Annotated in this window: 34 protein-coding genes; 15 read left to right on the forward strand and 19 right to left on the reverse strand. The window is 72.3% G+C overall.

Features of this window, described 5'->3' with window-relative positions; translation table 11 throughout:
- Nucleotides 1-163: 163 nt before the first annotated feature.
- Complete coding sequence (locus tag ACFWE2_RS06670; protein WP_377223427.1) at nucleotides 164-541, forward strand: hypothetical protein; 378 nt, start codon at nucleotides 164-166, stop codon at nucleotides 539-541.
- Nucleotides 542-590: 49 nt separating this feature from the next.
- Here the strand turns inward: ACFWE2_RS06670 and ACFWE2_RS06675 are convergent, their stop codons facing one another.
- Together ACFWE2_RS06675 and ACFWE2_RS06680 are read right to left on the reverse strand one after the other, a co-directional pair.
- Entirely contained in the window at nucleotides 591-896 is a 306-nt protein-coding gene (locus ACFWE2_RS06675; protein ID WP_377223428.1) for a DUF1905 domain-containing protein, read from the reverse strand.
- A 25-nt stretch (nucleotides 897-921) separates the two neighbouring features.
- Nucleotides 922-1,308, reverse strand: a complete 387-nt coding sequence (locus tag ACFWE2_RS06680) for a DUF1761 domain-containing protein (protein ID WP_377223429.1) — start codon at nucleotides 1,306-1,308, stop codon at nucleotides 922-924.
- 72 nt (nucleotides 1,309-1,380) lie between these two features.
- Here ACFWE2_RS06680 and ACFWE2_RS06685 point away from each other — a divergent pair, with 72 nt between their 5' ends.
- Nucleotides 1,381-2,040: a TetR/AcrR family transcriptional regulator gene (locus ACFWE2_RS06685; protein ID WP_377223430.1), complete on the forward strand. Its 660-nt coding sequence runs from the start codon at nucleotides 1,381-1,383 to the stop codon at nucleotides 2,038-2,040.
- A gap of 31 nt (nucleotides 2,041-2,071) precedes the next feature.
- On the opposite strand, the gene ACFWE2_RS06690 is transcribed toward ACFWE2_RS06685, so the two are convergent.
- From ACFWE2_RS06690 to ACFWE2_RS06710, 5 genes are all read right to left on the reverse strand, one after another.
- Nucleotides 2,072-3,100 carry an acyltransferase family protein gene (locus tag ACFWE2_RS06690; protein WP_377223431.1) on the reverse strand — a complete coding sequence of 343 codons (1,029 nt, stop codon included), beginning with the start codon at nucleotides 3,098-3,100 and terminating at the stop codon, nucleotides 2,072-2,074.
- Nucleotides 3,097-4,353 (reverse strand): hypothetical protein, encoded by a 1,257-nt coding sequence (locus ACFWE2_RS06695; RefSeq protein WP_377223432.1) that lies wholly within the window; start codon nucleotides 4,351-4,353, stop codon nucleotides 3,097-3,099. The genes ACFWE2_RS06690 and ACFWE2_RS06695 overlap by 4 nt, the downstream gene beginning before the upstream one ends.
- The gene (locus ACFWE2_RS06700; protein WP_377223433.1) at nucleotides 4,350-7,643 is read right to left on the reverse strand and encodes a PKD domain-containing protein; all 3,294 of its coding nucleotides are present in this window, start codon (nucleotides 7,641-7,643) and stop codon (nucleotides 4,350-4,352) included. The genes ACFWE2_RS06695 and ACFWE2_RS06700 overlap by 4 nt, the downstream gene beginning before the upstream one ends.
- 148 nt (nucleotides 7,644-7,791) lie before the next feature.
- Nucleotides 7,792-8,484 (reverse strand): hypothetical protein, encoded by a 693-nt coding sequence (locus ACFWE2_RS06705; protein ID WP_377223434.1) that lies wholly within the window; start codon nucleotides 8,482-8,484, stop codon nucleotides 7,792-7,794.
- Between the two features lie 54 nt (nucleotides 8,485-8,538).
- Nucleotides 8,539-9,453, reverse strand: a complete 915-nt coding sequence (locus ACFWE2_RS06710; protein ID WP_377223435.1) for a glycosyltransferase family 2 protein — start codon at nucleotides 9,451-9,453, stop codon at nucleotides 8,539-8,541.
- A 151-nt stretch (nucleotides 9,454-9,604) separates the two neighbouring features.
- Between ACFWE2_RS06710 and ACFWE2_RS06715 the strand changes: the two genes are divergently transcribed.
- The 4 genes from ACFWE2_RS06715 to ACFWE2_RS06730 are packed head-to-tail and all read left to right on the forward strand — an operon-like array spanning nucleotide 9,605 to nucleotide 14,266.
- Entirely contained in the window at nucleotides 9,605-10,822 is a 1,218-nt protein-coding gene (locus ACFWE2_RS06715) for a glycosyltransferase family 4 protein (RefSeq protein WP_377223436.1), read from the forward strand.
- A complete protein-coding gene (locus ACFWE2_RS06720) occupies nucleotides 10,819-11,889 on the forward strand; it encodes a glycosyltransferase (protein ID WP_377223437.1) in 1,071 nt (356 codons plus the stop codon). Before ACFWE2_RS06715 ends, ACFWE2_RS06720 begins: the two co-directional genes overlap by 4 nt.
- Entirely contained in the window at nucleotides 11,886-13,196 is a 1,311-nt protein-coding gene (locus ACFWE2_RS06725) for a lipopolysaccharide biosynthesis protein (RefSeq protein ID WP_377223438.1), read from the forward strand. Before ACFWE2_RS06720 ends, ACFWE2_RS06725 begins: the two co-directional genes overlap by 4 nt.
- A gap of 50 nt (nucleotides 13,197-13,246) precedes the next feature.
- The gene (locus ACFWE2_RS06730) at nucleotides 13,247-14,266 is read left to right on the forward strand and encodes a glycosyltransferase family 4 protein (RefSeq protein ID WP_377223439.1); all 1,020 of its coding nucleotides are present in this window, start codon (nucleotides 13,247-13,249) and stop codon (nucleotides 14,264-14,266) included.
- A gap of 87 nt (nucleotides 14,267-14,353) precedes the next feature.
- On the opposite strand, the gene ACFWE2_RS06735 is transcribed toward ACFWE2_RS06730, so the two are convergent.
- The 4 genes from ACFWE2_RS06735 to ACFWE2_RS06750 form a co-directional block, all read right to left on the reverse strand.
- Nucleotides 14,354-15,274 carry a glycosyltransferase gene (locus ACFWE2_RS06735; protein WP_377223440.1) on the reverse strand — a complete coding sequence of 307 codons (921 nt, stop codon included), beginning with the start codon at nucleotides 15,272-15,274 and terminating at the stop codon, nucleotides 14,354-14,356.
- Nucleotides 15,271-16,002, reverse strand: a complete 732-nt coding sequence (locus tag ACFWE2_RS06740; protein ID WP_377223441.1) for a CDP-alcohol phosphatidyltransferase family protein — start codon at nucleotides 16,000-16,002, stop codon at nucleotides 15,271-15,273. The genes ACFWE2_RS06735 and ACFWE2_RS06740 overlap by 4 nt, the downstream gene beginning before the upstream one ends.
- Nucleotides 15,995-17,215: a DUF1972 domain-containing protein gene (locus ACFWE2_RS06745; RefSeq protein ID WP_377223442.1), complete on the reverse strand. Its 1,221-nt coding sequence runs from the start codon at nucleotides 17,213-17,215 to the stop codon at nucleotides 15,995-15,997. The genes ACFWE2_RS06740 and ACFWE2_RS06745 overlap by 8 nt, the downstream gene beginning before the upstream one ends.
- A gap of 62 nt (nucleotides 17,216-17,277) precedes the next feature.
- The gene (locus tag ACFWE2_RS06750; RefSeq protein ID WP_377223443.1) at nucleotides 17,278-18,462 is read right to left on the reverse strand and encodes a glycosyltransferase family 4 protein; all 1,185 of its coding nucleotides are present in this window, start codon (nucleotides 18,460-18,462) and stop codon (nucleotides 17,278-17,280) included.
- 320 nt (nucleotides 18,463-18,782) lie between these two features.
- On the opposite strand from ACFWE2_RS06750, the gene ACFWE2_RS06755 reads away from it, so the two are divergent.
- On the forward strand, nucleotides 18,783-20,357 hold the full coding sequence (locus ACFWE2_RS06755) for a sugar transferase (protein ID WP_377223444.1): 1,575 nt from the start codon (nucleotides 18,783-18,785) through the stop codon (nucleotides 20,355-20,357).
- Nucleotides 20,358-20,382: 25 nt separating this feature from the next.
- On the opposite strand, the gene ACFWE2_RS06760 is transcribed toward ACFWE2_RS06755, so the two are convergent.
- Complete coding sequence (locus ACFWE2_RS06760; protein ID WP_377223445.1) at nucleotides 20,383-20,856, reverse strand: GNAT family N-acetyltransferase; 474 nt, start codon at nucleotides 20,854-20,856, stop codon at nucleotides 20,383-20,385.
- Nucleotides 20,857-20,869: 13 nt separating this feature from the next.
- Nucleotides 20,870-22,918, reverse strand: a complete 2,049-nt coding sequence (locus ACFWE2_RS06765; protein ID WP_377223446.1) for a S9 family peptidase — start codon at nucleotides 22,916-22,918, stop codon at nucleotides 20,870-20,872.
- Nucleotides 22,919-22,942: 24 nt separating this feature from the next.
- Here ACFWE2_RS06765 and ACFWE2_RS06770 point away from each other — a divergent pair, with 24 nt between their 5' ends.
- Entirely contained in the window at nucleotides 22,943-23,497 is a 555-nt protein-coding gene (locus ACFWE2_RS06770; RefSeq protein WP_377223447.1) for a PaaI family thioesterase, read from the forward strand.
- Between the two features lie 149 nt (nucleotides 23,498-23,646).
- Here ACFWE2_RS06770 and ACFWE2_RS06775 read toward each other — a convergent pair whose 3' ends face one another.
- Nucleotides 23,647-24,132 carry a DUF456 domain-containing protein gene (locus ACFWE2_RS06775; RefSeq protein WP_377223448.1) on the reverse strand — a complete coding sequence of 162 codons (486 nt, stop codon included), beginning with the start codon at nucleotides 24,130-24,132 and terminating at the stop codon, nucleotides 23,647-23,649.
- A 92-nt stretch (nucleotides 24,133-24,224) separates the two neighbouring features.
- Between ACFWE2_RS06775 and ACFWE2_RS06780 the strand changes: the two genes are divergently transcribed.
- Nucleotides 24,225-25,076: an arylamine N-acetyltransferase gene (locus ACFWE2_RS06780; RefSeq protein ID WP_377223449.1), complete on the forward strand. Its 852-nt coding sequence runs from the start codon at nucleotides 24,225-24,227 to the stop codon at nucleotides 25,074-25,076.
- 11 nt (nucleotides 25,077-25,087) lie between these two features.
- Here ACFWE2_RS06780 and ACFWE2_RS06785 read toward each other — a convergent pair whose 3' ends face one another.
- Nucleotides 25,088-25,441, reverse strand: a complete 354-nt coding sequence (locus tag ACFWE2_RS06785; RefSeq protein ID WP_116673682.1) for a hypothetical protein — start codon at nucleotides 25,439-25,441, stop codon at nucleotides 25,088-25,090.
- A 429-nt stretch (nucleotides 25,442-25,870) separates the two neighbouring features.
- Here ACFWE2_RS06785 and ACFWE2_RS06790 point away from each other — a divergent pair, with 429 nt between their 5' ends.
- The 4 genes from ACFWE2_RS06790 (at nucleotide 25,871) to ACFWE2_RS06805 (ending at nucleotide 32,883) form a co-directional block, all read left to right on the forward strand.
- Entirely contained in the window at nucleotides 25,871-27,589 is a 1,719-nt protein-coding gene (locus ACFWE2_RS06790; protein ID WP_377223450.1) for a nitrite/sulfite reductase, read from the forward strand.
- Entirely contained in the window at nucleotides 27,586-28,446 is an 861-nt protein-coding gene (locus tag ACFWE2_RS06795; protein ID WP_377223451.1) for a phosphoadenylyl-sulfate reductase, read from the forward strand. Before ACFWE2_RS06790 ends, ACFWE2_RS06795 begins: the two co-directional genes overlap by 4 nt.
- A 40-nt stretch (nucleotides 28,447-28,486) precedes the next feature.
- Nucleotides 28,487-29,785 carry a uroporphyrinogen-III C-methyltransferase gene (gene cobA / locus ACFWE2_RS06800; protein ID WP_377223452.1) on the forward strand — a complete coding sequence of 433 codons (1,299 nt, stop codon included), beginning with the start codon at nucleotides 28,487-28,489 and terminating at the stop codon, nucleotides 29,783-29,785.
- A gap of 290 nt (nucleotides 29,786-30,075) precedes the next feature.
- Nucleotides 30,076-32,883, forward strand: coding sequence for an immune inhibitor A domain-containing protein (locus ACFWE2_RS06805; protein ID WP_377223453.1), 2,808 nt, complete (start codon nucleotides 30,076-30,078; stop codon nucleotides 32,881-32,883).
- A gap of 52 nt (nucleotides 32,884-32,935) precedes the next feature.
- On the opposite strand, the gene ACFWE2_RS06810 is transcribed toward ACFWE2_RS06805, so the two are convergent.
- From ACFWE2_RS06810 to ACFWE2_RS06825, 4 genes are all read right to left on the reverse strand, one after another.
- Entirely contained in the window at nucleotides 32,936-33,724 is a 789-nt protein-coding gene (locus ACFWE2_RS06810; RefSeq protein WP_377223454.1) for a hypothetical protein, read from the reverse strand.
- A 276-nt stretch (nucleotides 33,725-34,000) separates the two neighbouring features.
- On the reverse strand, nucleotides 34,001-36,751 hold the full coding sequence (locus ACFWE2_RS06815) for a choice-of-anchor P family protein (RefSeq protein WP_377223455.1): 2,751 nt from the start codon (nucleotides 36,749-36,751) through the stop codon (nucleotides 34,001-34,003).
- A 223-nt stretch (nucleotides 36,752-36,974) separates the two neighbouring features.
- Nucleotides 36,975-37,670 (reverse strand): LuxR C-terminal-related transcriptional regulator, encoded by a 696-nt coding sequence (locus ACFWE2_RS06820; protein WP_377223456.1) that lies wholly within the window; start codon nucleotides 37,668-37,670, stop codon nucleotides 36,975-36,977.
- Nucleotides 37,667-39,076, reverse strand: coding sequence for a PspC domain-containing protein (locus ACFWE2_RS06825; protein ID WP_377223457.1), 1,410 nt, complete (start codon nucleotides 39,074-39,076; stop codon nucleotides 37,667-37,669). Before ACFWE2_RS06825 ends, ACFWE2_RS06820 begins: the two co-directional genes overlap by 4 nt.
- A gap of 135 nt (nucleotides 39,077-39,211) precedes the next feature.
- Here ACFWE2_RS06825 and ACFWE2_RS06830 point away from each other — a divergent pair, with 135 nt between their 5' ends.
- The gene (locus tag ACFWE2_RS06830) at nucleotides 39,212-40,858 is read left to right on the forward strand and encodes a PspC domain-containing protein (protein WP_377223458.1); all 1,647 of its coding nucleotides are present in this window, start codon (nucleotides 39,212-39,214) and stop codon (nucleotides 40,856-40,858) included.
- 11 nt (nucleotides 40,859-40,869) lie between these two features.
- Nucleotides 40,870-41,490 carry a hypothetical protein gene (locus ACFWE2_RS06835; protein ID WP_377223459.1) on the forward strand — a complete coding sequence of 207 codons (621 nt, stop codon included), beginning with the start codon at nucleotides 40,870-40,872 and terminating at the stop codon, nucleotides 41,488-41,490.
- The last annotated feature ends 69 nt before the right edge of the window (nucleotides 41,491-41,559 follow it).

Below are 41,559 nucleotides of genomic sequence, written 5' to 3' on the forward strand. Positions count from 1 at the left end.
GTCGACGTGGTGTTCTTCCGCCACCTCGTCAGCGACGACGGCTCGGTGCGCCACACCGGTGACAACCTCGTCGGCGGAGCCGGCCAGGGCGGCGACGACGCCGCGCGGATGTTAGTGTCCGGCCATTCGGTGCCGGCATGGCGCCCAGCCCTCGGAGGTCGTCATGGTCCGGATCGACGCTCAGGCTGTCGGCATCGAGCCGTTCCTCGACGAGGGCGACTCGTTCATGTCAGTCTTCAACGCGCTGTTCATCATCATCCCGATCATCTTCGTCGGGATGATCGTCCTGATGATCGTGCTTGCCGTCCTCAATGCCAGGCGCCTCCGGAGCAAGGGCATCAGCCCTCTGGCCACCGAGGCGGAGATAGTGGCCGACGCCGTGCGCGGCTCCACGGCACAGCGACCCGGCGCTCAGCCCGCGGCACGCCCCGCGCAGACGCTCGAGGCACGGCTGGCGGAGATCGAGCAGCTGCACGCGACGGGCAAGATCACCACAGCCGAGCGCGACGCCGCGCGGGTCTCGGTGCTCGGTACTCTCTGACGGCCTCGCCGCACGACGGCCACCGCCCGGCGGTCAGCGCTGCCCGCCGTCAGCTCAGCCGGCTCAGCAGGTGCACGGTGACCGTGTCGCCGGCCTGCTTGTCGATCTTGCGGCGTAGGTCAGCGGCGACGGGGAGCTTGTGCGTGCCGTCGCCGAGCGCCATGAAGGAGCTGGTGAACGGGACGCCGTCGACGGTGCCGGTGACCTTGACCAGGCCACGGGTACCGAAGTACTCGGCGGAGCCGTCGAGCTTGAGATAGGTCCAGCCGCCCTTCGCCTCGCTCTGTAGCAGCACTGCGGTGAAGGTGCGGTCGAGCGGGCCTGCGCTGGTGGCGTCGCTGGTGGCTTCGGACATGGTCGGACTCCTTCGGTTCGGTGGTTCAGTGGACGAGCCCGATGGCGAGCGCCACGAGCACGAGCTTGAGCAGCCAGTCCCCCGCGTGGATGGCCGCGGTCTGCCAGGGCACGCGTTCCCAGATGATCGAGCCGGTGAGCAGCACGACGGGGAACGCAACCCACAGCACGAGCGCCAGCAGCAGCGACGAGGGCAGCGCCAGCAGGTCGCCCTGCGTGGCGATCCAGGCGAACCCCGCCCCGACCACGGCGGTGCGCACCAGCTCGGTCACCACCTTCCACGGAGCCGGGCGGCCGCGGTCGAGGGCCTGGTCGCCGAGTGCCCGCCGCTCGAGCGGCGTCGTGACGACGTAGTAGACGGAACTGAGCACGAACGCCGCGACGGCGGCGACTGCGATACCCCACACGATCATGACGATCCTCCTTTTAGTACTGACCAGTACTGTAACCCCGCGCAGCGAGTACCGTCCAGTACTATTTTCGGCGTGACCACATCGCCCTCTCCCGCCCGGCGCCGTGGCAGGCCAGGTGGCAGCCAGGGCACCGACCTGCTCGCCATCGCCCGCGACGTCTTCCTCACGCACCAGTACGCCGGCGCGACGATGGATGCCGTGGCCGCTGGGGCACGGGTGTCGAAGCAGACGCTCTACCGGCAGTACCCGTCCAAGGAGATCCTGTTCGGCGCTGTCGTCCGGGACTGGGTCGACCGTGGTCGCGACGCGATGCGGCCGCACCTGCGGGAGCTGATGGCGGCGGACGACGTCCGGCAAGGGCTGCTGAGACTCTCCCGGGTCCTGCACGCCGGGGTCCTGAGCCCGCCGGTGCTCCAGATGCGTACGCTGATCGCGGCCGAGGCAGAACGGTTCCCCGAGGTGGCCGCCGACTACGTCCGGCGTAGCTGGGACCACAACCAGGGGCTCCTCGCCGAGGCCCTGCGCCACCTGGGCGCGCGCGGCCTGCTCCGCGTCGACGACCCGGCCGTCGCCGCCGAGCAGCTCACCTGGCTCGCTCTCGCCGCACCCCTGAACCGGCTGACCCTCACGGCCGGCGCCGCCCGCTACAGCGCCGAGGAGCTCGACGCCGTCGCCCACGAGGCCGTCACCACGTTCCTGGAGCGCTACGGACCAAGGGACGGGGCGTCCTGACGTCGCCAGCGGCGGCGGTACCGCGCGAGACTCAGCGCCGCGGAACGTGCTGCCCCCGGCGCAGCCACTCCGGGGCCACGTAGAGGTAGCGCAGCGGCCCGGAGGCGGTCGACGCGTGCAGGAGCCGGGAGAGCGCGACCGCGACCGCCGCGGCGACCGGCACCACGAGGAGGCCGACGACGTCCGGGAGGACCGTCGACCCGGTCAGGGCGAAGACCAGCGACGAGCCCAGGATGATCACTGGCGTGTGGCCGAGGTAGACAGGCAGCGTCGCCGACCCGGTCCGCACCAGGACGGCGCTCCGGGCGAGGAACGTTCCCAGCGCGACCCCGGCGAGGATCCCGACGACGCACAGGAGGAAGTACACCCCGACGACGGACCGCAGACCCGCCGTCTCCACGACGGTGGCCAGGAGCGCCCAGCCGGCCAGCAGGCCGGTCCGCACCGGCCAGGACGTGCGGGCGAACGCGAGCAGCAGCCCGCGCAGGTGCATGCCGCAGACGAAGAACACGTAGTACTTGAGCGCACCGTTCCAGCCGACGTTGCCGAGGTCGAAGCCCTCGGTCAGCGCGACGACCGACGGGACCGCGGCGGCGAGCAGGTGCCAGCGCCAGTCGAGGGACCGCAGGAGCCGCGCGGCGACGCAGAAGAGCGCGAGCGCCCAGATGAACCACAGCTCGAACTGCGGGCGGACCGGCGACAGGATCAGGTCACGCAGCATCGGGCCGAACCCGAGCGGGGTCCCGCGCAGGGCGAACCCGATCAGGTAGCACGCGGTGCCGATGGCCTCCCAGATCACGAAGACCCACAGGTAGAGGCTCAGCCGGCGGTCCCACAGCGCACGCCACGTCGTCCCGACCGGGGCCACGACGCCGATGCGGTAGGCGAGCATGCCCGAGATCACGAAGAAGAACGGCATGCGCACGGAGGACACGTAGTCGTTGAGCTGCTCCCACCCGGCCACCTCGAACCAGCGCGCGGCGTGGTACAGCACGACCAGGAGCACCGCGATCCCCCGGCCGGCGTCGATCCAGACCTCACGGCCGGGAGTGCCGGTCATTCGTCCGTCCGCCTCTTCTGGAGGGCCAGGGGCGCCATCAGCGCCACGGCGAGGACCAGCACGGTCAGCGCGCTCTCGAGCGGGGCGAACAGCAGGTTCCAGATCGACTTCACGCCGAGGAACAGCAGCAGCGCGGACGCCATTCGTCCGGTGGTGAGCACGGCGATGCGCGTCACGAGGAAGACCAGCAGCACGACGGCCAGGGCAAGTCCCGGGATGCCGCACCAGGCCCACAGGTCGCCGATCACCGAGTGCACCTCGAACCCGCTGCCGAACATGTAGTTCTCGACGTACCCGTTGTTCGGGTCGTACCCGAGGGCGGCCATGCCGGACTTGGCCACGAGGACGTCGGCCATGTTGGGGACGGCCCCGCCGCCGAACCCGGCCGGCGACTCGGCCATCAGTGCGAGGGTGGCGCCGATCTCCGGCCGTCCGCCGGTGATCAGGGTGCCCGACGTCGAGAGCTGGAGCTCGGTGCGGAGCTGCGCGCCCTCGCCGAGGGCACCCTCCAGGATCGCGGCCTGGACCGAGAGGTACGTCCCGAACGCGAGCAGCCCGAACAGGATCAGGGTCCGGACGGCCGCGAGCCTGGAGGAGGCGGGTCTGCCCCACGACTGCCACACGACGAGCAGCGCGACCAGCAGCAGGATCGCGCTCGTCGAGCGTCCGCCGTTGAGCGCGGAGACGCCCGCGAGCGCGAGCACGGCGACGACGTCGAGCCACCGCTTGCGCCACCGCGTCACGATGGCGAGGACGATGACGGTGACCGGCAGCGAGAAACCGAAGCGCCAGGGGTTCTCGGCGAACGTGCCGCCGGCCGGGTTGATCCCGAGCAGGAGCCCGATGCCGAACACGGCTCCCACCACCCCCACCGAGGTGCGGCTGCGCGCCCACAGGACACAGACGATCCCGCAGACGAGCCCCAGCACGCCGAACACGGACTCGAGGAGCCCGACGGTGGACACGCCGCGCGTGTCGCCGTGCCAGAGCGTGAGCCAGACGCTCCCGGCCGCCGAGGCCACCCCGAGCACGACCGTCCAGCTGATCCAGCGGGAGCTGCGCACCCAGGGCGCCCACAGCGGTAGGAGCACCACGGTGAGCGCGAGTCCCGCGGTGAGGCCGAAGGACAGGTCGTAGCGCATCCCCGTCAGGACGAGGCAGAGCAGCGCCAACCATGTCGTAGCGACGCCCCAGCCCTCCCGCCCCGGAGGGGACGGAAGGGCCAGGGTCGTCTCGACAGGGCTCGACGTCACGGCGCGGGCGGTCCGGCCCACAGGTCGTCGAGCCGGACGGTGTTCGCGCCGGTCGTGACGCTGCCCGCGTTGCTCACCGCGTAGCCGACGCCGCCGGCGTCCTGCAGCTCGGGTGTCGAGTTCGTCGTCGTGAGCTGCCAGGCTGCCGGCTCGGCGGTCCCTGCCTTCCAGACCTTCGCCCGGATCGTGGTCGGAGCCGAGCCCGTGACCTGCATCCGGACGGAGAGCTTCTCACCGGCCGCCACCGTCAGACCGGTGATGTTGGCGGCGGCCAGCGTGGTCTCGGTGGACTGCAGCGAGTTGAGCTGGAGCTGGACCGCTCCGGTCGACTTGACCCAGACCTTGGCCCGGTACTCGCTGCTGAACCCGCCAGTACGTCCGGTCAGGGAGACGAACGTGCCACCGCCGTCGGAGATCTCGTCCAGCGTGAGCGCGCTCTTGATCTCCACGTCCCCGACCGACACGCCCTGCAGCTGTGCCTTCCGGTTGCTCCCGGCCGTCGGCAGGGCCATGAGGCCCTCACCGTCGGCGACCGAGAAGCTCGACGCCGTGCCGGAGAGCGTCCAGGGACCGCCTATCGGGGCCTCGCCCCACGCGCCGGTCACGGACCGTGCGAAGTCGTCGACGGCGAACTCGGCGGGCGCCGTCGCCTCGACCTGGACCGTGTCCTGATCGGTCGCGCCGTCGGCGTCGGTCACCGTGAGGGTCACGGTGTACGTGCCGGGGGCGGCGTAGGTGTGGGTGGCCTGCGCGCCGGTGGCCGTCGCGCCGTCACCGAAGTTCCAGGCGTAGGACGCGAGCGGACCGTCGGGGTCGGACGACCCACGTCCGTCGACCTCGAGGTCGAAGCCGTGGATGCTCGCCGCGGCGTCCGCGACCGGCAGCCGGTTGGGCCGGCCGCCGCTCACCGAGACCGTGTAGTGGTCCTGCACGGCGGCGGCGGACAGCACGGTCGGGTAGATCGCGACGTCGTCGATCACGCCGGTGTACCGGTCGCCGCCCAGGAGGGAACGGTTGGGCCAGCCGCTGAGGGTGTCGGCCCCGATCCGCCAGTAGCCGTTGTAGGCCTGGCCGCTGGTGATGTCGGCCCGGCTGGCGACGCGGACGCCGTCGACGAAGAGCTGCATGCCGTTCGAGCCGAGCGTGCCGACCACGTGGTGCCAGGCACCGTTGTCCACCCGGCCCGGCGACCGGAGCGTGAGCCTGCTGCCGCTGTTCACGCCGAACGAGAGCCGGCCGCCGGCGTCGACGTAGAAGAGCCGGTCGGTGGAGCTGGAGGTGCCCGTCGCGCTGTTGCTGTTGCCGTAGCCGACGATCCGGCCAGAGCCGGTGCCCTTGATCCAGGCCTCGACCGTGAACGTGTTCGGCGCGGGGGCGATGTTGCTGCCGGCACCGACGAGCCTGCTCGAGGAGGAGTTCTGGAACGTCGCGGCGGTGTTCGGGTCGCCGGTGATGGCGCCGGCGGTGCCGAGCCGGACGGCCGACGGCACGGTGAGGTCCGTCCCGCCCGCCCAGTCATAGGTGGTGGTCGCGCCAAGGGGCTCGCCGAGGCGCCAGTAGTTCGTGGCGCCGTCCTGCACCACGGTGTCCGCGTAGTCGCTGGACGGGGTGCTCGACACGGTCACGGGCACCCAGTCCGACCGCTTCACGTTGCCCGACGGGTCGGTGACCGTCAGGCGGTAGCTGTGCTCCGAGCCCGCCGCGAGCCCGGTGTCCCGCGCGGTCCGCTTCTGCGGCAGCCAGAACTTGGTGGCGATCGTCTCCTGGAAGACGGGCGCGTTCGCCTCCGAGTCGCGGTAGATCCGGTACGTGAGAGCCTCGTCGTCGCGGTCCCACGTGGTGGTCAGGTTGATGCGGACGGCACCCCCCGAGACGGAGGCCACCGTCGGGTTGATCGTCGCGCCGGAGTCGACCGGGCCGACCTTGTTCGGCGCGCTGGAGCGCTTCGCGTACCGGACGATCCCCTGCTGCCCGACGCCGTTCACCTTCGGGAACTCGCCGCCGTACACCACGTAGTCCGCGTTGCCGGAGACCGTCCAGACGGCCTGCTCCTTCCCGGAGTACGTGCCCACGTCGGTCTGGGGGTGCCAGGTCAGGAGCTCCGGACGCGGTGTGCCCGGGTGGTCGGGGTATCCCCAGATGTCCGGGGTGTTGGTGCCTCGCACCTCGTTGATCCAGGCGGTCGAGTGGTAGAAGTTCCACGGGTTCGTCTGCGGGAACCCGCCGCTGTTGCCGCAGTAGTGCTTGTGGCTGGCGGTGTAGACGACGTTGCCCACCGGCGCCACGTCGTAGGTGTCGCCGTGGCAGTCCTCGAGCCAGATGAGCGTGCCGTCGGTCCAGCTCGCCTTGAAGGTGCCCTCGGTGGTGCCACCCCTGCCGTAGTGCCAGCCGACGCCGTACCAGGCCTCGCCGTCGGTCGCCAGCCGCAGGATGCTGGAGTTGTCCCCGGCGTTGCGGATCTCGGTGTGGTTGATCGGGAGGTTGCGCGTTGCGCCGGTGGCGGCGTCGAGCCACGCGATGCCGTAACCGTTCTGCGTGTCGGAGTTGACCGAGGTGAACGTCCCCGAGATCGCCACGGACTGCTCGTCCGGGGACACGACGATCGACTGCACCTGCCGGTCGTCGACCACCGGCACGAACCCGGGGACCAGCGAACCGTTCGACGCGTTCGCGGCCGCGATGCGGTAGCGCGTGGCACCGTTCACACCGCCGAACCATCCGCCGAAGTAGACCTTGGTGTTGGTGGCCGCGACGGCCTTCGTGTTGCCGTTCGGGGTCGGGGCGAACGACGTGTTCAGGGTGCCGGTCGGCAGGTTGAACGCGGCGATGCGGTTGCGGGCGACGCCGTTCACGGTCGTGAACCCGCCCACCGCGTAGAGCCGCGTCCCGTCGGGCGAGGCCGCCAGGTCGGTGACGTTGCCGTTCAGCGTGTGGTTGAACGACGAGATCAGCACGCCGGTCGTCAGGTTGTAGGCCAGCAGGTTGGTGCGGGGCACCTGGTTCGTGCCGGGAGCCGCCCCGGCCGGCCGGGCGTTCTGGAACTCGCCGCCCACGTACACCGTGTTGCCGACGATGACCTGCTTCCACACGATCCCGTCGACCTGGACGGTCGGCAGGGCGTCCGCGGACACGCTGGCAGGGTCGGCGGCGACCTCTGCAGCGACCGCGGCGTCCGCGGGGGCCTGCTTGACGGCAGAGGCCGTCGGCGCGGCGACGAAGGATGCGACCACGAGCGTGACGCTCGCGAGAACGGCGGATGCACGCCGGCCGGACAGAGTTCGCTGGGACACGACTACCTCACTGGGAGACAAGGACCCGCCGGATCGCTGAGCCGCCGGACGATATGGGACCTGTAGAACTGACTGCTCATCACGCTAATTGCGGACAGGCCAGTCGGCGCGGTCAAATCAGGGTGAATCGCGGGTGATCTCGGGTGCCTCAGGCGCCCGTGAAGATCGCGATCGGCGCGTCGACCCGCGGATCGATCTCGAGCTCGACCTTGTCCTGGAACTCGGCCGGGACGCTGAAGACGAACACCCCGCGAGCGGTATCGCCGTCGCCGAGCTCCGGCTCGAAGGCCTTGCCGCCAGGCTTGAGCAGGGGCGATGCCGGGGTGCGGTCCGGGCCGTAGTAGGCGTTCACCACGACGGTCCGCAGGTCGAGCGTCCCGCCCGTGCCGTTCGTGACGTCGACCGTGAACCGGAGCGCCGGGCCACCCACCTCGCCGGGGACGTTCGACTCCCCGGTCACCTCCTCGACCTTCGGCACCGCCACGGTGACGCCCGGCTGGGGCGTCGCCTCGGCGCCGAACGGCGCCGGGTCGAGCGTCTCGCGGGCAGCCGGGTCCGCCGCGCCGCTGGGCTCGGCGTCGGCCGGGTCGCCGTCGGACTCGTCGTCGGACGGAGCGCCGCCGGGCTGCTCGTCGTCGCCGGCCCCGGGCTCGCCCGCCTCGGGGTCGCTCCCGGCGTCCGTGCCCGACGACGTCGTCGGGCTCACGGAGGGCGTGCCACCGGCGGCCGGGTCGGCGCCGGACCGCAGCGCGACCACCGTGACGACGGCCGCGACCGCCAGGACGAGCACGACCAGGCCGAGCAGGAGCCGGCGTCGAGTGAGGAGGGAGGTTGCGGACATGATCTCTGGAGCGTAGTCGCGTCGAGGGCCGCAAAGCGGCTGTTCCGGCGGAGTTCACCCCTGCCTGGCGTAGGGCAGGAGCACCCTGCCGAACGCCGCGAGCAGCTCGCCCCGGGACCTCGCGAGCGATCGCCGCCCCCGTGCGTCCCGTGCGATGTCACGCCGCACCGCTCCGCGAGCCACCTGCAGCGATCCGAGGACCCCCCGGGCCAGCCCCGTCGCGAGGATGCGCGCCCGCAGCACCGCCCGCCGTCCTCGGTCCGGCGCGACCATGAGCGCAACGCGCGCCGACGCGTTCGCGAGCCCCGCGGTGCGCGTGAGCAGGTAGGGCCGGGTGAGCCGGTCGGCGGGCACGACGTCGGACACCACGGCCTCGGCGCACCAGACGATGCGTCCCCCTGCCGCGGTCAGCGCGCTCGTGAAGAGCGTGTCCTCGCCACCCGAGAGCCCGAGGGCGGGATCGAACGCGAGGTCCGCCCGCCGGACCACCCGCAGGTCGAGCAGGAGGTTGTTCGTCGCGGCACTCCTGACCTGGTCGCCCGTGCGGAGCCCGTCGCGGTGGGCACGGTCGTAGAAGCCGCCGGCGACGACCCACGGTTCGGGTTCGGCCGCGTACCGGGACACCACGGGCCCGGCGACGGCTGCAGCGCCGGTCGCGCGGTACGTCGCGTGGAGGGCGTGCAGCCAGCCGGCGTGCGGCAGCTCGTCGTCGTCCACGAACACGAGCAGGTCCTGGTCGTCCGCCACGCGCAGCGCCCGGTTCCGGGCGGCGGAGATCCCCGGCTCGGGCTCGACGACCGCGGCCGCGCCGAGCCCTGCCACCACGGCCGCGCCGGCACCGGCCGGGTCGTTGTCGACCACCAGCACGGTCGCCACTACACCTTCGGCGCGGCGCGTCAGGTCACCGGCCTGCTCCACGAGCAGGGGAACGAGTGCCGCGATCCGCTCCGGGCGTCGGTAGGTGAGCACGGCGACAACCAACCGTTCCGTCCGAACTTCACCCACCACAATCACCCCTTCCCAGGCACCACGACGGCTGATCCGGCAGTTACCGTAGCGTGGCCCGCCCCCTTGATCCTCTGGAGAGCCGAGACTCGTGCAGGTTCACCCGCGCGTCCTGATGAGCGCCTATGCGTGTGGGCCCGGCGACGAGCCGGAAGCCGCCGCAGGCTGGGCGTTCGCCCGGGCGGCGGCCAGGTCCCACCGGGTGCACGTGATCACCCGGCACCGGTTCGCCCCCGCGATCGCGGCAGAGCTCGCACGCGAGCCGGAGCTCGCTCAGCACCTGACCGTCGAGTACCTCGACCTGTCCGAACGGGTGCTCGCCCGCAAGCGCCGCGGCAGCGACGTGTACTGGTACTACGTGCTCTGGCAGCGCGCGCTGGCCCGGCGGGCCGCCGAGGTGCACCGGGCCACGCCGTTCGACGTCGGCCACCACGTGACGTTCGCGAACGACTGGCTGCCCTGCGGGCTGGCGCGGCTCCACGACCTGCCCGTCGTCTGGGGTCCGGTCGGCGGCGCGAGCGTCATTCCCCTGCGTCTGGTGCGCTGGCTCGGGCTGCGTGGAACGGTCACGGAGCTGCTGCGCGGCGTGCTCACCGCGCCGCTGCGGGCCGTGTGGGGCGACGGCGCGGCGCGACGCGCGGCCGTCGTCGTCACGCAGAACGAGACCGTCGCGCGCCGGTTCCGCCGCGCCCGGCACGTGGTCGTCGAGCCGAATGCCGCGCTCGACGACGACCTGCCGGAGCGCGCCCTGCCGGCTCGGCCCGGACCGGAGAACGGGTCCGCCACAGACGTCCGGCGCGCCGTGTTCGTCGGCCGGCTGCTGGCCTGGAAGGGCGGGCGGCTCGCGATCGAGGCGCTCGCACGCACCCCCGGCTGGGAGCTGCACGTCTACGGCACGGGGTACGAGCGGACGGCGCTGGAGCGGCTCGCCGCCCGACGCGGGGTGGCCGACCGCGTCGTCTTCCACGGGCACCGGCCGCGGGCAGAGGTCCTCGACGCGATCGCCGGGTGCGACGCGATGCTGTTCCCGTCGATGCACGACCAGGCCGGCTGGGTCGCGGCCGAGGCGAGCGCCCTCGGGCGGCCCGTGGTGTGCCTGCCGCTGGGCGGCGTGCCGCTCCTGGCCGGCGCCAACGCCCGGCCCGCCGATCTCGAGGGCGACGTGGTCGGGCACCTCGCGGCCCGGCTCGCCGAGGCCGCGACCACCCCGGGCACGCCGTCCGGCAGGTGGTCCACCTCCCGGCTCCCGGACGTCGTCGCGCGCCTCTACCGGACCGCCACCGACACCGGCGCCCGTGCCGGCACCGGCGCACCCACCGGGAGCGCCGCGTGAGCGCCGTCCGCGTCCTGACCTCGCACCGCGAGCCGAGACCGACCACCAACCCGTACATCACGATGCTCACGGAGGCGCTGCGCCGCACCCCGGGCGTCGAGGTCGTCACCTTCTCCGCGCGGGCGGCCCTGCTCGGGCGGTACTCCGTGGTGCATCTGCACTGGCCGGAGACGATCATCGGGCTCGGCGGACGGCGGCTTTCGGGCCGCCTCGTGCGCTGGGTGCTCGCCGCCCTGTTCCTCGCGCGGCTCACGGTCGCCCGGACGCCCGTCGTCCGCACCGTGCACAACGTCGAGCTGCCCGCCGACGCGAGCGGCCCCCAGCGGCTCCTGCTGCGCTGGTTCGACCGGCTGACGACGCACCGCATCGTGCTGAACGACCGCACGGTGTGCCCCGGCCCGAGCACGACCATCCCGCACGGCCACTACCGCGACTGGTACACCGGCCCGCGCTCGCCGATGACACCCGGCCGGCTCCAGTACGTCGGGCTCGTCCGGCGGTACAAGGGGGTCGAGGGGCTGGTCGAGGCCTTCCGCTCCGTCGCGGACGACGCGCTGACGCTCGACATCGCGGGGGCCTCGTCGTCCCCGGAGCTCGCGGCCACCGTCACCGCCCTTGCCCACACCGACCCGCGGGTCAGCCTGCGCTTCGACTACCTGTCCGACGACGAGCTCGTCACCGCCGTGACCGCGGCGGAGCTCGTGGTGCTGCCCTACCGGTTCATGCACAACTCGGGGACCGTCCTGGCGGCGCTCTCGCTCGACCGGCCGGTCCTCGTCCCGGACACGCCGGTCAACGCCGACCTGGCCGCCGAGGTCGGGCCGGGCTGGATCCACACCTTCGCCGGGGACCTGACGGCCGGTGCCATCGAGGCGGCGCTGTCCGCGGCGCGCGCGCCTCGCGCGCCGTCCCCGGACCTGAGCGCACGCGAGTGGGACGACGCCGGGCAGGCGCACCTCGCCGTCTACCGGGCTGCCCTGTCTCGTGCGGGGTCCCGCGGAGGGCCGTCCCGCCGGGGATCGTCCGGCACGAGCTCCGCCGCGCTGCGCTCCGGGGCGTCCACGTGAGCACGGCCCGGGTGGGCGCGCCCTGGCGGTCCGTCGGCAACAGCGCGGTCGTCCAGGTGGTCGTGACCGGCTTCTCCGGGCTGCTCGGCATGGTGACCGCGCGCCTGATCATCGAGCAGTTCGGCGTCGCCCAGTACGCCCAGTACGGGCTCCTGACGTCCCTGCCCGCGCTGATCCCGTTCGCGGACCTGGGCGTGGCCGCCGTGGTGGTGAACGCCATGGCGTCGACGGACCGGGTCGACACCGACCCCGTCGTGCGCAGGACCCTGACCAGTGCCTTTCGGGTGATGCTCTGCTCGGGCCTCGTGATCGCCACCGTTGGCGCCCTGCTCGGGCTGCTCGGCTGGTGGCCGATGCTGCTCGGCCCCGGCCTGCTCGACGGCGGCGCGGCGACCGCGACGGTGTGCGTCATGGTCCTCGGCCTGGCGCTGCCGCTCGGCGTCGGCGCCCGGATCCTGGTGGGACTCGGCCGAAACGCCCTGCAGATCGCGCTCACCGGCCTCACCGCGCCGCTGGTCATGGCGGGCGTGCTCCTGGTCCTGCTGACCGGGAACGGTTCGGGCACCTTCCTCGCCGTCGCCTCCTACGCCGCGGCGGCCATCGTCGCGGTGGTGCTGCTGATCACTGCGTCCCGCCTGGTCCGACCCCAGGTCGGTGCCGCGTTCCGCGACGTGCCCCGGCTCCGGGCCGTCCCAGGGGTCCCCGTGTTCGACACCGCGTGGCCCATGCTCGTGCAGATGGTCTCGCTGCCGATCGCCATGCAGACCGGCCGGATCCTGCTGAGCCACCAGGGCACGCCCCTCGACCTCGCGCGGTACAACCTCGCGTCCCAGCTCTTCGGGGTGGTCCTCGCCGCAGTCGCGACGGCCGGGGTCGCGCTGTGGCCCCACTTCGCGCGGGCCCGGAGCCAGTCGGTCAAGGCGTCGCCCTTCCGGGCCACCGGCGTGTTCGTCGTGGCGGGCATCGTGCTGGCGCTGGTCCTGACCGCCCTGCTGCCGGTGGTGGTCCCGCTGGTGACGGGCAAGGAGTTCGGCCTCACCGCGTCGATCGTCGCGGCGTTCGTCGTGTTCACGGTGCTGCAGGCGGCCAAGTACCCCGTCGGCATGTACATGACCGACGGCCCCGGCCTGCGGGCGCAGGTGCTCCCGATCGTGTTGATGATCCCCCTGAACCTTGGCCTGACCTGGTGGGCGATCCCGCACCTCGGCGCGGCCGGCCCCGTGTGGGCGACGTCGGTATCGGTGCTGGTGTGCCAGGTGGTCCCCAACATGCTGTGGGTGCGCCGCTCCATGGCGCGGCAGGCGTGACCCGATGTGCGCAGCAGACCTGACCCCGCCGGATACGAGGAGCTGAACCCATGGTCGACGTCGGAGTCGTCTTCCCCGAGGGGCGGGGCGTGGCCCGCTGGGCCGAGCGTCACGCCGACAGCCCCGTGCCCAGCCGGTGGCCGTACGGCCTCGACGGTCTCGCGGCACCTGGCCTCACGCTGACGGACCGCGAGGTCCGGCCCGCATCGCGCGTCGCCACCCAGGCCTACGCACGCGGGCTGGCCCTCCCGGCGTCCGGCGGCCCCAAGCTGGACGTCGCGATCGCGTGGGAGGAGTCGCTGGCGGTCGCCATGCGCTCCCAGGTGCGGGCCCGCCGCCGCGTCTGCGGCGTCATCTGGGCGACCGACGCCGTCGCGGCGGGCGCTGTCACGCCCGCGCTGCGCGCCGCGCGCACCGCCCTGCGGAACATGGACGCGCTCTGGACCCTCGCCCGCCCGCAGGTCGAGGAGGTGGAGTCCTGGCTGGGCAAGGGCCACCCGCCCGTCCATCACCTGCCGTTCGGGGTGGACACGGAGTTCTACGCGCCGTCGGCCTACCCGGAGCGACCGCTGATCGCGAGCATCGGCGGCGACCGCGACCGGGACCCCGAGACGCTGTACGCGGCGCTGGAGCTCGTGCTGCGGGCCCGGCCCGACGTCCGGGTCGTCGTCGGCTCCAGAAGCCCGCTGCCGGTTCCGTCGGGCGTCGAGCGGCACGAGTTCATCCCGCACGACGAGGTGCGGCGGCTGTTCGCGCGCGCGTCCGTGGTCGCTATCGCGACGCGCCCCAACTCGCACGTCTCGGGGATGACCGTGGCCCTGGAGGCGGGCGCGTGCGCCCGGCCCGTCGTCACCTGCGCCACCCCCGGGATGGACGACTACGTGCTGCCGGGCGAGACCGGCGAGCTGGTGCCGGCGGAGTACCCGGAGGCGATGGCCGCGGCCATGCTCGGGCTGCTCGAGGACCAGGACCGCGCCGCGCGCATGGGCCTCGCCGCACGGGAGCACGTGGTGGCACACCACTCGACGCATGTCATGTGCGAGGCGCTGCGCACGATCGCGCTCGGCTGAGCGCCTGGCGGTCGGGGAAGCAGTACGTCCGCGAGGTTCGTTGCTCTGCGTAGACATCGTCTACGCAGAGCAACCGACTCCGGATTCCTACAGTTTCCCCGGAGGCAGCTTCCCCGGAGGCAGTCTCCCCGGAGGTCCGGTCATCAGCGCCTCCAGCACTCCCCTGGTCACACCGCGCCACGGAGCCAGACCCTCGACGAACTGCCGCCGCCCGCCGCGCAGCGCCACCGCGCGGGCGGCGCGCGGCAGCGTCCGCCGCCATCGCCGGACGTCGGCCGGGCCGAGGTTCTTGGCCGCGAACAGCATCCGGTTGCGGATGTCGTACCGGTAGTACGTCTCGCTCTTGGCCCGGCCCCTGGACTCCTGGGTCCCGCCCTCGTCGTGCACCACGTCCGCGTCGTCGACCACCTCGAGCCGGGCCCCGAGCTCCACGGCCCGCCACGACAGGTCGACGTCCTCCCAGTAGAGGAAGTAGTCCTCGTCGAACCCGCCGAGCTCCCGCCAAAGCTCCGCCCCGACGGCCAGGCACGCGCCGCTGAGCCACGGCACGTCGTCGGGCGCTGTGGAGCGGCCGCTCATGGTGCCGTCCGCGCGGCGCAGGTAGGTGAGGCCGCGCGAGTAGACCTCGCCGTCGGGCCGGTGGATCCGGGGCGCGGCGAGCACCCGGTCGTGCGAACGGGCCGCGTCCGCGAGCGCCGCCAGGCCGGCCGGATCCGTCCACGCGTCGGGGTTGAGGAACACCACCACCCGCGCGCCGGCCGCCAGCGCGTGCGCCGCGCCGAGGTTCGAGCCGCCGCCGAACCCGACGTTCGTCGCCGGCGTCAGGAGCGCCCAGCCCTGGTCGGCCGCCAGACGCGTCACGGCGGCCCGCTCTCCCGCACCGCTGAAGCTGTCCACGACGACCACCCGCACGCCGCTGTCCCCGACCGTGCGGGGCAGGTTCGCCGCGAGCAGGCCCGACGAGCCGTAGCTGACGACGACCAGCGCGACGTCGTCGAGCCCGCTCACAGCGCGCGCACCTCGCGGAACCACTTGACCAGCGCGAGCACCAGGAAGGCCGCGGTGCAGGCGGTGATCGTCGCGTAGACCCACAGGAAGACGTGCGGCGCGCCGAGCAGCAGGAACGTCCAGCACAGCACGCCGTAGTCGGTGGGCAGCACCAGGACCGACCGGAGCCACGGGAAGCGGCCCTCGGTGGGCGCGACCGACCGCACGCCGTGCGCGCGGCGGAGCTGGTCGGTGAGGATCATGGCGAAGAACAGGACGCTGCTGACGACCACCGAGACGAGCGGGACGACCAGCCAGACGAGGTCGACGACGTCGTGCACCACGAGGCCCACCGCGAGCGCCAGCGGGAGGGTCACCACCTTGATCGCGTCGACCACGTGGTCGAGCCACTCGCCCGCGGGGCTGCCGAGGCCGGTGAGGCGCGCTACCTGGCCGTCGGCCGAGTCCCAGGCGTAGCCGAGGACGAGCAGCAGGGTGATCGCGGCGCCCTGGCCCCAGGAGGGCGGCAGCGCGACGAGCAGTGCGATGCCGCTGAACGTGAAGAGCGCGCTGACGCCCGTGACCGCGTTAGGGGTCAGGCCGAGCTTGTACGCGGCCGCCGCGAGGTACCTGCCGATGCGGCGGTTCACGAACCGCGAGTAGGCGGGCGCGCCGCGTGCTGCGCCCTTCTGCGCGCCACCGAGCCGGGCCAGGACCGCGCCGTACGGCTCGCGGAGAGTCTCAGTCATCGGCTGTCACCGTTCCTGCCGTCGTTCCCGGCCAGGCCCACTCGGGGGCGTTCCGACGTCGTGCGAGGCGCTTCGGCCCGGGCGTCCGCCGGGCGGCGAGGTCGTGGGCGAGCTGCTCGTAGCCGTCGGCGACGAGGTCCCAGTCGTAGGCGGTCGCGCGCTCGGCGAGGGCCTTGCCCCGGTCGGTGCACCCGGCGACGTCGTCCTCGGCCTCGGCGAGCCGTGCGGCGACGTCGGCGGGCGTGCGGAAGTACCGTCCGGCGTCCCCGAGCACGTCACGGTTGAACGCGACGTCGTACGCGGCGGTCGCCGTGCCGCCGCCGATCGCGCGGAGCAGTGACGGGTTGGTCCCGCCGACAGAGTGGCCGTGCAGGTAGGTGAGGGCCCCGGCGTAGAGCTGGTCGAGCAGGCCCTGGTCCCAGACACCGCCCAGGAGGCGCACGCGCGGGTCGCTCGCGGCGAGGTCGGAGATGCGCCGGGTGTACCCGTGCGAGTACGGCGCGGAGCCGACGACGACGAGCGGCCGGACCGCGTCGCCCGCGACGTACCCCTCGACGATGACGTCGACGTGGTTCTCCGGCTCGAACCGCGCGACCACGAGGTGGTAGCCGTTCGGGGTCAGGCCGAGCTCGGCGAGGCGCTCGTGGCCCACGTCGGTGAGGTCCGGCGCGCCGTAGGTGATGAGGCGGCTGTCCGCGCCGTACTCGTCGCGGTAGTAGTCGGCGATGCCCTGCGCGTCCGCGATGAGGGCGTCCGAGAGCCGCACGGCCGCCGTCTCGGCGGCGCGGTAGTAGCGCTGCCCGGTGGGGCCCCACTTGGCGCGCCGCCACTCCAGCCCGTCGACGTGCGTGGCGACCGGGATGCGGGCCGCGCGCAGCACGGGCAGCAGCGGCGCGTTGGCCGCGTTGAACACGAACGCCACGTCCGTGCGGTGCCGCGCGAGGTGCGCCACCGAGAGCGCGGTGTGGCTCAGCGTCTCCAGGGAGCGCCGGCGCGCCGCGGGCAGCGTGACGAGCTCCATGCCCAGGTACTCCGTGGGGGCCGGGCCCGCATCGCCCTCGGCGTCGGGGCCACGGCGGCAGTAGACCCGGACCCGGTGCCCGCGCGCGGCGAGGCGGGACCCGATCTCCTCCACGGCCGTCTCGAACCCCCCGTACCGGGCCGGGACACCACGGGTGCCGACCATCGCGACATGCAGGGGTTTCGGAGGCATGCCGGGAGCGTAGGTCGCGTCAGTTGCCTGGAACACCCCGGAGAGTGGGTGAACATGCCATTTCACCCCTCCGGAGCCGCCCGGACCACAGCACGTCGGACGACCAGCAGGCGCCCGAGCTGCGCCCGGTACCGCTGCGCGCCGAACCGCTCGGCGGCGTCCTGCCGGCCGGCTGCCGCCAGCGCGGACGCGCGTGCCGGGTCGTCGAGCAGCTCGGCGATCGCGTCGGCGAGGGCCACCGGGTCCTCGGGCCGCACGAGCAGGCCGGTCTCCCCGTCCTTGACGATCTCCGCGAGCCCCTGTGTGCGGCTCGCCACGACGGGCCGCCCGGCGAGCATCGCCTGGACCGCCACGTTGCCGAACGGCTCCACCCGCGACGGCACGACGACGACGTCGCCCCTCGCGAACCACTCCCACGGGTCCGCGTACCCCACGAGGTCGACGGCGCCGGCCAGGTCGTCCGCCGCGGCCCGCACCCGGAGCTGGTCCTCGAACCACTCGTAGCCCGCGAACACCGAGCCGCACAGCGTCAGCCGCACGTCCCGGCCGTTGCGCCGCAGGAGCGCCACCGCCTCGAGTGCCACGTCGGACCCCTTGCGCGGCGACAGGCGCCCGACCAGCACGACGTGCGCGGACCCCGGAGCCGCGCCGGTGCCGTCGCCCACACCGCCACCCACACCGCCGTCTGCCGCGGAGCCCTCCGGCGGCCCCGGCACGCCGTTGTAGACCACGCGTGTGCGCTGCCGCAGCGCCGGGACCGCCGACACGACGACGTCGCGCGCGGCGGCGGAGTTCACGACGACGGTGCGCGCGAGCAGGAGCGGAGCCGCGAGCCCCACCCGGACCACCCACCGCGCGTCGGCCTCCGCCTCGTGCACGTGGCACACGGGTGCCACCCCGGCGAGCCGGGCGGCGACCAGCCACGCGGGAATGGTCAGGGTGTTGACGAGGACGGTGTCCGGCCGCACGCGGCGGATCAGCCGCGTCATCGGGCCGAGCGCCCGCAGCGTGGCGACGCCGAGGGTCGCGATGCCCCGCGGCGTCAGGTGCGCCTTGCGCAGCACCGGCATGTCGAGCGTCTCCACCCGCGCGCCGACGTCGCGCATCCGCTCGGCCAGCGGTCCGTCGCCGGGCAGCACGACGACGACGTCCGCGCCGGCGTCGACGCATCCGGCAGCGGTCTCGACGAGCTGGAGGTCCGAGCCGTAGAGCTCGACGGACGCGTGCGCGAGAAGAACCGTCGTCATGATCGCCAACTGTGCCAGCCGGGCACCGGACAGGAGATCTGGGACCGGGTGAACTCCGGACGGAACGCAGGGTGAAAGCAGGATGGGCGAAATATTGCTGCTTCTGCCGGAATCGCCCGTCCGAGAGGTGAAAATTGAGAACTACCGGGTGACTTCCATCGGTTCACGCCGCGATGTCCGTCCTTTCGCCGTAACTTATTCACACCCACGGAGCGCGCACAGCGACCGTCGGGTTCCACAAATCACCCCACGACGTCGTTGACGCCGGGGATGCACGTGTCCCGATACACACATGCCAGCAGGAACCGAAGGGATCGAGAGTGACCGCACACTCGGTTGACGGCGAGCCGCCACGTCTCTTCTCCGTACCGTCCGACCCCGCCACGGGCAACGACCCGATGGCCGGTGGCGTATCGGTCGGTGCGCAGTCCGAGGGCGCGCGCGTCCGGCAGCTCCGGGCCGCCGCGCTGCCGCGTGCGCGGACCGGCTGGCAGGCCGGCTACCAGGCGCGGCTCCGGCTCACGGATGCCATGGTGGTCGGGGTCACCCTGCTCACCGCCTACGGCGTGCAGCTCGCGCTCAGCGGTACCTCGCAGTGGTCCACCATCGGTCCGCTGCACGCGGCCGCCGGCCTGCTGCTGGCCACCGCCTGGCTCGCCGCGCTCGCCACGAACCGCGCCTACGACGTGCGCTTCTTCGGCCGGGGCATGTCCGAGTACCAGCGCGTCCTCGACGCCACCTGGAAGTCGTTCAGCCTGATCGTCCTGATCGCGTGGGTGACCGCCTACTCGGAGGCCCGCACCCTGCTCCTGGTCGCCTTCCCGCTCGGCATGGTCGGCCTCGTCGCGTCGCGCTACCTCTGGCGCCAGCACCTGCTGCGGCAGCGACGCCGCGGCGACGGCGGTCTGACCATCCTCCTGGCGGTCGGCGACCGCGAGCAGGCGACGCGCCTGATCCGGCTGCTCAACGGCGCCCCGGAGCAGGAGTTCGTGGTGTCCGGCGTCTGCCTCACGAACGGCGCCCAGCCGGGCGAGCGCCTGAGCGGCGTCCCGGTGCTCGGCGACCTCAGCGACGTCGGGCTGACGGCGCACGAGATGGGCGCCGGCGCCGTCGCCGTGTGCAGCTCGCACGAGATCACCGCCGACGTCGTGCGGCGGCTGGGCTGGGAGCTCGAGCGGTACGGCGTCGACCTGATGCTCACCGCGGAGCTGGCCGACGTCGCCGTCCCCCGCATCACCGTCTCACCGGCGCCCGGCATGTCGCTGCTGCACGTGGACACGCCCCGCTTCGAGGGACCCAAGTTCTCCGTGAAGCAGGTCATGGACTGGGGCCTGACCGCGGTGCTGACGGTCCTGGTCTCGCCGATCCTGCTCGCCATCATGCTGGCCGTCGCCCTGACCAGCCGTGGTCCGGTGTTCTACCTCTCGCAGCGCGTTGGCCGGGGCGGGCAGCTCTTCCCGATGGTCAAGTTCCGCACGATGTACGTCGGCGCGGACCGGGACGTCGTCGCGCTCGCCGCCGTCAACGAGGCGGAGGGCCCGCTGTTCAAGATGCGCTCCGACCCCCGAGTCACGCGCGTCGGGCGGTTCCTGCGCCGCTACTCGCTCGACGAGCTGCCCCAGCTCTTCAACGTGCTCCGCGGGCACATGAGCCTCGTCGGCCCGCGCCCGCCGCTGCCCCACGAGGTGGCGGCCTACGAGGAGCGGATGAAGCGCCGGCTGCTCGTCAAGCCGGGCATGACCGGCCTGTGGCAGGTCACCGGGCGCTCGGACCTGTCGTGGGAGGAGTCGGTCCGGCTCGACGTCTACTACGCCGAGAACTGGACGCCCTTCCTGGACCTGCTGATCCTGGCCCAGACGGCTCGCGCGGTGATCTCGGCCCGAGGGGCTTACTAGCCGGGACCAGCCGGGACGGGACGCGTCAGGCCCGGGTCAGGCGCATCGGGGTGTGCGGGATGCCGTCCTCCAGGAACTCCGCGCCGTCCTGCTCGAACCCGTGCTTGCCGTACCAGCGGGTCAGCGGGGACTGGGCGTCCAGCACGACGTCGCGGGTGTCGCCCGAGTCGTCGATGTAGCGCAGCGCCGCGCGCATGAGGTCGTCGGCGTGCCCCTTGCCCCGCGCGCCCTTGACCAGGGCGACGCGGCCGATGCGCCAGACGTCGCCGTCGTCGAGCACGCGCGCGGTGCCCAGCACGCGGGTCCCGCCGTCGGACACCGAGTCGGGCGCCGCCTCCCCGAGGCCCACCACGTGCACGGTGGAGGGTTCCAGGTCGCGCCCGTCCAGGTCCCCGTAGGGGCAGTCCTGCTCGACGACGAACACGTCCTGGCGCAGCTTCCACACCCCGTAGGCGATGGTGACGTCGAGCTGGTCAAGAGGGACAGTGATGATCTGCACGGGGTCGATGCTCTCATTCAACGGGCAGGTGCCGCTGCCACCAGTCCAGGATGATCTCGAAGCGCTGCTGCCGGTGCCGCGGACGGCCGGAGCGGGACAGCTCGTGGTTCTCGCCGGGGAAGACCACCAGCTCCGTCTCGACGCCGTGCCGCTTGAGCGTCGAGTAGTAGCGCTCCGCCTGGGACAGCGGGCAGCGCAGGTCTAGCTCGGAGTGCATGACGAGCGTCGGCGTACGGACCTGCCCGGCGACCGCCTGCGGCGACTGCGCGGCGATCTGCTCGGGGCTCTCGCCCACGTACTCCAGGCCGAAGAACGAGCCGATGTCGCTGGTCCCGAAGAACACCTCCGGGTCGAGGAACCCGCGCTCGACGATCGCGCCGGCGAACCGGTGGTCGTTGGCGATGGCCCACGCCGTGAGGTACCCGCCGTACGAGCCGCCGAGCACACCGACGCGCGCGCCGTCGAGGCGCCCGTCAGCGGCCGCCGCGCCGTCCAGGAAGTCCAGCACGTCGTGCAGGTCGACGGTGCCCATCGCCTGACGGATCGCCCGGCCGTGGGCCTGCCCGTACCCCGCTGAGCCGCGCGGGTTGCAGTACACGACCGCGTAGCCGGCGTCGACCAGCACCTGCACCTCGTCGAACAGGCCGACCCCGTAGGAGGCGTAGGGGCCGCCGTGGATCATCAGCAGGGTGGGGAACCGGCCGGTGCCCTCGGGAACCGCGATCCAGCCGTGCACCGGGTACCCGTCGCGGCCGGTGACGGTCAGCTCTTTCGGGGTCACGATGCCGGTCGCGCGCAGCGGCGCGGAGAAGTCCGTCCGACGCCGGAGCGCACCACCGGCGGCCCCCGCCAGCTCCACCACCCCCACCTCGCCGTACGTGCCGGGGTCCGAGTACGCGACGGCGAGGCGGCCGCCCGCGGCGTCGAACTCCGAGACGACCACGTCGCCGCTGGTCAGCGGGGTTGTGGCCCCGTCGTCGGAGATGCGGACCACCTGCTGGGTGCCACGGCTCGCGAGGGCGAGCAGCACGCCGCCGTCGGGCAGGGGCAGCGGCTCGCCGCCGACCTCCTGGGTCTCCGGGTCGGTGAGGCGGCGCGGCGCGGCGTCGGCCCACGCGGACAGCACGTACAGCGCGGCGTTCCGCGCGACGAAGTCCTTGCCCTCCGCGCCGACGTCCTGCGCGACGACGTACAGCTCGCCACCGGAGCCGAACGCGATCGCCTGCGGGCCGAGCGTGCCGAGGTCGACCTCGGAGCCGCCGCCGGTCGCCGGCGCGCCCAGCGGCAGCACACGCACCGCGCCCCTCGGCACCTGTCCCTTGCCCTGCTCACGTTCGGCGATGACGCCGATCGAGCCGCCGTCCGGGGTGAAGGCGATACCGCTGTGGTCGACGTCGTCGGTGGTGAGCTGCCGCGGTTCCGGCACGGTGGGCCGCGGCTCGGGCTCGCCCTCCGCGGTCGGGACCGGCTGCACCACCGGCTCGGCGGCGACGTCGGGCACGTCGACGAGGAACGCGTGCTGCGGGCGGTCCCTGTGGTAGCCGAGGCCGTTGCGGGTCCAGCTCCACCCGGTGATGCGGCGCGGCGGCTCGGCACCCGGCGCGATGCCCTCGACCGAGCCGTACCGGCCCGGCTCGGGCTCACGGCTCAGGAAGGCGATGCGCCTGCCGTCGGGCGACCAGCGGAAGTCGGTGACGCCCAGCTTGCGGTCCGTGACCTGCACGGCCTCGCCGCCGCCGGTCGGCAGCACCCAGAGCTGCGGCGCCGACTGGGGCTCGGCGCGCAGGAAGGCGATCAGGGCGCCGTCGGGCGAGATGCGCGGCGCGGTGTCCCGGAAGCCGCGGGTGAGACGCCGGGACGGATCGCCGGTCTCGCCGGCCGAGCCCCCCGTCGAGCCCGTCGAGACCCCGCCCGCCGGCCCCAGCGGCACCCGCCAGAGCTGCCCGACGGTGGCGTCGGCGTCGAGATCGGGGCGGGTCACCGACACGACTGCCCAGGTGCCGTCGGGATGGACGGCGGGCCGGGAGACGGTTCGGATCAGCGGGAGGTCGGTGGCCTGCATGGGCCGGACACTACCCTTACCGACATGTCCGAAACACAGCAGACCGACGCCCCCACGAGCGCTCACGAGGCCTGGGGCGAGCCGCGCACCCGCGAGCTGACCTGGTACGACCCGATGCAGATCGCCGCGCAGGCACCACTGATGTCGGGTGTCGAGTTCCTGACCCGGATGCGCGAGGGCGTCATCCCGCCGCCGCCGATCGCCGCGCACTTCGGCCTCGACATCGACGTCGTGGAGGAGGGCCGGGTCACGTTCACCTGCACGCCGGACGAGTCCGGCTACAACCCGATCGGCACGATCCACGGCGGCGTCCTCTGCACACTCCTGGACACCGTGTGCGGCTGCGCCATGCAGTCGGTGCTGCCCCAGGGCAAGGGCTACACGTCGGTCGAGATCAAGGTCAACTACGTCAAGGCCGTTCGTGGCAACAGCGGCCCGCTGACCGCGGAGGGCACGGTGGTCAAGGCGGGTTCGCGCGTCGGCTTCACGGAGGCGGTGGTGCGGGACGCGACCGGCGCGGTGGTGGCGACGGCGTCGAGCACGCTGCTGGTCTTCGACCTCCCGACCGCGACCCGGTGACCGAGCGGACCCAGTGACCGAGCGATTGTGCCCGGATCCCGCCCCTCATCCGGGCACAATCGCTCGGTCTCACGCAGCGGCGCCGGAGTGCGCCATTGTGCCCAGAGGAGGGGCGGGTTTCCGGCATGATCGCTCGGTCTCACCCATCGTCACGGGGTGATGAGCAGGCCGATCACCCAGGCGGCCGCCGCGATCAGCGAGCCCGCGAGCTGCACACCGATGGTGATCAGCGTCGCCTGGACGGCGGCCTTGGTGGCGCCCCAGGCTGCTCGCACGTCCTTGCGGCGCGCCCACTCCAGCAGGAAGATCGCGCCGACGAAGAACAGGAACAGGCCGATCACGGGGATCACGAAGAACCCGATGATGCCCGCTATGCCGCCCACGGCGAGGGTCAGCACGGGTACGTCGGCCTTGCGCATGTGCTTGCCGGCAAGGATCCACTGGAGCACCTCGGCGATGGCGATGGCGACCGCCGCGACGCCGAAGACCACCCAGGCCTCCACGCCGCCCGTCATGATCGCCCACACGAGGATGCCGCCCAGCACGAGCACGGCGCCAGGCAGCACCTGGACGACTATGCCGATGAGTCCGGCGAAGATTGCGACACCGACGAGTACCTCTGCCCAAACGTCCACGGCCGGAGCCTAGCGGTCCCAGGACGCCCGCTCGGCCAAACCCGGCCGGACGTCCGAGCCGGGCGGCGCAGTGCCCGTCTACCCTGCTCACCATGACGCGTGATGTGGCTGGATACCTGGCCCGGCTGGGCCTCGACGAGCGCCCGCCGGCGACCGTCGAGACCCTCTTCGAGATCCACCGGCGGCACGCCGAGCGGATCCCGTACGAGAACCTGCACACCATGCTCGGCAGTCCGCCGGCCATCGACGCACGCGCCACGCTGGCCCGGGTGGCCGCTGGCGGCAACGCCGGCTACTGCTTCCACCACAACGGCATCCTGACCGCTGTGCTCCGGGAGCTCGGCTACGACGTCGTGCCGGCGTGGGGCCACAACTGGGACACCGAGGCCGGGCGCAGGGACGTGCACGTCGGGCACCTCGCGATGCACGTCCGCGGGCTCCCCACCGCCGACAACCCCGGCGGCCTCTGGTGGCCGGACGTCGGCTGCGGCGACGGCCTCCACGACCCGCTGCCGCTGCTCGCGGGCGAGTACCGGCAGGGCCCGTTCACCTACCGGATCGAGCTGCGCGACGGCGGGTGGACGTTCCACCACGACACCCAGGGCAGCTTCGGTGCCGTCGACCTCTTCGACGAGGAGCTGACGCCGGAGCGGGAGGAGGCGGCGCACCGCCGCCTCACGGCCCCGGCGGACGGCGCGTACGCGCGCAAGCTCGTCGTCCAACGGCGGCTGCCCGACGCCGCGGAGACGCTGCGCGGCTGCCTGTTCACCCGCACCGGCTCCCGAACGGAACGGGTCGAGCTCACGGCGTACGACGACTGGCGCGACGGGCTCCGGACGCTGGGCATCGCGCTGCGGGGCATCGACGACGACGCCCTGCGTGGCCTGTTCGACCGCAGCCTGGCCGCCCACCGGGAGTGGCTGGCGACCAGGGCGGCTGGCTAGCGGTCAGCCGGTCAGTTCCAGAAGACCGCGACCAGGATGTTCACCAGGGTCAGGCCAAGCACCGCGCCCTTGAGACCCTTCGAGACGTCCTCACCCTTGCGGACCGCGATGACGGCGAGCACGGCGACGGCGAGCGCGATGACCAGCTTCACGCCGATCTTCGCCATCGACGGGCCGCCGTCGTCCCAGAGGCCGCCCATCTCGGCGACGCCGACCATGATCACGCCAGCGACGACGGCTCCCATGGCGCCGTGCGAGACACCCTTGTAGAGGGCCTTCGTGCGCATCGACGCGATCGAGCCACCGAACACCAGGGCCCAGCTCGCGAAGTGCAGGAACACGAAGACGTTGTAGAGGAACTCCATGGCCGCCAGCCTATCGGCGGCGGGACACCGCGGGTATTCACGGTGACCGCGGAACAGGGCAATTCCCTACCGTTTCGATAGGGAAATACATAGGCAGTATCGATGCACTCGATAGACATCCACTATGTGGACGACCTCTTCCGCCCTTTACCAGCGGCGGTTAACGTCATCGCCATGACCAAGGCAGCGCGCATCTTCCTCGTGACACCCCGTCACGAGATGCGAATGCCGACCTGTGCCTGCGACTGCTGTCGCAGCTGTCAGCTCTGACGCGCCCCTCGCCCCTGCAAGGTCAGCGCGCGCCGCCGGCCCGCAGCACTGAGTCCCTGGTCACACCCGGGAATCGGCCGCCTGTGCCCGTACGACGCGCACAACTCCCCCAGCCACAGCTTCCATGCCCGCGCGCACCGCACGAACAGGACCCACTACATGGTCAACACGGCCCCTGCCCAGCCCCGAGCGACGACGAAGCGCCCTGCTCGTCCGAACGGCCAGTGGAAGATCGACGGCACCGCCCCCCTGAACCACAACGAGGAGTTCAAGGCGGAGTCCGACCCGTTGGAGGTCCGTGACCGGATCGAGCGGATCTACGCCAAGGAGGGCTTCGACTCCATCCCCGGCGACGACCTGCACGGCCGGTTCCGCTGGTGGGGCCTGTACACACAGCGCAAGCCCGGGATCGACGGCGGCAAGACCGCGACGCTCGAGCCGCACGAGCTCGAGGACAGGTACTTCATGCTTCGCGTCCGGATCGACGGCGGGGCGCTCACGACCGAGCAGCTGCGCGTCATCGCGGGCATCAGCACGGACTTCGGCCGCGGCTCCGCCGACATCACCGACCGCCAGAACCTCCAGCTGCACTGGATAGAGGTCGAGGCGATGCCGGAGATCTGGCGCCGCCTGGAGGCCGTGGGGCTGAGCACCACGGAGGCCTGCGGGGACGTCCCGCGCGTGATCCTGGGCAGCCCGGTCGCTGGTGTGGCCAAGGACGAGCTGATCGACCCCACTCCGGTGATCGAGGAGATCCAGGAGCGCTTCATCGGTGACCCGGCGCTGGCGAACCTGCCCCGCAAGTTCAAGTCGGCGATCACGGGCCACCCGAGCCTCGACGTGGTGCACCAGATCAACGACGTCTCGTTCGTCGCCGTCGACCACCCCGAGCACGGGATCGGCTACGACGTCTGGGTGGGCGGCGCGCTGTCGACCGCGCCGCGCCTCGCGGAGCGCCTGAACGCCTTCGTCTCCCCCGCGGAGGCCCCCGAGGTCTGGCACGGCGTGGTCCGCATCTTCCGCGACTACGGCTACCGCCGGCTGCGCAACAAGGCCCGCCTGAAGTTCCTGCTCGCGGACTGGGGCACCGAAAAATTCCGCGAAGTTCTCGAATCGGAGTACCTGGGCTACCGGCTGCGCGACAGCATCGAGCCGCCGTCGCCGGCCTCGCTCGGGCTGGACGAGCGCGGCGACCACGTCGGCATCCACGAGCAGCACGACGGCCGCTTCTACATCGGCGCCGCACCAACGGTGGGCCGCGTCTCGGGCGAGATCCTCGCGCGGCTCGCCGACCTGGCCGAGGCGCACGGCAGCCGCAGGGTCCGCCTGACGCCGCAGCAGAAGCTGCTGGTGCTCGACGTCGCCGAGGACGAGGTGGAGCCCGTCGTCGCGGGCCTCGCCGAGCTCGGGCTGCAGGCCCGGCCGAGCAACTTCCGCCGGAACACGATCGCGTGCACGGGCATCGAGTACTGCAAGCTCGCGATCGTCGAGACCAAGGCGACGTCGGACCAGGCGATCACGCAGCTCGAGGAGCGCCTCGGGGACCTGAAGAACCTCAAGCCGCTGAGCCTGCACGTCAACGGCTGCCCCAACTCCTGCGCGCGCATCCAGACCGCCGACATCGGCCTCAAGGGCCAGCTCGTCCTGGACGACGACGGCAACCAGGTCCCCGGCTTCCAGGTCCACCTGGGTGGCGGCCTGACATCGCTGGACCGGGACGACGCCGGGCTCGGGCGCACCGTGCGCGGGCTCAAGGTGACCGCCGACGGGATCGGCGACTACGTGGAGCGGGTCGTGCGCAGGTACGACGCCGACCACGACGGCGAAGAGACGTTCGCACAGTGGGCACACCGCGCCGACGAGGAGGCTCTCAGATGACCACGACAGCAGCCGCACCAGCGTCCTCTCTGCCGCTCTCCGGGCAGGGCTCGGTGGTGAACCCGCGCCTCGCGCGGGTCCGCGCCCGGGCCGCCGCCCGCGAGAGCATCCGTGCCATGCGACCGGCCGCGCGGGCCAAGCGCCGCCGTCGCACCCCTGAGGAGCTGCGCGCCGTGGTGGAGCGCGGGCAGGCGCAGCTCAACGCCTGCGGGGACACGCCGGAGGCGGACGCGCAGGCCGTCATCGCCTGGGCCGTGCGCGAGTTCGGGCCGTACATGGCGGTGGCCTCCTCGATGCAGGACACCGTGCTGTCCCACCTCGTGTCCGAGCAGTTCCCGTTCGTGGACGTGCTGTTCGGCGACACGGGCTACCACTTCGCCGAGACGCTCGGCACCCGCGGCGCCGTCGAGATCGAGCTGGACGTGAACGTCGTCGACGTGCGCCCCGAGCTGACCGTGGCCGAGCAGGACGCCGCGTACGGGCCCAAGCTGCACGACCGCGACCCCGAGGCCTGCTGCGCCATGCGCAAGGTCGCGCCGATGAAGAAGGCGCTCGAGAACTACGAGGCGTGGGCCACCGGCGTACGCCGCGAGGAGACCGCCGCACGCGCCAACGCCCAGCTCGTGTCCTGGGACGAGCGCAACGGCGTCGTCAAGATCAACCCGATCGCCGCGTGGACGGAGGAGCAGGTCGCGGAGTACGCCAGCAGGCACGGCCTCGTGATCAACCCGCTGCTCTCCGACGGCTACCCGTCGGTCGGCTGCGAGCCGTGCACCGCTCGGCCGCTGCCGGGCGAGGACGCGCGCTCCGGCCGGTGGGCCGGGCTCGACAAGGACGAGTGCGGTCTCCATGTCTGACGTCGCGCCGTTGCCGGCCGCCGGGGCGCACGATGGAGGGGTGGCGCACGAGATCTACCCGCTGGGGCTGAAGATCGCCGGGCGGCTCGTCGTCGTGGTCGGCGGCGGGCCGGTCGCCGCGCGCCGCGCCCGTGCGCTCGTCGAGGCGGGCGCACGGGTGCGCGTCATCGCACCCGACGTCTGCGAGGAGCTGTCGGTGCTGGCCCAGGTCTCGCCGCCCGGCGCTGTGGAGCTCGTCGCCCGCGCCTACCGTGCGGGCGACCTCGACGAGGCGTGGCTCGTGCACACGGCGACGGGTTCCCCCACGGTGGACCAGCAGGTGTCCGACGACGCCGAGCGTGCCCGGGTCTTCTGCGTCACCGCGGGCGACGCCTCGGTGGGCAGCGCCTGGGTTCCCGCTGTCGCCCGTACGGCCCTCACCGACGACGCCGAGGTCACCGTCGCGGTGACCGCGGGCCGCGACCCGCGGCGCGCCACGGCGATCCGCGACGCGGTGGCGGCCGCCCTGCAGTCGGGCACCCTCCCACTCCGCCGCCGCCGCCCCCGGATCGGCAAGGTAGAGCGTGTGTCCGACACACGCTCTACTTCGGCGACCAGTGCCGGCGCGGTAGAGCGTGCGTCGGGACGGGTCTGGCTCGTCGGCGGCGGACCCGGCGACACCGGTCTCGTCACAGCACGCGGCCGTTCGGTGCTCGCGCAGGCCGACGTCGTGGTCGTCGACCGGCTCGGCCCGCGCGCCCTGCTGCGCGAGCTGTCGCCCGACGTCGAGGTCATCGACGTCGGCAAGACGAGCGGCAACCACCCGGTGCCGCAGGACGAGATCAACGCGCTGCTGGTCCAGCACGCCCTGGCGGGGCGCGACGTCGTGCGCCTCAAGGGCGGCGACCCGTACGTGTTCGGTCGCGGCGGCGAGGAGCTCGCCGCATGCCGCGAGGCGGGCATCGAGGTGGCGGTCGTGCCCGGCGTGACCAGTGCCGTCTCCGTCCCCGCCGCGGCAGGCATCCCGGTCACGCACCGGGGCGTCGCGCGCGGCTTCAGCGTCCTGACCGGGCACGACGGCGCCGCGGGGGTGCCCGGCGGCGCCGACCACACGCTCGTGCTGCTCATGGGCGTCACCCGGCTGGCCGAGACGGCGGACGCCCTCGTGACCGCCGACCGTCCGGCGGACACCCCGGTCGCCCTCGTCGAGGACGGCTTCGGTCCCCGGCAGCGCGTCACGGTCGGCACGCTGGCGGACATCGCCGAGCGGGCCGCCGCCGTCGGCGTCCGACCGCCCGCGGTGATCGTGGTGGGCGACGTCGTCCGCCTCTCGCCCGCCTGGGCGCAACAAGCTCGTTGAGTGCTGGGTTTCTGCCGGCGCGAAGGCCATCAACCCGGCAAAAACCCAGCACTCAACGGAACTCTCTCCCTACCCGCGCTCCCAAGAAATAGTGCGGGTGATTTCGGCCGCCTATGGGGGAAAAGTCTTCAACTCCCCTTTTGCAGTAGGTCATGTTCCGGTAGGCATGCAGACGCCGCCATACTCGGCGGCCTTCTGCCCTGCCGTCACACGACCAATGCCGACGGCCTGATCTGGGAGAACGCATGAGAACAAGGACACGACGCACGCTCCGGTGCACGGTCGCCGCGATGCCTGCCATCGCGCTCGCCGTCGCCGGGCTCGCCGCGACCGGAGGTGCGACGACGGCGTCGGCCACCGGCACCAGCGCACCAACCATCCAGAGCTCAGAGCACTACATCAACTACGCCGACGTCGCCGCACAGCCCGAGATCGACGACGACATCGAGATCACGCCCGGCGGCCGCACCGTGCTCCACAGGGCCGAGGGCGAGACCGGCGTGGGCGTCGATGCGTCCGTCCAGGCCGCCTCGGACGAGATCGACAGGAAGTTCGCCGGCGGCAACCCCGCTGCGGCCCGGAAGCTCGCCGAGCTCGAGAACCAGGCGGTCGTCACGGGTTCGAGCCCCAAGGAGATCAAGCAGTCCCGCTACAAGCGCGCGCCGCAGACGCAGGAGGCCAAGCTCCTGACGATCCTGGTCGAGTTCAACGAGAACGCGAACGACGACTTCACCGACCAGATGGTGCCCACCTACTGGGGCTCGTCGGAGTGCATGCCGGGCAGCGTCCAGAACGGCCCCCTGCACAACAACATCCCGAACCCGGCCGACGCCTCGCAGCCGGACAACAACTCGATGTGGGTCAAGGACTTCTCGTCCGACCACTTCAACAAGATGCTCTTCAGCGAAAAGGGCATCACGAAGCGGGTCCGCCCGGACCTCACGGGGCCGGACGGCAAGCCGGGCATCGACATCTCCGGCTACACCATGAAGAACATGTACGAGGAGATGTCACGGGGCGCCTACACCGTCTCCGGCGAGGCCACGCCGTGGGTCAACGTGCCGCACTCCGAGGGCTACTACGGCGCGCAGCGCTGCTTCAAGAACGACGAGGGCGAGTGGGAGGCCGGCGCCTACCAGTCCATGAACGGCCACCCCGACAACCCGCTCGGCGCCGGCCAGCTCCCCATCGACGCCGTCGCGGCGCTCGCCGAGCTGCAGCCCGACTTCCCGTGGGCCGACTACGACATCGAGGACCAGGGCGACCGCGACGACGACGGCAACGTCCTCGAGCCGGACGGCGTCATCGACCACGTGGTCCTCGTCCACGCGGGTGAGGACAAGTCGGGCGGCGGTGGTGAGCAGGGCACCTACGCCATCTGGGCCCACTCGTCGGCCGTCGCGGGCGGCGCCGACATCCCCGGCACCGACCTGAAGCTCTCCAACTACATCGTGCAGCCGGAGGACTCCGGCGTCGGCGTGTTCGCCCACGAGTACGGCCACGACCTCGGTCTGCCCGACCTGTACGACACCGGTAGCGGCGGCGACTCCGACGTCGACTTCTGGGACCTGATGAGCTCCGGCTCGCACTCGGGCCCCATCTTCCAGTCGATGCCCACGCACATGGGCATCTGGGACAAGTGGGTGCTCGGCTGGGTGGACCCGGTCGAGGTGAACCCGGGAGACGACCCGACCAGCGTCAAGGTGGGCCAGGCGTCCCGCCCGCTGAAGGGTACGGCGGACGGCGTCAAGGTCAACCTGCCGGACAAGGAGATCACGCTCGGCACGCCGCACAGCGGCGAGGGCATGTGGTACTCCGGTGCCGACCAGGACTGGGCCGACGTGCGGCTGTCGCGGACCGTCGAGGTCCCGGCCGACGCCACGTTCTCCTTCTGGGCCGACTACGTGATCGAGGAGGACTGGGACTACGGCTTCGTCGAGGTCTCGACCGACGGCGGCGCCACCTGGGCGGAGCAGAAGGTCCTCGACGACGACGGGAACGAGATCACCACCCCGGACGGGTACGCGGACCCGAACGGCCGCATGGCCGACTTCGGCGACAAGAAGTACGGCCTGACCGGCACCACCGACGGCTGGGGCCACCTCAACGTTGACCTGTCCGCGTTCGCGGGGACCACCGTCGACATCCGGCTGCGCTACGCGACGGACGCCGCCTTCCAGGAGCGCGGCTGGTTCTCCGACGACTTCGAGCTCACCAGCGGTGACACGGTCGTGTGGAGCGACGACGTCGAGACGACGGACCCGGGCTGGACCACCGAGGCGACGACGTTCGTCGACACCACCGGCGCCGGCTGGCACACCACCTCCGGCTCGTCGGTCCAGGCGCAGTACTACCTGGTCGAGTGGCGGAACCTGGACGGCTTCGACAAGGGCCTGAAGTACGGGTACGACTCCACCTACGCCGCGCCGCAGACGGACGCGTGGAAGGTCGAGAAGGTCGCGTACAACGCGCCGGGCATGCTCGTCTGGTACCGGGACACCACGTACGGCAGCGCCAACCTGGTACTGAGCAACCTGTCGGCGCTCCCGAGCACCGGGCCGAAGGGCGGTCTGCTGCTGGTCGACAGCCACTTCGACCCGCTGCGGCGCGACGACTCGGCCACGCCGGACACGTCGGTGCTGAAGAACGTCCCGTCCCGTGCGCAGTCCTCGAACGTCGCGTTCGGCCTCAAGCCGACGTACCCGTTCACCGAGTGCATCACGGGTACGGACACGACGGTGGAGTTCTGCACGGACTTCGGGGCACAGGCACCGGTGCGCACGTTCCGGGACGACGCCGGCTGGTACCCCGGGCTCGAGCTGAACGACAACGGCAGCCTGTACTACCGGGACAACGACGCGTCGACGGTCGTGCCGTCCGTCGGCAACGCGCCCTACTCGGTGCGGATGGTCGACGAGCGCGGACAGCTCCTGCCGGAGCTGTTCGGGCAGGACTTCGGCATCGGCGCCGTCACGGGCACCGGCAACCCCGAGGACGACGGCGTCGGCTACGGCACCGTGATCCACCTGAAGAAGGCGTTCAAGGGCAACACCTCTGCCCTGATCCAGATCACGCCGCCCCTCTCGTCGGGGTCGTGATCCACACCTAGTCGCAGTACCGGGGCGGGACCACCAGCCAGGTGGTCCCGCCTCAGCGGACCTCGTCAGCTCGCGCGAGGACGTACCGGAGCAGGTCGACGTCGGCCGTCGGGACGGCGATGCTCCAGGCCCCGGACCGTGAGGCGCCCTCGACCTGCGTGTACGCGGACCGCTCGAACAGCCCTCGGGACGGCTGCTGCGTCCCGAACACCCGGTGCGGCGCCGCGCCAAGCACCGACTCCAGCGACGCCACGGACGCCGCGTCCAGGCCGACGCGCACCACGACCCGCCGGACCTTGCGCTCCATCAGGTACGCGACGACCAGCACGGCCCCGCCGGCCGCGACGACGGCCAGGTCCTGGGCCGGCGAGCGGCGGCGACCGAGAACCGACAGGAGCTTGTCGGCCACCGTCCCGGAGCCCGCACTGCGCCGCACCGCGGCCGTAGGGCTCGACACGACCGGCTCGGGGCTCGGGGCTACCTGCTCCGGACGGGGCACTACCGGTTCCGGACGAGGCGGCGCCGGCTCGGGACTCGGGACCGCCGGCGCCTGCGCCGGCTCCGGCCCCGGCACGGGTCGCACACCCCGCCGTGCCCTCCTCCGGGAACCGCCCGCGTGGACGCCCGTCGTCCGGCCGTCGCGGAGCCTCTCCCGCCGGCTCTCGCGGACGCTCAGCACCAGCCACTCGGCCGCGGCTGCGATCGTCACGGCACCCGCGGCGATCCGCAGGACGAAGTTCAGCGGATCCCAGGAGTTCGATGCGTTCGCGTAGGTGCTCACCACCCAGATGATGGCGGCGACCAGCGCGATCATGAGGCTGACTAGTCGACTGGTCCGCATGGAGGTTGGTTTTCTTCGTCTCGAATCGGTCGGGTCAGCCGTCATCAGCTCGGCACGAGCAGCAGACCACCCCGCCGAAGCCCCCTCCGACAAACGCTCCCCTGCTGGGGCACAGCAGCGTACCAACGCGAACTACCAGGTAGAACGGGTTCCGGCCATCTTCATCCTGTTGCTCGCGGTATGCCCAGGGTCCCGCGCACAGCCAGGGGCCCGCCGCGCCCTCGCGCGACGGGCCCCCGGATCAGCAGGTACTCGGCCGGCACCTCAGCCGGTACATCAGCTCGCGCAGTTGTGCACGCCGCTCGTCGCGGATGCCACGACGACGTCGGCCAGACCCCCTTGCAGCGCGGTCAGGTGGAGCGCCCGGACCGTCAGCCCGTGGTCGGCCTCCGGGTCCCGCACCTGTTCGTTGACGACGATCCGCGCGACGCCCGGCAGCTCGACCACCGTGTTCGGCTCGGTGCCGATGTCGATGACCTGGCCGCCGACGCGGAGTGTCATCTCCGTGGTTCCGGTCGCCGAGCCGTCCCCTGCGCACGTGCTCGTGGCCTGGGCGGTGGCGTTCTCCACCTCGATCACCGGCAGCCCCGGGATGCCGATCCGCACCTCGTCCACGGTCGTGGTGGCCACCGACGTCCCGGGTGCCAGGCTCGTGGTCACGTCCGGGCAGACGGCGTTCGCCCGCAGCAGGAGCAGGTTCAGCGCCGCCAGGCACGCGGTGTTCGTGGACGAGGCGTCCGCCGTCCTGATCTCACCCGTGTCCGGCGTGGGCTCGAGCTCGAACCCGACCAGCGGGAGCGGCACGTCACCGCTGAGCCCGAACGCCCGGCCGGTGTAGTACTCGAGGAGCACGGTCGCGGACGCCGTCGACGGCTCGTAGTACGTGTCGCCGGCGAACTCGACGGACACGGGCACCGTGGCGTCCGCATTCAGCGGCTGGTCCACCACCTGGATGGTGCAGGCCACCGCGCCGGAGGCTCCGGTGGTACCCGTGCACTCCTGCCGGTCCGCGCCGGCGCCCAGGGCGAGCGTCACGTCCCGGCCCGAGACCCCCGGGCCCTCGGTCGTCTCCTCGGTGAGCACCCCGGACAGCTCGACGGCGGTCCCGTTCGCCACCCGGTCAGGGCCGGTGTACCGGAGCGCCGTCTCCTGCCGGGTGATCGTGAACGGGTCGGAGTCGCTCGACGGCTCGAACGTCCCGGTCCCGGCGAAGGACACGTCGATGGTCGTCTGGCCCGGCTCGTCGGTGGGCGTCAGCGAGCAGCTCGCCACGCCCTGGCCGTTGGTCGTCCCCGAGCACTCCTGCGAACCGCCACCGGAACCGAGCGAGAACGAGACGGTCTGGCCCGACACCGGGCTGCCACCCGCGGTCAGGGTCGCCGAGGGGGTGAACGCGTCGTGGAAGTCGGCCTCGGTGGGCCCGGTGTAGGTCACGACGGTCGGCTGCCGACCGATGGTGAACGGGACGGTGTCGCTCGCCGGCGCCACGTCCCGGTTGCCCGCGAACTCGGCGGTCAGCGTGGTCTCGCCCGGCGCGTCGGTCGGGGTGAGCGAGCAGCTCGCCACACCCGAGCCGTTGGTCGTCCCCGAGCACTCCTGCGACCCACCGCCCGAGCCGAGCGTGAACGACACGGTCGCTCCCGCCAGCGGGTTCCCGCCCGCCGTGAGCGTGGCCGACGCCGTGAACGACTGGGCCAGCACCGCCGACGTCGGCCCGGTGTAGGTCAGGCCCGACTGCTGCTGCGGCAGCGCCGCCGCCAGGTCGATGCGCGGGGTCGTGACCTGGTTGCCACCGCTGTCGTACGTGACGTCGACACCGGTGTCCTCCAGCAGGGCCTCGAGCTCGTCCACGCTCGCGTCGGGCCGCTCCTCGCGGAGCAGCGCGAAGGCGCCGGCCACGTGCGGCGCGGCCATGGACGTGCCGTTGAACGACGCGTAGCCGTCGTTCGAGTCGCTGGGGATCGACGACGTGATGTCGCTCCCCGGGGCGAACACGTCGAGCAGCACGCCGCGGTTGGAGAAGCCGGCGACGCTGTCGTCGTCGTTGGTCGCACCCACGGTGATCGCCTCCGGCACGCAACCGGGCGAGCCGACGGCGGCGCCGAGGCTGTCGTTGCCCGCCGCGATCACGGGAGCGATGCCCGCTGAGCGCACCCCCTGCAGCACCGACCGGTAGGGGCTGTTGTTGCAGTGCGTGCTGTGCTCGCCGCCCCCGAGGCTCAGGTTCACCGCCGCGATGTCCCGGTTCGCGGCAAGGGCCTGCACGTGCTCGAGGCCCTCGATGATGTCGTTGGAGGACGCCCTGACGCACGGCGCGTTGCCGTCGCAGTCCGCGTCGTCGTTGAAGCGGGAGAAGACCTGGACCGCGACGATGTCGGACACCGGAGCGACACCGTTCCCCGGGGCGCCGCCGGTGTCCGCACCGGCGGCAGTACCCGCCACGTGGGTACCGTGGTCGCAGAGCGCCACGTCGCACTGGGCCGCGCCGGCTCCGGTCTGCTCCTCCTGGCCGTTCGGGCACAGGGAGTCGCCGTCACCGCCGCCGGAGAAGCACGCCTCCTCCGCCACCCGGCCGCCGAAGTACTCGTGCGCCGCGTCGATGCCCGTGTCCAGGATCGCGACGGTCTGCCCGCCACCGGTGATCCCTCGCGCGTGCACGTCGTCACCGTTGATGACCGGCAGGCTGGAGTCCATGGTGGGCTCGTGCAGCTCGTCCGGGTGCACGCGGACGACGTCCGGCGACTGCGCGAGCTCCTCGATCGCCTCGGCGTCGGCGGTCACGGTGGCCAGCGGGTACAGGTCGAAGACCGTTGTCGTACGGACCGAGTGTCCGCTGGCGCGCATCTCGCCGAGCACGGCCCGCTGTCCGCCGACCTTCGACACCTCGACGATGACGCTCTGCGGCCCGTCCTTCTCGGCCTTCGCGATTAGCGCCCGTTCCCCGGCGTCCGGTGGCACGGTGTCGGGTGGCGACGCCGCTCCCGCCGCTGACGTCGTACCGATCAGGGCCGTGCAGGTCAGGAGCACGGCGAGGGCTGCAGAGGCGAAGCTGTGCGAAGCGGATCTGAGTGAAGCGGATCGTGAAGCGGATCTGTGTGAACGCATGAACATGTCTCCCTCACTTCGGCGTGGGTGCAGTGCAGGTCCGCACCTAAGGAGGGCGTTTCAGTCCATTCCGGACCACGTTGAGTGCTGGATATTCGCCCCTTCTCAAGCCGTCGAAGGGCGAATATCCAGCACTCAACAGGATTCAGAGGAGGCGGCGGGCTACCGCCCAGCGGGTCAGTTCGTATCTCGAAGAGAGCTGGAGCTTGCGGAGGACCGCGCTGACGTGGGTCTCCACCGTCTTGATCGAGATGAACAGCTCGCTCGCGACCTCCCGGTAGGAGTAGCCGCGCGCGATGAGCCGCATGACCTCCTGCTCGCGCTTCGAGAGCCGGTCGAGCTCGTCGTCGGCGACCGCCACGTCGTTCGCGGACGCGCCGAACGCGTCGAGCACGAAGCCGGCCAGCCGCGGCGAGAAGACCGCGTCCCCGCCTGCGACCTGCACCACCGCCGACGACAGCTCCGACGGCGCGATGTTCTTCGTGACGTAGCCACGTGCGCCGGCGCGGATGACGGAGACGACGTCCTCTGCCGCGTCGGAGACGGACAACGCGAGGAACCGCACGCCCTCCGCCAGCAGGTCGGAGCAGCGCTGCACCACCTCGGCACCGCCGCCACCGTTGCCGCCGGGCAGATGCACGTCGAGCAGCACGACGGGCGGCCGGTGCTCGTGCACCTTGGCCACCGCGGAGTCGACGTCGAACGCCTCGCCCACCACGGTCACCCGGTCGTCCAACGAGGCGCGCACGCCCGTACGGAACAGGTGGTGGTCGTCCACGAGCACCACGGGCACCGGGAGGGACACCAGCCCACCGCCCGAGACCGTTGCCTGGGTTGTCATCTCGTCGCACCTTCCGCAGTGGTTGGCGCAGCGCTGGGGGCCGTCGTGGCCCGCGCCCTGCCGTTCTTCTCGTTCTTCTTGTCGCCGTTCGCGGGCTTCTCGAGCGGCATCCGCAACCGCACCTCGGTACCCCAGCCAGGCCGGCTGACCACCTCGGCGGTGCCACCACGACGACGGACCCTGCCGAGGATCGACTCCCGGACGCCGAACCGGTCCTGCGCGATCTCGTCGAGGTCGAAGCCGTCGCCCCGGTCGCGGACGAACGCCTCCGCCACGGCGTCAGTGATCTCAAGGTATACGGACACGGGCGGAGCGCCGTGCTTGAACGCGTTCAGCAGAGCCTCGCGCGCCGCCTGCAGCAGTGCCGAGGTGCTCTCGGTGGGCGGGCAGTCCCCCACCACCACGGTCTCCACCGTGAGCGGCGCCACGGCGTCCTCGATCTCGGCGACCAGCTCCTTCAGCTCGGCGGCCACCGACGTGCCGGGTTCCTGCCGGTCGTCGTAGAGCCACCCGCGCAGCTCGCGCTCCTGGGCGCGAGCCATGCGTGAGACGGCCTCCGGGTCCGCGGCCTGCGCGCGGATCAGGGCAAGGGTCTGGAGCACCGAGTCGTGCAGGTGCGCGGCGATGTCGGCGCGCTCGGCCTCCCGGGCGTGGGCGGCACGCTCGTCGCCGAGCTGGCGCACGAGCCGGAACCACCACGGCACCGACACGAGCACGAGGCCTGCCACCATCGCTACCGAGGCGATGGCGGCCTGCATCAGCACGCTCCACGGCGTGTCCTGGCCCACGAGCATCAGGACACCCAGCATGGTGAGCACGACGCCGCCGGCGAGCCGCAGCAGCGCCGGCCGGGACCTGAGGCCCGTGCCCGAGCCGCCCACCCAGCGATCCCGTTCGGTCGCGTCGATCTGGCTCCAGGCCAGGGCGACGCCGCCGAGCCCGATGAGGGCGGGCAGCACCCACGATGCGACCGGGTCCCAGTCGGCGCGGAGCGCGATCAGGAGCGCGGCGCTGGACAGCAGGACCACGCCGATCCAGATGTCCCGGACCGCGAGCCTCGACACCGGCCCCGAGAGGCGGACGCGCTCGACGAGCGATGCCGCCCGGTCGGCGGCGCCGGCGTCGGCATTCGCGTCCGTGGTCAGCCGCGGCGCGAGCCGACGGCGTTCGGTGGGCACGGTGTCGGCGGCCACCGCCGGGATGCCCGCTGGGATGGTGACCCACCAGAAGACGTAGGCCACGACTCCGGCTCCGGCGAACCAGACGAGGATCAGGAACGCGACCCGGACCAGCCACACGGGTACGCCCATGTGCGCCGCGAGGCCTGCGGCGACGCCGGCCACCCAGCGGCGGCTGTATCCAGGGCCCGCGCTGCTTGGCCGGCGGAGGGTGAGTCTCTGGTTCACACCCCGATCGTCACATGTCCGGACTCCCCTGAACACGCCTGAGCCTGGATCTCAGGGTCCCGCGCGGGACTAACCAGGGTTGGTTCAGGGCAGGTCCCGATGCCGCACGGGGCGCCGGGCGCGCAGCATTGAGGCATGAGCACCGACGAGACGCGTCCAGAGGGCGCAACGCCTGGGCCGGAGGCGCCGGTCGGACCGGACGCCGAGCACGCCGGCCCGGCCTTCGAGCCAGCAGTCGATCCAGCGACCGACCCGATGGTCGATCCTGCACCTGTCGCACCCGGGCAGAAGCCCTACCCGGAGTCCGGCTTCTTCGCATCCATCCGCCGCGGTCTGTTCCCGCGCTCCGAGCAGCGCTGGGTGGGCGGCGTCGCGGGCGGCGTCGCCGAGCGCATCGGCTGGGACCCGCTGCTGGTCCGCGGCATCCTTGTCGTGAGCTTCTTCCTCGGTGGGCTCGGCCTCATCCTGTACGGCATCGGCTGGGCGCTGCTGCCCGAACGCGACGGCCGCATCCACCTGCAGGAGGCGACGCGCGGCAACTTCGACGTCGCGATGCTCGGGTCGGTGGCCGTGTTCCTCACGGGCTTCGCCTGGGGCGGACCGTCCGGCTGGTGGGACGACAGCGGCTGGGAGTGGCTCGCCTTCCTCTTCTGGCTGGCCGTCCTCGGTGTGGTGTTCTACCTGATCGTGCAGGGCGTGCAGCGACGCCGCGACAACGCCGCCCTCCGTACCGGCGCGGTCGCGGGGAACCCCGGTGTGCCCACCCCTGGCACTCCCGCCGCGGGCGTGCCGACCCCGGGCGTGCAGGCTCCTGGCCCGCAGGCTCCTGGTGCGCCCGCCGGTTCCGCCCCGCAGCGTCCCGGCGACCCCGGCGCGTCCGCCCACTTCACACCCGCACCGCCGGTCGAGTACCGCCGACCCGACGGCCTCGTCTACGCGACCGGCGCCGGCCCGGCGCCCTACCGCCAGACACAGACGCCGTACCGGTCCAGCCCGACCCAGACGATCCCGCCGCAGCCGGTCTACACCCCGCCCGCACCCCGCGTGCACCGCGGCCCGGGCGGGGCCACCGTCGGGGTCACGATGGGAGTGATCCTGCTGGCCGGCGCCCTGCTCCTGGGTCTCCAGCGGATGGACGCCTCCGGCCTGCCCGACGGCCTCGGTCAGCTCGGCTCCGTCTGGCTGGGCCTCGCGACCGTGACGCTGGGCATCGCGATCCTCGTCTCGGCCATGCGTGGCCGCACCAGCGGTCTGCTCGGGTTCTTCGCGATCGTCGCCATGCTGTTCGGCGTCGCCTACGTGGCCGTCGCCGACACCGTGGGCCCGCGCTGGGTGGACGACGCCATGACGAGCAGCCGCGAGATCGAGGGCTACGTGTCGGGCTCCAACAACCCGGACGCGGCCACCATCACGGAGGGCACCGTCATGGTGCAGACCGTGCAGGAGGCGGAGAACGGCTTCTACGTCCAGTGGGGCGACCCCGTCATCGACCTCACCGAGCTGGACCTGTCCGAGGTCGAGCCGGGCGACCCGGTGGTCGTGCCGATCCAGCTCGGCGCGGGCCAGACCGTCGTGAACGTCCCGGCGGACATCGCGGTGGAGGCGAACGCCTATGTCGCAGCGGGGCACGTCCAGTGGAACGTGGACGACCACGACCGGGCCGCGAGCGGCGTCGGATCGGACACCTACTTCGCCAGCGACGAGGTCGGAGAGGACGGCGCGGTGCTGACCCTCGACATCGAGGCCGGCGCAGGCGAAGTCATCGTGAGCGAGACCAAGTGAGGGAGCGCGCCATGACCGAGCACACGAGCGACCACGAGAACCCGAGCAAGACCCCGAGCCGGCCCGAGGGCCAGGACACGAGCGAAACCATGGACAACAAGAACCCGCAGGACTCGGGCACCACCGAGGTGCTGCCCGCGGCGGAGACCCCGCCGACGCAGGAGATCGCCCAGGCCACCCAGCGGCTGCCCGAGGGCCCAGCGACTGAGGGCCCCGCCCCCGAGGGTGAGGTGCACCCGGCCTACGGCATCGCCGCGGCACGGGCACAGGAGCAGGAGGCGGCGGCGACCGCCGTCCAGGATGCCCCGGCACGCGACGACTCCGACCCGGTCGCCGCACCGCGCGACCCGGCACGCGAGGTACCCGCCACGCCCGGGGCGACCGCTCCGGCGTCCGCTCCGACGACCACTCCGACGTCTGCTCCGGCGCAGCCGACCCAGGCGGCCACGCGGCGCGGACCACGTGTCGGGACGGCGGTGTGGGGGCTGATAGTGATCGCCGTCGGCCTCGGCATCCTCGCGGTCTCCGCCGGCGTGATGTTCGACGTGGGCGTCGCCCTCATCCTGCTGCTCGGTGCGGCAGGCGTGATCCTCGTCGTCGGATCGGTGGTCTCGAGCATCCGCCGACGCTGAGCCCCTGCGGTCTGGCGAGGTAGAGCGCCTGTCCGGGTCCCCCTGGCGACACAGGGAGACCCGGACAGG

Source organism: Promicromonospora sp. NPDC060271, assembly GCF_042726755.1.
Classification (GTDB): domain Bacteria; phylum Actinomycetota; class Actinomycetes; order Actinomycetales; family Cellulomonadaceae; genus Promicromonospora.

What these genes read in the sequence shown, in the direction of transcription:
- ACFWE2_RS06835 (WP_377223459.1), top strand. Translation starts at nt 40,870, where the DNA reads ATGACCGAGCACACGAGCGACCACGAGAACCCGAGCAAGACCCCGAGC.
- ACFWE2_RS06765 (WP_377223446.1), bottom strand. Translation starts at nt 22,918, where the DNA reads ATGCAGGCCACCGACCTCCCGCTGATCCGAACCGTCTCCCGGCCCGCC.
- ACFWE2_RS06770 (WP_377223447.1), top strand. Translation starts at nt 22,943, where the DNA reads ATGTCCGAAACACAGCAGACCGACGCCCCCACGAGCGCTCACGAGGCC.
- ACFWE2_RS06810 (WP_377223454.1), bottom strand. Translation starts at nt 33,724, where the DNA reads ATGCGGACCAGTCGACTAGTCAGCCTCATGATCGCGCTGGTCGCCGCC.
- ACFWE2_RS06795 (WP_377223451.1), top strand. Translation starts at nt 27,586, where the DNA reads ATGACCACGACAGCAGCCGCACCAGCGTCCTCTCTGCCGCTCTCCGGG.
- ACFWE2_RS06745 (WP_377223442.1), bottom strand. Translation starts at nt 17,215, where the DNA reads ATGCCTCCGAAACCCCTGCATGTCGCGATGGTCGGCACCCGTGGTGTC.
- ACFWE2_RS06820 (WP_377223456.1), bottom strand. Translation starts at nt 37,670, where the DNA reads ATGACAACCCAGGCAACGGTCTCGGGCGGTGGGCTGGTGTCCCTCCCG.
- ACFWE2_RS06805 (WP_377223453.1), top strand. Translation starts at nt 30,076, where the DNA reads ATGCCTGCCATCGCGCTCGCCGTCGCCGGGCTCGCCGCGACCGGAGGT.
- ACFWE2_RS06675 (WP_377223428.1), bottom strand. Translation starts at nt 896, where the DNA reads ATGTCCGAAGCCACCAGCGACGCCACCAGCGCAGGCCCGCTCGACCGC.
- ACFWE2_RS06705 (WP_377223434.1), bottom strand. Translation starts at nt 8,484, where the DNA reads ATGTCCGCAACCTCCCTCCTCACTCGACGCCGGCTCCTGCTCGGCCTG.
- ACFWE2_RS06715 (WP_377223436.1), top strand. Translation starts at nt 9,605, where the DNA reads ATGAGCGCCTATGCGTGTGGGCCCGGCGACGAGCCGGAAGCCGCCGCA.
- ACFWE2_RS06830 (WP_377223458.1), top strand. Translation starts at nt 39,212, where the DNA reads ATGAGCACCGACGAGACGCGTCCAGAGGGCGCAACGCCTGGGCCGGAG.
- ACFWE2_RS06790 (WP_377223450.1), top strand. Translation starts at nt 25,871, where the DNA reads ATGGTCAACACGGCCCCTGCCCAGCCCCGAGCGACGACGAAGCGCCCT.
- ACFWE2_RS06730 (WP_377223439.1), top strand. Translation starts at nt 13,247, where the DNA reads ATGGTCGACGTCGGAGTCGTCTTCCCCGAGGGGCGGGGCGTGGCCCGC.
- ACFWE2_RS06780 (WP_377223449.1), top strand. Translation starts at nt 24,225, where the DNA reads ATGACGCGTGATGTGGCTGGATACCTGGCCCGGCTGGGCCTCGACGAG.
- ACFWE2_RS06740 (WP_377223441.1), bottom strand. Translation starts at nt 16,002, where the DNA reads ATGACTGAGACTCTCCGCGAGCCGTACGGCGCGGTCCTGGCCCGGCTC.
- ACFWE2_RS06750 (WP_377223443.1), bottom strand. Translation starts at nt 18,462, where the DNA reads ATGACGACGGTTCTTCTCGCGCACGCGTCCGTCGAGCTCTACGGCTCG.
- ACFWE2_RS06785 (WP_116673682.1), bottom strand. Translation starts at nt 25,441, where the DNA reads ATGGAGTTCCTCTACAACGTCTTCGTGTTCCTGCACTTCGCGAGCTGG.
- ACFWE2_RS06690 (WP_377223431.1), bottom strand. Translation starts at nt 3,100, where the DNA reads ATGACCGGCACTCCCGGCCGTGAGGTCTGGATCGACGCCGGCCGGGGG.
- ACFWE2_RS06680 (WP_377223429.1), bottom strand. Translation starts at nt 1,308, where the DNA reads ATGATCGTGTGGGGTATCGCAGTCGCCGCCGTCGCGGCGTTCGTGCTC.
- ACFWE2_RS06670 (WP_377223427.1), top strand. Translation starts at nt 164, where the DNA reads ATGGTCCGGATCGACGCTCAGGCTGTCGGCATCGAGCCGTTCCTCGAC.